The organism is Citrobacter sp. KTE30, from assembly GCF_000398825.1.
Taxonomy (GTDB): domain Bacteria; phylum Pseudomonadota; class Gammaproteobacteria; order Enterobacterales; family Enterobacteriaceae; genus Citrobacter; species Citrobacter freundii.
This window is the reverse complement of sequence record NZ_KB976055.1, coordinates 333,584-391,254: the sequence shown is the minus strand read 5'-3', so window position 1 is coordinate 391,254 and position 57,671 is coordinate 333,584. Positions and strand designations below refer to the sequence as shown.

Annotated in this window: 50 protein-coding genes (2 of these 50 running past the window's edge); 27 read left to right on the top strand and 23 right to left on the bottom strand. The window is 52.4% G+C overall.

Going from position 1 to position 57,671, the window contains the following annotated elements:
* Positions 1–307, top strand: partial view of a YjjA family protein gene (locus tag WC1_RS20840; RefSeq protein WP_003830016.1) — the 3' portion only. Its footprint begins 185 nt before the window's first position; the window shows 307 of its 492 coding nt (coding positions 186–492); its start codon lies off the left edge, out of view; the stop codon is at positions 305–307.
* Between the two features lie 231 nt (positions 308–538).
* Complete coding sequence (gene opgB, locus WC1_RS20845; RefSeq protein WP_016149508.1) at positions 539–2,830, top strand: phosphatidylglycerol--membrane-oligosaccharide glycerophosphotransferase; 2,292 nt, start codon at positions 539–541, stop codon at positions 2,828–2,830.
* Between the two features lie 42 nt (positions 2,831–2,872).
* Here the strand turns inward: opgB and WC1_RS20850 are convergent, their stop codons facing one another.
* Together WC1_RS20850 and WC1_RS20855 are read right to left on the bottom strand one after the other, a co-directional pair.
* Positions 2,873–4,318: a tagaturonate reductase gene (locus tag WC1_RS20850; protein ID WP_016149507.1), complete on the bottom strand. Its 1,446-nt coding sequence runs from the start codon at positions 4,316–4,318 to the stop codon at positions 2,873–2,875.
* Between the two features lie 13 nt (positions 4,319–4,331).
* On the bottom strand, positions 4,332–5,354 hold the full coding sequence (locus WC1_RS20855; protein ID WP_003837229.1) for a zinc-binding alcohol dehydrogenase family protein: 1,023 nt from the start codon (positions 5,352–5,354) through the stop codon (positions 4,332–4,334).
* 136 nt (positions 5,355–5,490) lie between these two features.
* On the opposite strand from WC1_RS20855, the gene WC1_RS20860 reads away from it, so the two are divergent.
* The 3 genes from WC1_RS20860 to WC1_RS20870 all read left to right on the top strand — a co-directional run bounded on the left by WC1_RS20860 (position 5,491) and on the right by WC1_RS20870 (position 8,548).
* On the top strand, positions 5,491–6,405 hold the full coding sequence (locus WC1_RS20860) for a GntR family transcriptional regulator (protein ID WP_016149506.1): 915 nt from the start codon (positions 5,491–5,493) through the stop codon (positions 6,403–6,405).
* Between the two features lie 213 nt (positions 6,406–6,618).
* Positions 6,619–7,980, top strand: coding sequence for an MFS transporter (locus WC1_RS20865; protein ID WP_003845612.1), 1,362 nt, complete (start codon positions 6,619–6,621; stop codon positions 7,978–7,980).
* A 52-nt stretch (positions 7,981–8,032) separates the two neighbouring features.
* Positions 8,033–8,548, top strand: coding sequence for a GNAT family N-acetyltransferase (locus tag WC1_RS20870; protein WP_003845611.1), 516 nt, complete (start codon positions 8,033–8,035; stop codon positions 8,546–8,548).
* Here WC1_RS20870 and tsr read toward each other — a convergent pair.
* Positions 8,545–10,206 carry a methyl-accepting chemotaxis protein gene (tsr, locus tag WC1_RS20875; RefSeq protein WP_003837223.1) on the bottom strand — a complete coding sequence of 554 codons (1,662 nt, stop codon included), beginning with the start codon at positions 10,204–10,206 and terminating at the stop codon, positions 8,545–8,547. The genes WC1_RS20870 and tsr overlap by 4 nt on opposite strands.
* Positions 10,207–10,454: 248 nt before the next feature.
* Between tsr and WC1_RS20880 the strand changes: the two genes are divergently transcribed.
* From WC1_RS20880 to symE (WC1_RS20920), 9 genes are all read left to right on the top strand, one after another.
* A complete protein-coding gene (locus WC1_RS20880) occupies positions 10,455–11,003 on the top strand; it encodes a hypothetical protein (protein WP_016149505.1) in 549 nt (182 codons plus the stop codon).
* 242 nt (positions 11,004–11,245) lie between these two features.
* The gene (gene btsT, locus WC1_RS20885; RefSeq protein WP_003845609.1) at positions 11,246–13,396 is read left to right on the top strand and encodes a pyruvate/proton symporter BtsT; all 2,151 of its coding nucleotides are present in this window, start codon (positions 11,246–11,248) and stop codon (positions 13,394–13,396) included.
* Between the two features lie 110 nt (positions 13,397–13,506).
* Positions 13,507–13,701: a YbdD/YjiX family protein gene (locus tag WC1_RS20890; RefSeq protein WP_003830038.1), complete on the top strand. Its 195-nt coding sequence runs from the start codon at positions 13,507–13,509 to the stop codon at positions 13,699–13,701.
* A gap of 12 nt (positions 13,702–13,713) precedes the next feature.
* Positions 13,714–14,670, top strand: coding sequence for a GTPase (yjiA, locus tag WC1_RS20895; protein WP_016149504.1), 957 nt, complete (start codon positions 13,714–13,716; stop codon positions 14,668–14,670).
* A gap of 132 nt (positions 14,671–14,802) precedes the next feature.
* Complete coding sequence (locus WC1_RS20900; protein ID WP_016149503.1) at positions 14,803–15,969, top strand: restriction endonuclease; 1,167 nt, start codon at positions 14,803–14,805, stop codon at positions 15,967–15,969.
* A gap of 95 nt (positions 15,970–16,064) precedes the next feature.
* Positions 16,065–18,494, top strand: coding sequence for an EcoAI/FtnUII family type I restriction enzme subunit R (gene hsdR / locus WC1_RS20905; RefSeq protein WP_016149502.1), 2,430 nt, complete (start codon positions 16,065–16,067; stop codon positions 18,492–18,494).
* Between the two features lie 74 nt (positions 18,495–18,568).
* Positions 18,569–20,038 (top strand): N-6 DNA methylase, encoded by a 1,470-nt coding sequence (locus WC1_RS20910; RefSeq protein WP_016149501.1) that lies wholly within the window; start codon positions 18,569–18,571, stop codon positions 20,036–20,038.
* Positions 20,038–21,783 (top strand): restriction endonuclease subunit S, encoded by a 1,746-nt coding sequence (locus WC1_RS20915; RefSeq protein ID WP_016149500.1) that lies wholly within the window; start codon positions 20,038–20,040, stop codon positions 21,781–21,783. Before WC1_RS20910 ends, WC1_RS20915 begins: the two co-directional genes overlap by 1 nt.
* 215 nt (positions 21,784–21,998) lie before the next feature.
* Positions 21,999–22,343: an endoribonuclease SymE gene (gene symE, locus WC1_RS20920; RefSeq protein WP_016149499.1), complete on the top strand. Its 345-nt coding sequence runs from the start codon at positions 21,999–22,001 to the stop codon at positions 22,341–22,343.
* 99 nt (positions 22,344–22,442) lie between these two features.
* Here symE (WC1_RS20920) and WC1_RS20925 read toward each other — a convergent pair whose 3' ends face one another.
* The 4 genes from WC1_RS20925 to WC1_RS23215 all read right to left on the bottom strand — a co-directional run bounded on the left by WC1_RS20925 (position 22,443) and on the right by WC1_RS23215 (position 25,345).
* Positions 22,443–23,507 carry a DUF2955 domain-containing protein gene (locus WC1_RS20925; RefSeq protein WP_016149498.1) on the bottom strand — a complete coding sequence of 355 codons (1,065 nt, stop codon included), beginning with the start codon at positions 23,505–23,507 and terminating at the stop codon, positions 22,443–22,445.
* On the bottom strand, positions 23,497–24,564 hold the full coding sequence (locus tag WC1_RS20930) for an HlyD family secretion protein (RefSeq protein ID WP_016149497.1): 1,068 nt from the start codon (positions 24,562–24,564) through the stop codon (positions 23,497–23,499). The genes WC1_RS20925 and WC1_RS20930 overlap by 11 nt, the downstream gene beginning before the upstream one ends.
* 6 nt (positions 24,565–24,570) lie before the next feature.
* Positions 24,571–25,035: a MarR family winged helix-turn-helix transcriptional regulator gene (locus tag WC1_RS20935; protein WP_016149496.1), complete on the bottom strand. Its 465-nt coding sequence runs from the start codon at positions 25,033–25,035 to the stop codon at positions 24,571–24,573.
* Between the two features lie 145 nt (positions 25,036–25,180).
* Entirely contained in the window at positions 25,181–25,345 is a 165-nt protein-coding gene (locus WC1_RS23215) for a DUF1127 domain-containing protein (protein ID WP_003019180.1), read from the bottom strand.
* A 177-nt stretch (positions 25,346–25,522) separates the two neighbouring features.
* Here WC1_RS23215 and WC1_RS20940 point away from each other — a divergent pair, with 177 nt between their 5' ends.
* Positions 25,523–26,935, top strand: coding sequence for an aminotransferase-like domain-containing protein (locus WC1_RS20940; RefSeq protein ID WP_016149495.1), 1,413 nt, complete (start codon positions 25,523–25,525; stop codon positions 26,933–26,935).
* A 51-nt stretch (positions 26,936–26,986) separates the two neighbouring features.
* Here WC1_RS20940 and WC1_RS20945 read toward each other — a convergent pair whose 3' ends face one another.
* Positions 26,987–27,961: an Rpn family recombination-promoting nuclease/putative transposase gene (locus WC1_RS20945; protein WP_016149494.1), complete on the bottom strand. Its 975-nt coding sequence runs from the start codon at positions 27,959–27,961 to the stop codon at positions 26,987–26,989.
* Positions 27,962–28,191: 230 nt separating this feature from the next.
* On the opposite strand from WC1_RS20945, the gene WC1_RS20950 reads away from it, so the two are divergent.
* From WC1_RS20950 to mdtM, 3 genes are all read left to right on the top strand, one after another.
* Positions 28,192–29,007, top strand: a complete 816-nt coding sequence (locus tag WC1_RS20950; protein ID WP_003845600.1) for an AraC family transcriptional regulator — start codon at positions 28,192–28,194, stop codon at positions 29,005–29,007.
* A 48-nt stretch (positions 29,008–29,055) separates the two neighbouring features.
* Entirely contained in the window at positions 29,056–29,706 is a 651-nt protein-coding gene (locus WC1_RS20955) for a LysE family translocator (protein ID WP_003845599.1), read from the top strand.
* A gap of 325 nt (positions 29,707–30,031) precedes the next feature.
* Positions 30,032–31,273, top strand: a complete 1,242-nt coding sequence (gene mdtM, locus WC1_RS20960) for a multidrug efflux MFS transporter MdtM (protein ID WP_003845598.1) — start codon at positions 30,032–30,034, stop codon at positions 31,271–31,273.
* A gap of 80 nt (positions 31,274–31,353) precedes the next feature.
* On the opposite strand, the gene metC is transcribed toward mdtM, so the two are convergent.
* Together metC and WC1_RS20970 are read right to left on the bottom strand one after the other, a co-directional pair.
* Positions 31,354–32,544 (bottom strand): cystathionine beta-lyase, encoded by a 1,191-nt coding sequence (gene metC, locus WC1_RS20965; RefSeq protein WP_003019195.1) that lies wholly within the window; start codon positions 32,542–32,544, stop codon positions 31,354–31,356.
* A 30-nt stretch (positions 32,545–32,574) separates the two neighbouring features.
* On the bottom strand, positions 32,575–33,807 hold the full coding sequence (locus WC1_RS20970) for a dicarboxylate/amino acid:cation symporter (protein ID WP_003019196.1): 1,233 nt from the start codon (positions 33,805–33,807) through the stop codon (positions 32,575–32,577).
* A gap of 219 nt (positions 33,808–34,026) precedes the next feature.
* Between WC1_RS20970 and WC1_RS20975 the strand changes: the two genes are divergently transcribed.
* The 4 genes from WC1_RS20975 (at position 34,027) to WC1_RS20990 (ending at position 38,072) form a co-directional block, all read left to right on the top strand.
* A complete protein-coding gene (locus WC1_RS20975; protein ID WP_003845596.1) occupies positions 34,027–34,953 on the top strand; it encodes a LysR family transcriptional regulator in 927 nt (308 codons plus the stop codon).
* Positions 34,954–35,028: 75 nt separating this feature from the next.
* Positions 35,029–36,309 (top strand): DUF445 domain-containing protein, encoded by a 1,281-nt coding sequence (locus WC1_RS20980; RefSeq protein WP_003845594.1) that lies wholly within the window; start codon positions 35,029–35,031, stop codon positions 36,307–36,309.
* Between the two features lie 13 nt (positions 36,310–36,322).
* Complete coding sequence (locus WC1_RS20985) at positions 36,323–36,787, top strand: GNAT family N-acetyltransferase (RefSeq protein WP_003845592.1); 465 nt, start codon at positions 36,323–36,325, stop codon at positions 36,785–36,787.
* A gap of 97 nt (positions 36,788–36,884) precedes the next feature.
* Positions 36,885–38,072, top strand: coding sequence for an MFS transporter (locus WC1_RS20990; RefSeq protein ID WP_003019203.1), 1,188 nt, complete (start codon positions 36,885–36,887; stop codon positions 38,070–38,072).
* 384 nt (positions 38,073–38,456) lie between these two features.
* On the opposite strand, the gene WC1_RS20995 is transcribed toward WC1_RS20990, so the two are convergent.
* The 5 genes from WC1_RS20995 to uxuA all read right to left on the bottom strand — a co-directional run bounded on the left by WC1_RS20995 (position 38,457) and on the right by uxuA (position 44,152).
* The gene (locus tag WC1_RS20995; protein WP_008322158.1) at positions 38,457–39,464 is read right to left on the bottom strand and encodes a porin; all 1,008 of its coding nucleotides are present in this window, start codon (positions 39,462–39,464) and stop codon (positions 38,457–38,459) included.
* Positions 39,465–39,655: 191 nt separating this feature from the next.
* The gene (locus WC1_RS21000) at positions 39,656–39,859 is read right to left on the bottom strand and encodes a hypothetical protein (protein ID WP_008322159.1); all 204 of its coding nucleotides are present in this window, start codon (positions 39,857–39,859) and stop codon (positions 39,656–39,658) included.
* 648 nt (positions 39,860–40,507) lie between these two features.
* Complete coding sequence (gene uxuR, locus WC1_RS21005; protein ID WP_003033268.1) at positions 40,508–41,281, bottom strand: Uxu operon transcriptional regulator; 774 nt, start codon at positions 41,279–41,281, stop codon at positions 40,508–40,510.
* 132 nt (positions 41,282–41,413) lie between these two features.
* The gene (locus WC1_RS21010) at positions 41,414–42,889 is read right to left on the bottom strand and encodes a fructuronate reductase (protein ID WP_003837172.1); all 1,476 of its coding nucleotides are present in this window, start codon (positions 42,887–42,889) and stop codon (positions 41,414–41,416) included.
* Between the two features lie 78 nt (positions 42,890–42,967).
* Complete coding sequence (uxuA, locus tag WC1_RS21015) at positions 42,968–44,152, bottom strand: mannonate dehydratase (protein ID WP_016149493.1); 1,185 nt, start codon at positions 44,150–44,152, stop codon at positions 42,968–42,970.
* A 259-nt stretch (positions 44,153–44,411) separates the two neighbouring features.
* Here uxuA and gntP point away from each other — a divergent pair, with 259 nt between their 5' ends.
* A complete protein-coding gene (gene gntP / locus WC1_RS21020; protein ID WP_003033260.1) occupies positions 44,412–45,755 on the top strand; it encodes a gluconate permease GntP in 1,344 nt (447 codons plus the stop codon).
* A 49-nt stretch (positions 45,756–45,804) separates the two neighbouring features.
* Here the strand turns inward: gntP and WC1_RS21025 are convergent, their stop codons facing one another.
* From WC1_RS21025 to WC1_RS21035, 3 genes are read right to left on the bottom strand one after another with little or no spacing between them, the layout of a single operon-like run.
* Positions 45,805–46,500: a LutC/YkgG family protein gene (locus WC1_RS21025; protein WP_003837166.1), complete on the bottom strand. Its 696-nt coding sequence runs from the start codon at positions 46,498–46,500 to the stop codon at positions 45,805–45,807.
* Positions 46,493–47,920, bottom strand: coding sequence for a LutB/LldF family L-lactate oxidation iron-sulfur protein (locus WC1_RS21030; protein WP_016149492.1), 1,428 nt, complete (start codon positions 47,918–47,920; stop codon positions 46,493–46,495). Before WC1_RS21030 ends, WC1_RS21025 begins: the two co-directional genes overlap by 8 nt.
* A 10-nt stretch (positions 47,921–47,930) precedes the next feature.
* The gene (locus tag WC1_RS21035) at positions 47,931–48,650 is read right to left on the bottom strand and encodes a (Fe-S)-binding protein (protein WP_003845579.1); all 720 of its coding nucleotides are present in this window, start codon (positions 48,648–48,650) and stop codon (positions 47,931–47,933) included.
* A gap of 581 nt (positions 48,651–49,231) precedes the next feature.
* Between WC1_RS21035 and WC1_RS21040 the strand changes: the two genes are divergently transcribed.
* Complete coding sequence (locus tag WC1_RS21040; protein ID WP_003837161.1) at positions 49,232–50,785, top strand: L-lactate permease; 1,554 nt, start codon at positions 49,232–49,234, stop codon at positions 50,783–50,785.
* 494 nt (positions 50,786–51,279) lie between these two features.
* On the opposite strand, the gene pdxY is transcribed toward WC1_RS21040, so the two are convergent.
* The 3 genes from pdxY to WC1_RS21055 all read right to left on the bottom strand — a co-directional run bounded on the left by pdxY (position 51,280) and on the right by WC1_RS21055 (position 54,975).
* Positions 51,280–52,137: a pyridoxal kinase PdxY gene (gene pdxY, locus WC1_RS21045; protein WP_016149491.1), complete on the bottom strand. Its 858-nt coding sequence runs from the start codon at positions 52,135–52,137 to the stop codon at positions 51,280–51,282.
* An 11-nt stretch (positions 52,138–52,148) separates the two neighbouring features.
* Entirely contained in the window at positions 52,149–53,414 is a 1,266-nt protein-coding gene (locus WC1_RS21050) for an aromatic amino acid transporter (RefSeq protein WP_003837156.1), read from the bottom strand.
* Positions 53,415–53,604: 190 nt separating this feature from the next.
* A complete protein-coding gene (locus WC1_RS21055; RefSeq protein WP_003837154.1) occupies positions 53,605–54,975 on the bottom strand; it encodes a tyrosine phenol-lyase in 1,371 nt (456 codons plus the stop codon).
* A gap of 778 nt (positions 54,976–55,753) precedes the next feature.
* Here WC1_RS21055 and symE (WC1_RS21060) point away from each other — a divergent pair.
* A complete protein-coding gene (gene symE / locus WC1_RS21060; RefSeq protein WP_016149490.1) occupies positions 55,754–56,116 on the top strand; it encodes an endoribonuclease SymE in 363 nt (120 codons plus the stop codon).
* A gap of 107 nt (positions 56,117–56,223) precedes the next feature.
* Here symE (WC1_RS21060) and WC1_RS23210 read toward each other — a convergent pair whose 3' ends face one another.
* Both WC1_RS23210 and WC1_RS21065 read right to left on the bottom strand, forming a co-directional pair.
* The gene (locus tag WC1_RS23210) at positions 56,224–56,457 is read right to left on the bottom strand and encodes a hypothetical protein (protein WP_071599110.1); all 234 of its coding nucleotides are present in this window, start codon (positions 56,455–56,457) and stop codon (positions 56,224–56,226) included.
* Positions 56,458–56,511: 54 nt separating this feature from the next.
* Positions 56,512–56,838, bottom strand: coding sequence for a helix-turn-helix domain-containing protein (locus tag WC1_RS21065; protein WP_016149489.1), 327 nt, complete (start codon positions 56,836–56,838; stop codon positions 56,512–56,514).
* Positions 56,839–57,034: 196 nt separating this feature from the next.
* Here WC1_RS21065 and WC1_RS21070 point away from each other — a divergent pair, with 196 nt between their 5' ends.
* Together WC1_RS21070 and dndB are read left to right on the top strand one after the other, a co-directional pair.
* Positions 57,035–57,295 (top strand): helix-turn-helix domain-containing protein, encoded by a 261-nt coding sequence (locus tag WC1_RS21070; RefSeq protein WP_016149488.1) that lies wholly within the window; start codon positions 57,035–57,037, stop codon positions 57,293–57,295.
* A 144-nt stretch (positions 57,296–57,439) separates the two neighbouring features.
* Positions 57,440–57,671 carry the start of a DNA sulfur modification protein DndB gene (dndB, locus tag WC1_RS21075; protein ID WP_016149487.1) on the top strand. The gene runs 854 nt beyond the window's last position, so the window shows 232 of its 1,086 coding nt (coding positions 1–232); the start codon lies at positions 57,440–57,442; its stop codon lies off the right edge, out of view.

Below are 57,671 nucleotides of genomic sequence, written 5' to 3'. Positions count from 1 at the left end.
TAATCAGTCGTTGACCTCCAGCAGCATGAATAACGCCGCCGGGATCCTGGAATATTGCGCGAAACAGAAGCTGGCCTCGGTCACCGACACGCAAAACGTCAAAAACCAGGTGCTGGATAAACTGGGGCTCAGTGCTCCTGAGCAGAAGCAAGACACCAACTATATGGACGGGATTCAAGGTCTGCTCAACGCCAAAGATGGTCAACAGCTGGACCTGAACACGATTGGCAACAGCTCGCTGGCGAAGCAGGTTAAAACCAAGGCCTGCGATCTGGTGTTAAAACAGGGCATGAACTTCATTTCCTGACGCACGACATGCCGCGTATAACCTGCGCGGCATCTATTTTTTACCCCATTACATTCACACGTTAAATAACTAGTAAATCCCCTGCAAAAAACACACATATCTAAACCAATTCTGAATAACAACGTAATTTAATGTCACTACAATTGCAGCAATATAACATCGCTATTACATTGTGCTTTCCCCTAATGATTAGCCTGCCAGGCATGTGCCCGGTTTATTGAGGATCGACCGTTGTCAGAATTAATCTCCATCACTCTGTTTCTCGCTTCAGTGCTGATTTACGCCTGGAAAGCGGGTCGCAACACCTGGTGGTTTGCCGCCACGTTAACGGTGCTGGGGATTTTTATTGTCCTGAATATCACGCTGTACGCCAGTGACTATTTCACCGGCGACGGGATCAATGACGCGGTACTCTACACGCTGACCAACAGCCTGACCGGCGCGGGGATTGGAAAATATATTTTGCCGGGGGTCGGCATCGCGCTGGCGCTGACGACGGTTTTTGTCGCGCTCGGCTGGATCCTGCGCCGCCGTCGCCATCACCCGCATCATGTGGGTTATAGTCTGCTGGCCCTGCTGCTGGCGCTGGCCTCCGTTGACGCCAGCCCGGCGTTTCACCAGATAACCGAACTGGTGAAGTCGCAGTCGCGCGATGGCGATCCGGATTTCACGACGTATTATAAAGAGCCGTCGAAAACCATTCCCAACCCGAAGCTGAACCTGGTGTATATCTACGGTGAGAGCCTCGAGCGCACCTATTTTAATAACGACGCGTTCCCGGATCTGACCCCGGAACTCGGCGCGTTAAAAAATGAAGGTCTGGATTTCAGCAATACCATGCAACTACCGGGTACTGATTACACCATCGCTGGCATGGTCGCCTCCCAGTGCGGTATTCCGCTGTTTGCGCCATTTGAAGGCAACGCCTCGGCGTCGGTCTCAAGTTTCTTCCCTAACAATATCTGTCTGGGCGATATCCTGAAAAACTCCGGCTATCAGAACTACTTTGTGCAGGGTGCCAACCTGCGCTTTGCCGGCAAAGACGTGTTCCTGAAATCTCACGGCTTTGACCATCTGTACGGTGCGGAAGAGTTAAAAAGCGTGGTGGCGGACCCGGCCTATCGTAACGACTGGGGCTTCTACGACGATACCGTGCTGGACGAAGCATGGAAAAAATTCGAAGAGCTTTCGCGCTCGGGCCAGCGTTTTTCACTGTTTACCCTGACCGTGGACACCCATCATCCGGATGGATTTATCTCACGTAGCTGCAACCGTAAACGTTATGACATCGACGGGAAGGCCAACCAGTCGTTCAGCGCGGTCGGCTGCAGCCAGGAAAACATTGCCGAATTTATCAATAAAATCAAAGCATCGCCGTGGTTTAAAGATACCGTTATCGTTGTTTCTTCCGATCATCTGGCGATGAACAACACCGCATGGAAGTATCTGAACAAGCAGGATCGTAACAACCTGTTCTTCGTGCTGCGCGGCGACCAACCGCAACAGGACACGCTGGCGGTAAAACGTAATACGATGGATAACGGCGCAACGGTACTGGATATTCTCGGCGGCGATAACTTTATCGGTCTTGGCCGTAGCAGCTTGTCTAGCGAATCCGTGTCGGAAGTATTCCTGAACATTAAAGAAAAAATGCTGGCGTGGAAGCCCGATATCATTCGTCTGTGGAATTTCCCGAAAGAGATGAAAGAGTTCACCGTCGACCAGGACAAAAATATGATCTCCTTCTCCGGCAGCCATTTCCGCCTGCCATTGCTGCTGCGTGTATCGGACAAACGCGTAGAGCCGCTGCCGGAAAGCGAATACTCGGCCCCGCTGCGCTTCCAGCTGGCGGATTTCGCCCCGCGCGATAACTTTGTCTGGGTCGATCGCTGCTACAAAATGGCGCAACTGTGGGCGCCGGAGCTGGCGCTTTCTACCGACTGGTGCGTTTCACAGGGTCAGTTAGGCGGGCAGCAAATTGTGCAGCACGTCGACAAAGCCAAATGGAAAAGTAAAACCGTATTTAAAGATACGGTGATCGACATGGAGCGCTACAAAGGTAACGTCGATACGCTGAAAATTGTCGATAACGACATTCGCTACAAAGCAGATAGCTTCGTTTTCAACGTGGCGGGCGCGCCGGAAGAGGTGAAACAATTTAGCGGTATTTCACGCCCCGAATCCTGGGGACGCTGGTCCAATGCGCAGCTCAGCGAAGAAGTAACGATTGAGTACAAAGCCCCGCTACCGAAGAAATTCGATCTGGTCATTACCGCGAAAGCCTTCGGTGACAATGCCAATCGTCCGATCCCCGTGCGCGTTGGCAACGAGGAACAGACGCTGGTGTTAGGCCATGACGTCAGCACCACTACCTTACATTTTGATAACCCGGCGAATGCCGATACGCTGGTTATTGTTCCACCCGATCCGGTCGCCACCAACGAGGGCAATATTCTCGGTCACTCACCGCGTAAGCTGGGGATCGGGATGGTTGAAATCAAAATAGTGGCTGCTCAGGGATAAAAAAACAGCGCCCAACACCACACCGGGCGCTGCATGGCAACCTTATTCCAGACTGTTCACCGCCTGGCGCATACCCTGCACCAGAATCATCTCCAGGTTGGCCGTCACCTGCCCGGCAAGCCCAGGTAACAACGTCAAATCCTCTCCCCAGTGCGCCGCATCGCCAAGCACTGAATCCACCAGTTCACGCAGCGTTAAATCATTGCCAACTCGCGGCCACAGGCTGGCATAGAGGCTTACCCACTGCTCATCATCCTGTATCGGATAGCGTTCCCCGTTACGCTCTGCGCGATAAAACGCCAGCAGCGCAGCGAGGGCAAACGTTAACCGCACTGGCCAGCGCCCATTTTGCTCACCCGCCAGCAGTTGCGGCAAAATTCGGGTGCGGAATTTAGTCATCCCGTTAAGCGCAATGGAAAGCAACTGGTGGCGAATGTAGGGGTTCTGAAAACGCCCGCTCACCGCGTCGGCAAATTCTCGCAGTTCGTCCGCCGGGAGATCCAACACCGGAATAATCTCCTCACTAATCGCCCGCTCGACAAAGCGGCGGATATCAGCATCCTGCATCGCCTCGCCAACGGTCTCCAACCCGCACAGCCACGCCACCGGCACCAGCGCCGTATGCGCGCCATTGAGAATAGCGACTTTGCGCTCTTTGTACGGTTTGATATCGCTCACTACACGGATATTCAGCGGACACTGCGCCAGCTTCAGCTCCTCTGCCAGCCACTGCGGCCCCTGGATCACAAACAGGTAAAAATGCTCCGCGGTATCGAGAAACGCATCGTGATAGCCAAGTGTAGCCTCCAGCGCAGCGGCTTCTTCGCGCGGGTAGCCGGTGACAATACGGTCAACCAGCGTGGAACAGAACGTGTTTGCCGTCTCCACCCAGTCGGCAAATGCCGGAGGAAGCTGCCACTCCTGCGCATACCGCAGCACCAGGGATTTGAGCGCCTCACCGTTATAGTCGATAAGCTCGCACGGAATAATTACCCAGCCCTTATCCACCGCGCCCTCAAAGTGGTTAAAGCGCTCCATCAGCAGGCGCGTCAGTTTGGCCGGAAAGCTCACCGGCGGCGCATCATCCACACAGTCTGCCGCGTGATAGCTAATTCCGGCTTCGGTAGTATTTGAAAACACAAAACGGATATCCGCATTGTGCGCCAGCGCCAGATACGCCGCGAAATCCTGGTACGGGTTGATTTCGTTATTCACCGACCGGATAAGCCGCGCCTCACTCACCGCCTCACCCTGCTCGTTTAGCCCGCGAATAAGCGTGGTATACAGCCCATCCTGGGTATTCAGCGACGGAGGAAAATCGGTATTAATTGGCCGAACGATGGTCACGCCAGCGTTCAGATCGGTATGCTCGTTGAGGATATCCAGTTGCCAGTCGACAAACGCCCGCAGAAAGTTACCTTCTCCAAACTGGATCACACGCGTTGGGTAGCTGGCTCCCGGAAAATCACGTCGATTCAATGTTTTCATCCTGTTTTCCCTCTCAGAACGTGATCACGCCTTTAATCAGTTCACGGTTGTTGATCACATCCCGCTCGTAGATTTCAGCCAGTGTGGCAAACGCGTAACGGTGCGTAAGCATCATGTCGGCGGTCAATTTGCCTTCCGACATCAGGCGGCCCACTTTGGCGAAATCTTCCGGCGTGGCGTTGCGACTGCCCATCATGGTGGTCTCTTTCTTGTGGAACTCAGGGTCAGAGAACTGCAAATCGCCTTTAAACAACCCAACGAAAACGATGCTGCCGCCATGACGAATCAAATTCACCGTGTTATTCATCGCATGTTGATTCCCCGTGGCATCAATGACCTTTTGCGCCAGCGAACCGCCAAACTGAGCGCGCAGCTGCGCATCAAAATCTTCAGCGGATGGGTCGATAACCGGAAGTCCCAGGCGGGAAACCACATGGTCTCGGCGTGCGGGACTGGTATCGGCGACCACCACCTGTGCGCCATCGGCTTTGGCAATCGCTGCAGCCCCCAGGCCAATCGGACCAGCGCCGACCACCAGCACCTGCTCACCCGGCGCCACCGCCGCCCGGCGTACCGCATGCGCGCTGATGGCATAAGGCTCAATCAGCGCCGCCGCCTGCGGGTCAATCCCCTGCGCATCCAGCAGGTTGGTCACCGGAACGGACAAATATTCACTGAAACCGCCATCCTGGTGCACGCCAATTACTGAAATCTTCTCGCAGCAGTTGGTGCGCCCGCTCAGGCATGCCGGACACTGCTGGCAGGCCACGTAAGGAATAACCGCCACCTGCTGGCCATTTTTCAGATTCTGTATATTCTTACCCAGCCCGACAATTTCCCCACATATTTCATGCCCTAATACACGTGGGTAGCTGAAAAAAGGTTGATTGCCACCCCAGGCATGAATATCGGTACCACAAATCCCTACCGATTTAATTTTTATTAATGCTTCACTCTCACCCGGAATAGGTATTTCGCGTTCTTTCCAGACTAATTTTTTAGGTTCCTGGCAAATCAACGTATTCATCGTAGACATGATTCTGCTCTCCTGTTTTTTGTTGCCTCAGATATCAACGAAAATAAAAAAGACGGAGAAAGCAGAAACACAATCTGTGAATCCCAGCGCATAAAAATGTTTTAAATCGGGTTTTAATAGGTAAAAAGGAGAAGCCATGAGCCGTTCGCAGAACTTACGCCACAATGTGATTAACCAGATTATCGATGATATGGCGCGTGGTCATATCCCTTCCCCTCTCCCGTCGCAAAGCGCATTAGCGGAGATGTACAACATCAGCCGCACCACCGTGCGTCATATGCTGAGCCACTTAGGCAAGTGCGGCGTTCTGACCCAGGTCGGCAGCCACTATGTTATCGTGCGTAAACCCGACCATGACGACGGTTTTGCCTGCACCACCGCCTCCATGACCGAGCAAAACCGGATTTTTGAGCAGGCTTTTTTCACTATGATCAACCAGCGCCAGCTGCGTGCAGGCGAGAGCTTCTCCGAACTGCAGCTTGCCAGAGCCGCGGGCGTCAGTCCGGTAGTCGTACGGGAATATCTTTTAAAATTCGAACGTTACAACCTGATCAAAAACGAAAAACGCGGTCAGTGGAGCATGAAGCAGTTCGATCAGGCCTATGCGGAGCAGCTGTTTGAACTCAGAGAAATGCTGGAAACCCATTCCCTGCAACATTTTCTCAATCTGCCCGACGATGACCCACGCTGGCTGCAAGCGAAAACGCTGCTGGAACGCCACCGGATCCTGCGCGACAGCATCGGCAGCAGCTTTCGTATGTTCTCGCAGTTAGACCGTGAGTTTCATGCCTTGCTGCTCTCTGCTGCCGATAATATATTTTTCAATCAATCACTTGAAATCATCTCCGTGATTTTCCACTTCCACTATCAGTGGGATGAGAGCGACCTCAAACAACGCAACATCATTGCCATCGATGAGCATATGACCATCCTCAGCGCGCTGATCTGCCGCAGCGACCTGGATGCCACCCTGGCGCTTTGTAACCATTTGAATTCAGCCAAACAATCAATGATTCGTTCCATCAACCAGAGTCATAGCGCCGCCCATTAAGTACCGATAAAAAACAGCAAATCATTACCGGGAGCACGATTTTATAAAAATAAAAACGCCTGAAAAATACCTCTTGCCTATGCTCACGCTAAGTCGACTGCATTAAAAACTTTTGTGAGCGGTGATGAGCAAATTGATTCATCACCGGTATTTTTTCAATACTGCACAGTCCTGCTGTGTGAAAAATAAATTATTGAGGTTCAGGAGTCCGGCGTGGAAAAAAATAATATTACCCTCGACCCGAGTTCTTCGTTTGGCACGTCATCATCTGCGGATATTAATGTTCCGCCTGAGGGCATGGTGCAACGCAGTAGCCGAATAAAACGTATTCAAACCACGGCAATGATTTTATTATTTTTTGCTGCGGTTATTAATTACCTCGACCGCAGTTCTCTGTCGGTCGCCAACTTAACGATTCGTGAAGAACTGGGGCTGAGCGCCACGCAAATCGGCGTGCTGCTGTCGGTATTTTCTCTCGCTTATGGTATTGCGCAATTGCCCTGCGGCCCGCTGCTGGATCGCAAAGGTCCGCGCATTATGCTGGGGCTGGGGATGTTCTTCTGGTCGCTGTTTCAGGCGATGTCCGGCATGGTGCACAGCTTCACCCAGTTTGTGTTGGTGCGTATCGGGATGGGGATCGGCGAAGCGCCAATGAACCCGTGCGGCGTAAAGGTCATCAACGACTGGTTTAACATCAAAGAGCGCGGCCGCCCGATGGGATTATTCAACGCCGCCTCCACCATCGGGGTTGCCATTAGCCCGCCGATTCTGGCTGCCATGATGCTGGTAATGGGCTGGCGCTGGATGTTCATCACCATTGGCGTGCTGGGTATTTTCCTCGCCATCGGCTGGTACATGCTGTATCGCAACCGCGAGCAAATTGAGCTGAGCGCCACGGAACAAGCGTACCTGAACGCTGGTAGCGTCAATGCCCGCCGCGATCCGCTGAGCTTTGCCGAATGGCGCAGCCTGTTTCGCAACCGTACCATGTGGGGCATGATGCTGGGCTTTAGCGGCATCAACTATACCGCATGGTTATACCTGGCCTGGCTGCCGGGCTACCTGCAAACCTCCTACAACCTGGATTTAAAAAGCACCGGATTAATGGCGGCGATCCCGTTCCTGTTTGGCGCAGCCGGCATGTTGATTAACGGTTTTGTCACCGACTGGCTGGTGAAGGGCGGTATGGCGCCGATTAAGAGCCGTAAGATTTGTATAATCGCCGGGATGTTCTGCTCTGCAGCCTTCACCTTCGTTGTGCCGCAGGCCACAACGTCAATGGCCGCCGTGTTACTGATCGGTATGGCGCTGTTCTGTATCCACTTCGCCGGTACCTCGTGCTGGGGCCTGATCCACGTCGCCGTCGCCTCACGCATGACCGCTTCCGTGGGCAGTATCCAGAACTTTGCCAGCTTTATCTGCGCGTCGTTTGCGCCGATCGTCACCGGATTTATTGTTGATACCACCAACTCTTTCCGCCTGGCGCTGATCATCTGCGGCTGCGTCACCATGGTGGGGGCCCTTGCCTACATCTTCCTGGTTCGCCAGCCCATTAGCGATCCACGTAAAGATTAATCCTCCAGATGCCCGATAACACCGTGCTTATCGGGCATGTTATGCTCCTCGTATGAACATCACCTTACGCGCTACTACTCTGGCAGACGCAGCCGCTCTTCCCGCCATCGAACGATCTGCGGGGCAACGTTTTTTACAGATCCCAGAACTGGCGTGGATTGCTGATGACCAGATTATATCGTCTGCTCAGCATCAGGCATTTGCCGCCACTGGCTTGAGCTGGCTGGCGCAGGCCGATGAGCATCCGGTCGGCTTTTTAGTCGCCGAAACGCTGGATTCATCGCTGTTTATTGCGGAACTGTCGCTGCATCAGGAGTGGCAGGGAAAGGGAATTGGCCGCCGATTAATTTGCTATGTTGCCGAACAGGCGGGCGAGAAAGGTTACACATCGCTCACGCTGACCACCTTCCGCGATGTGCCGTGGAATGCGCCATGGTACGCGCGTCTGGGATTTGAAATGTTGGCTGAAGAGACGCTGCCTGCAAAGTTGCGCCAGAAAAGAGAAGAGGAAGCGGCGCATGGACTGGCGTATGAATCACGCTGCGCCATGCGCCTGATGCTTACTTAGAACGTTTCCCAGTTATCCCCGGCATCCGCTACCGCGGCTTTACGCGGCTGGACTGTTGAAACCGGTTTAGCGGCCGCAACGTCACGCGCGCGCTGTTGGTCATGCTGAATACGGAACACGGCAACGGCCTGAGTCAGGCGGCTGGCCTGCTCTTCCAGCGCGGCAGCGGCAGCGGCGGATTCTTCCACCAGCGAGGCGTTCTGCTGCGTCACACGATCCATCTCGGCAACGGCCAGACCAACCTGATCAATACCGCGGCTCTGTTCATCAGAAGCAGAGGCGATTTCACCCATGATATCGGTCACGCGGGTTACCGCATTGACGATCTCATCCATGGTTTCACCGGCGCTTTCAACCAGCGTTGAACCAACATCCACACGGCTGACCGAGTCTTCAATCAGGCTCTTAATCTCGCGCGCGGCCTGCGCACTACGCTGGGCCAGGTTACGCACTTCACCCGCAACCACCGCAAATCCACGGCCCTGCTCGCCCGCACGTGCGGCTTCTACCGCGGCGTTGAGTGCCAGAATATTGGTCTGGAAGGCAATGCCGTCGATGACGCTAATAATGTCGGCGATCTTCTGCGAACTGGAAGCGATATCGCGCATGGTTTGCACCACGTTGTCCACCACTTTGCCGCCTTTCTGCGCGGTTTCCGACGCACTCAGCGCCAGATGGCTGGCCTGACGCGCGTTTTCGGCGTTCTGCTTCACGGTTGCCGTCAGCTGTTCCATGCTGGCTGCGGTTTCTTCCAGAGAGGCCGCCTGCTGTTCGGTACGGGAGGAGAGATCGTTATTGCCCATCGCAATCTCGCTGGCCCCGCTGTAAATCGCGTTGGCGCCGTTACGCACGTCACCCACGGTATTCATCAGCTCACCCTGCATGTGACGCAGGCTTTCCGCCAGTTGCCCAATCTCGTTGGAACCTTCCACCTCAATACGCTTCACCAAATCGCCGCTGGCGATATGACGAATGCTGTCAATCAGACGGTTCATTGGGGAGATAAGGGTCAGTTTGATACCAAACCAGACCGCAATAATCGCCGCCAGTACGGTAATCAGCACGCAGATCAGCACCCACATCGCCTGGCTGTAAGAACTGTTGTTATCTTCCACCGCGATGTCATACAGGCGATCGTTCTGCTGCATGTAACTCATATACTGCTTCTCAAAGCCATCCTGATAGCTCTGCGTTGGTTGATCAAAGAACGCGTTGATCTTCCCGTCACCCAGTAACTGGATCAGCTCCGCCAGCGCACCGTGATAGATGTCATAGGTGCGGTTGATCTCCTGGAAAGCGGCTTCGCTTTGGCGCGGATCGCGCGGGAGCGACTCGTAAATCGCCCAGTTTTTTTCCGTCAGCTTCAGCGCCGTGCTGGCTACCTGCATCAGTTCGGCAACGGTCGCGCCGCTGCCGATATTGCTCTGATCCATCATGTAGCGAATGCCCGCCCGGTTCAGGGTGTTACGCGTTTGCAGCAGCTCAACCCAGGTAGCGTTCAGCGCAGACTGTTGCTGGCGAATGGTTTGCAGAACGGTAAAGTTCTCTTTGTCATTCTTAAGTGAGTTAAAAAACAAGCCGCCCGAGGCGAGCTGTAAAAGGCCAAATAGCGCCAATACCAGCAGTAAGCTGGTAACAATCTTCATACGTTTTAACATGTTTTCTCTTTCCGCTAGACAGATGTCAGAATTTTCGGCCTGGAAAGGGAAAACTTTATGGATATCGTTCGAAAAGCCGGTGTTCTGGCAATATCTCTCGCTGAAAAAAGCAGCAAACACACTCGGCACATACCACGCAAAAGTTGCCGTAGTGGCTTCCCCACCTTTTCAGAGGGCTTTTCATTTATACGCACTTCGATTACCAATGGAAGTCCTGTCACCCGCCTCTAAAACAAGGAAGTCCTTCTGTGAAAAAGAAATTTTTCGATTTATTATCTAATGCTGCTCCCTTCTTACTGCTGGGAGGCATTTTAGGATTAATGACCCCCATAGTGCCAAAGCTCCTTATCCCGGAGATTTCAGGCATCTTAATGGAGAGCATCGCACCTAAAAGCATCATGTTTCTGCTCATTATAGATGCGTTATTTACGGTAATTTTACTCAGGCTATGTGGTGTATTCGATTCAAAAAAAGAAAAATCTGCTTTTATCTATGAAAGATTTTTATTTAAATTCAATGAATTGGGCAAATCCATTACCGCAGCCACGTTTGGTACACTTTTCGGGCTTACGCTGGCAATGCTTCCCTATAGCGAATTTCGCATGGCGGGAGTCGGCCTATATTTTTCTGCGATGTTGATCGTGATATGGGCCCTATTTGACTTCCTGAGCCACATGAGTAAAAACGCGGTTGGCAAAACTGAACGATGTACCTTTTATACCGTGGTTATCGCCATTTTCGCCTACTACCTCTACCTTATAGCCACTCAAATACAGGCGTACACTCCCGTCGCGTGAACCTCATACCGGTAATTGTGTGATTTTAATCACATAATTACCGGTCTACCCTCCATATTAAAACCGCTCGCTGACACTTGGGACCGCTTAAGCTGACATACAACCGCTCACTTATTTACCTTACTTTACGCGCGTAATTCTCTGGCAAGATCCCCCCAACATAGCAGTCAAATAACCTCCTCAAACACAAGATCAAACCCACGCGGCTTCGGCCAATTATTAATTAGATACCAGGTTTTACTATGGATACGAAAAAGATATTCAAGCACATACCCTGGGTGATTCTCGGAATCATCGGTGCATTCTGCCTCTCGGTAGTGGCATTACGTCGGGGTGAGCACATCAGTGCCCTGTGGATCGTGGTCGCCTCAGTTTCTGTTTATCTGGTGGCTTATCGTTACTACAGTTTGTACATCGCCCAAAAGGTGATGAAACTTGACCCGACGCGCGCCACGCCGGCGGTCATCAACAATGATGGTCTGAACTACGTTCCAACCAACCGTAACGTGTTGTTTGGTCACCACTTTGCCGCTATCGCAGGTGCAGGTCCGCTGGTTGGGCCGGTACTGGCCGCGCAGATGGGCTACCTGCCTGGTACGCTGTGGCTGCTGGCGGGCGTAGTGTTGGCCGGTGCGGTACAGGACTTCATGGTGCTGTTTATCTCTTCTCGCCGTAACGGCGCATCTCTGGGTGAGATGATCAAAGAAGAGATGGGCCCGGTGCCGGGAACCATTGCGCTGTTCGGCTGCTTCTTAATCATGATCATCATCCTCGCGGTACTGGCGTTGATCGTGGTGAAAGCACTGGCTGAAAGCCCGTGGGGTGTGTTCACCGTCTGCTCAACCGTACCTATCGCGCTGTTCATGGGGATCTACATGCGATTCCTGCGCCCAGGACGCGTGGGCGAAGTGTCGGTGATTGGTATTGTGTTGCTGGTTGCCTCCATCTACTTCGGCGGCGTGATTGCGCACGACCCGTACTGGGGCCCGGCGCTGACCTTTAAAGACACCACCATTACCTTCACCCTGATCGGTTACGCGTTTATCTCCGCGCTGCTGCCGGTATGGCTGATCCTTGCCCCGCGCGACTATCTGGCTACCTTCCTGAAAATCGGCGTTATCGTCGGTCTGGCGGTGGGGATTGTTATTCTCAACCCGGAACTGAAAATGCCGGCGATGACCCAGTACGTTGATGGTACTGGCCCGCTGTGGAAAGGCGCTCTGTTCCCGTTCCTGTTCATCACCATCGCGTGTGGTGCGGTATCTGGCTTCCACGCGCTGATCGCTTCCGGTACTACACCGAAGCTGCTGGCTTGTGAAACCGACGCGCGTTTCATTGGTTACGGCGCGATGCTGATGGAATCCTTCGTGGCGATTATGGCGCTGGTTGCTGCGTCCATCATCGAACCGGGTCTGTACTTCGCAATGAACACCCCGCCTGCGGGCCTTGGCATCACCATGCCGAACCTGCATGAAATGAGCGGTGAGAACGCCCCGCTGATTATGGCGCAGTTGAAAGACGTTACCGCACACGCAGCGGCAACCGTCAGCTCCTGGGGCTTTGTGATTTCGCCTGAGCAGATCCTGCAAACCGCGAAAGACATCGGCGAGCCGTCCGTTCTGAACCGCGCAGGTGGCGCACCGACGCTGGCCGTAGGTATCGCCCACGTGTTCCACAAAGTGCTGCCGATGGCTGACATGGGCTTCTGGTACCACTTCGGTATCCTGTTCGAAGCACTGTTCATCCTGACCGCACTGGACGCCGGTACCCGTTCTGGCCGCTTTATGCTGCAAGATTTACTGGGTAACTTCGTTCCGTTCCTGAAGAAAACCGACTCTCTGGTTGCGGGTATCATTGGTACTGCGGGCTGCGTAGGCCTGTGGGGTTACCTGCTGTATCAAGGTGTTGTTGACCCGCTGGGCGGCGTTAAGAGCCTGTGGCCGCTGTTCGGTATCTCTAACCAGATGCTGGCTGCCGTGGCGCTGGTTCTCGGCACCGTGGTGCTGGTTAAAATGCAACGCACCAAATACATCTGGGTTACCGTGGTTCCGGCAGTATGGCTGCTTATCTGCACCACCTGGGCGCTGGGTCTGAAACTGTTCAGCACCAACCCGCAGATGGAAGGCTTCTTCTTCATGGCGAATCAGTACAAAGAGAAGATTGCTAACGGCGGCGAACTGACCGCACAGCAGATTGCCAATATGAACCATATCGTCATCAACAACTACACCAACGCAGGCCTGAGTATTCTGTTCCTGGTGGTGGTGTACAGCATCATTTTCTACGGGTTCCGTACCTGGCAGAAAGCCCGTACCATCAACGGTCGCTCTGATAAAGAGACACCGTATGTACCGGTGCCGGAAGGCGGCGTGAAAACCTCTTCACATCATTAAGCCGTAATTGCCGGATGGCGCTGCGCTCATCCGGCCTACAAAATGTGCAGTATGTAGGCCGGATAAGGCGCAAGCCGCCATCCGGCTTTATTCATTAACAGGACGGCAGAATGTTTGGTACTTTAGGTCAGGCAAAAAAATATCTCGGTCAGGCGGCAAAGATGCTGATTGGCATTCCGGACTACGACAACTACGTCGAGCACATGAAGACCAACCATCCCGATAAGCCGTACATGACCTACGAAGAATTCTTCCGCGAGCGCCAGGAAGCCCGCTACGGTAGCGGCGGAAGCAGTTGCTGTTAGAAGGAGAAGTAAATGACCCCGATTGCAGTCACCCTACTCACCGGCTTTCTTGGCGCGGGTAAAACCACCCTGCTGCGCCATATTCTCAACGAGCAGCACGGTTACAAGATTGCCGTTATCGAAAACGAATTCGGCGAAGTCTCGGTGGACGATCAGCTGATTGGCGATCGCGCAACACAGATCAAAACCCTGACCAACGGCTGCATCTGCTGCACCCGTTCGAGCGAACTGGAAGACGCGTTGCTCGATCTGCTCGACAACCTCGACAAAGGCACCATCAATTTCGACCGTCTGGTGATCGAATGCACCGGCATGGCCGATCCCGGCCCGATTATTCAGACCTTTTTCTCCCATGAAGTAATTTGCGAACGCTACCTGCTGGACGGCGTGATTGCGCTGGTTGACGCGGTGCATGCCGACGAGCAGATGAACCAGTTCACCATTGCCCAGTCTCAGGTGGGCTACGCCGACCGCATCCTGCTGACCAAAACCGACGTAGCAGGTGAAAGCGAAAAACTGCGTGAGCGCCTGGCGCGCATCAACGCCCGCGCCCCGGTGTATACCGTCACGCATGGCGATATCGACCTCTCTCTGCTGTTCGACACCAACGGTTTCATGCTGGAAGAAAACGTGGTCAGCGCCAAACCGCGCTTCCACTTTATCGCCGACAAGCAAAACGATATCTCCTCGATCGTCGTCAAGCTGGATTACCCGGTGAACATCAGCGACGTGTCCCGAGTGATGGAAAATCTGCTGCTGGAATCCGCTGAGAAGCTGCTGCGCTACAAAGGTATGCTGTGGATTGAAGGCGAGCCAAATCGCCTACTGTTCCAGGGCGTCCAGCGCCTGTACAGCGCCGACTGGGACCGCCCGTGGGGCGACGAACAACCGTACAGCCAACTGGTGTTTATCGGTATTAATCTGCCGGAAGACGAGATCAGAGCCGCGTTTGCGGGGTTGAAGAAGTAGATTTTTTGTAGGCCGGATAAGGCGCAGCCGCCATCCGGCACAGGCAGTTTTCATTCCGATAAGTGATTCATCCCATGGAATTTTTCACCTGGTGTGGCAAGCTATTGCCATTGCACTCGTTAAGGGACCAACGTGAAAAATTACAAAGTGATTACCCCGCTTTTTCCGACCTACGCCCAGGTAAAAGCGATGATGAAAGCCGTTTCAGGCTATTCCCTGAAAGCCGTGCGCGATATGATTACTGCCATTCACGAGCAAACAGGAACACCGCAACAACCCGTTGACTGGTCCGAACCGGATCTGTGGATCAGCGAGCGCTTGTCAGGTGAAGATGCCGAAATCGCCCGCCGCATCTGGGATACCGATAACCATATTCTGAACCCTCGCCACAGCTACGGCTGCTACTTATTCCTTAACTATCCTCAGTTTGACCTGATGAAAAGCACGCCAGATGATGCCTGGCAACCCACTCCCCGTGGGCAACAATTTCTGCATGATGATGAAAAGACATTGCGCTCATTAGACGATCAGGAAGGCATCCTGCAGCTTCTGGAGCTACTGGCAGGCCGGGAAATGTCGCGTCGCGCGGATTTACTTCCCGAATGGCAGGCCTTTTTGCACCAGCACTCCAAATTCGCCTCTGCCAGTTCAGTAAAAAGCACACTCTACTCTCGCCTGTATAACCTGATCGACCGTGAGATGGTGAACCGCGAAGGCATGAGCTATCGCATCACCGATGCCGGACGCGTCTGGCTTGGAAAAGCGCTACCGGCACGAAAAAGCGATCCGCGTAAAGAGCTTTTGGACGCCGTGAAGCGCTACAACGAGCAGCAAAAAGAGCTGCTGCGCGAACAAATCAGCACCATGAATCCGTACAAGTTTGAGCATCTTGTTGGGCAATTGCTGGAAGCCATGGGCTACGAACAGGTTGAAGTGACCAAAGCCTCCGGCGATAAAGGCGTGGACGTGATTGGTCAGGTACAGGTGGGCATTACCACCATCACCGAAGTGGTGCAGGTAAAACGGATGCAGAACACCATCACGCGTCCGTATATCGATCAGCTACGCGGCGCACTGCCTTACCACAAAGCCATTCGCGGCACGCTGATCACTACTGGCAAATTTGCCGCCAAATGCGCGGAAGCAGCGCTGTTTCCGGGGGCCGCCCCTATCACGCTGATTGACGGCGATCGCCTGCTGGAAATGTTGATTGAATATAACGTCGGGATTCGACGCAGCAATGCGGTGGAGCTGCTGGACGTGGATTTACAGCTGTTTGATGAGCTGGAGATTGAGTAACGTGCAAAACGCGGTAGCAAAGCCATTTCTGTTCATGGCTTGCATAACAATATTGTGTAAAATCAGAGCAATCCCATTATCGGTAGAGAACGGACATGGCTGACCTGAACCTAAGTACCCTGACGGAAGCAGACATCATCACCAAATGCGTTATGCCCGCCATCCTTGATGCTGGCTGGAACGACACAACGCAAATCAGACAAGAGGTCAAACTCCGGGACGGTAAGGTCATCGTGCGTGGCAAAGTCGCAGCGCGTAGAACGGTGAAATCCGCCGATATCGTGCTGTATTACAAACCGGGTATTCCTCTGGCGGTCATTGAAGCCAAAGCCAATAAGCATGAAATCGGCAAAGGGATGCAGCAGGGGATCGAGTACGCACGTCTGCTGGACGTTCCTTTTGTCTTTGCCACCAACGGCGATGGCTTTATCTTCCGCGATGCCACGGTTGCTGACGGCGAACTAATGGAAAAGCCGATTACCCTCGGCGAATTCCCTTCTCCCTCGGAACTGTGGCAAAAATTGTGCTTATCAAAAGGCTACACCGAAGCTCAACTTCCGGTGATTACTCAGGACTACTACGACGACGGCAGCGGCAAAGCACCGCGTTATTACCAGCTACAGGCCATCAACAAAACCATTGAAGCCGTCTCCGCCGGGCAGAACCGCGTTCTGCTGGTGATGGCGACCGGAACGGGAAAAACCTATACCGCCTTCCAGATTATCTGGCGCTTATGGAAAGCGAAAAGTAAGAAGCGGATCCTGTTCCTCGCCGATCGCAACATTCTGGTCGATCAGACCAAAAATAACGACTTCCTGCCATTTGGCACGGCAATGACCAAGGTCACCGGGCGCACCATCGACCCGGCATTTGAAATCCACCTCGCGTTGTACCAGGCCATCACCGGCCCGGAAGAAGATCAAAAAGCCTTTAAACAGGTAGCGCCGGATTTCTTTGACCTGATTGTGATTGACGAATGCCATCGCGGCAGCGCTTCGGAAGACAGCGCGTGGCGCGAAATCCTCGACTACTTCAGCGCCGCCACGCAGATTGGCTTAACCGCCACGCCGAAAGAGACCCATGAAGTCTCCAGCACCGATTACTTCGGCGACCCGGTGTATATCTACTCGCTGAAAGAAGGTATCGAAGACGGCTTCCTTGCCCCATACAAAGTAGTGCGCGTCGACATCGACGTCGATCTCCAGGGCTGGCGCCCGACCAAAGGCCAGACGGATAAAAACGGCGAGCTGATCGACGACCGCATCTACAACCAGAAAGATTTTGACCGCACGATGGTGATTGATGAGCGCACCGAACTGGTAGCGAAAACCATTACCGATTACCTCAAGCGCACCAACCCGATGGATAAAACCATCATCTTCTGTAACGACATCGATCACGCGGAGCGGATGCGCCGCGCGCTGGTCAATCTCAACCCGGAACAGGTCAAAAAGAACGACAAGTACGTGATGAAAATCACCGGTGATGACGACATCGGCAAAGCCCAACTGGATAACTTTATTAACCCTAAAAAGGCCTATCCGGTTATCGCCACCACCTCCGAGCTGATGACCACCGGCGTCGACGCCAAAACCTGCAAACTGGTGGTGCTGGATCAAAACATTCAGTCGATGACTAAATTCAAGCAGATCATCGGTCGCGGCACCCGCATCGATGAACGCTACGGCAAGCTGTGGTTCACCATCCTCGACTTCAAAAAGGCCACCGAACTGTTCGCCGACGAACGCTTCGACGGTATCCCGGAAAAGGTGATGGACACCACGCCGGAAGATATCGCCGACCCGGACTCCGATTTTGAAGAGCAGTTCGACGAACACGAAGAAGAGACCGAAGATGACATCACCGGGGCCGATGAAGATCCCGCGCCTTATACCGTCACCGGTCCAGACGATGTCGGCCCGCTGCCGGAAGATGACGAAAACAAAGTGCGCAAGTTTCACGTCAACGGCGTCGCCGTCGGCGTGATCGCCCAGCGTGTGCAGTATTACGACGCCGACGGCAAGCTGGTCACCGAATCCTTCAAAGACTACACCCGCAAAACGCTGCTCAAAGAGTACGCCTCGCTGGATGATTTCACCCGCAAGTGGCAGGACGCCGAGCGCAAAGAAGCCATCATCAAGGAACTGGAGCAGCAGGGGATTATCTGGGAAGTGCTGGCGGAAGAGGTCGGTAAAGATCTCGACCCGTTCGACATGCTGTGCCACGTGGTGTATGGTCAGCCGCCGTTAACCCGCAAAGAGCGGGCGGAGAACGTGCGCAAGCGCAACTACTTCACCAAATACTCCGACGCCGCGCAGGCGGTGCTGAATACGCTGCTGGATAAATACGCCGACGCGGGCGTGCAGGAAATAGAGAGTATTCAGGTGCTGAAGCTCAAGCCGTTCGACAGCATGGGTACGCTGCCGGAGATCATTAAAAGCGGATTCGGCGACCGTAACGGGTATAATCAGGCCATCAGCGAGCTGGAGAGCGAAATCTACCACTTACCGCCCCGCTCCGCGTAACCACTCCCCTTTTGCGCCTTCTGCTGCCATCGCGTAGCAGAAGGCCTTATTGTTAATGAAACATGGAACACATCATGTCAATCAGCTCAGTTATCAAGTCATTACAGGACATTATGCGCAAAGACGCCGGCGTGGACGGCGATGCGCAGCGCCTCGGCCAGCTCTCCTGGCTGCTGTTTCTGAAAATCTTTGACGCCCAGGAAGAGGCGCTGGAACTGGAGCAGGATAACTACCAGTACCCTATTCCGCAGCGCTACCTGTGGCGCACCTGGGCGGCGAACGCCGAAGGCATTACCGGTGATTCCCTGCTGGAGTTCGTCAACGACGACCTGTTCCCGGCGCTGAAAAACCTCACCGCGCCTATCGATAAGAACCCGCGCGGCTTTGTGGTCAGACAGGCGTTCAGCGATGCCTATAACTACATGAAAAACGGCACCCTGCTGCGTCAGGTGATCAACAAGCTCAACGAAATCGACTTCACCAGCGCCAGCGAACGCCACCTGTTCGGCGACATTTATGAACAGATCCTCAAAGATCTGCAATCGGCGGGCAATGCCGGTGAATTCTATACCCCGCGCGCCGTCACCCGCTTTATGGTCGATCGCGTCGATCCGAAACTCGGCGAGTCGATTATGGACCCGGCCTGCGGCACCGGCGGCTTCCTCGCCTGCGCGTTCGATCACGTAAAAAACAAATACGTGCAGAGTGTGGCCGATCACCAGACGCTGCAACAGCAGATCCACGGCGTGGAGAAAAAGCAGCTCCCGCACCTGCTGGCGACCACCAATATGCTGCTGCACGGCATTGAAGTGCCGGTGCAAATTCGTCACGACAACACCCTCAACAAGCCGCTGTCGTCGTGGGATGAACAGCTGGATGTGATCGTTACCAACCCGCCGTTCGGCGGCACCGAAGAAGACGGCATCGAGAAGAACTTCCCGGCAGAAATGCAGACCCGCGAAACGGCGGACTTGTTCCTGCAACTGATTATTGAAGTGCTGGCGAAAAACGGCCGCGCGGCGGTGGTGCTGCCGGACGGCACGCTGTTTGGCGAAGGCGTGAAAACCAAGATTAAAAAGCTGCTCACCGAGGAGTGCAACCTGCACACCATCGTGCGTCTGCCGAACGGCGTGTTTAACCCGTACACCGGGATCAAAACCAACCTGCTGTTCTTTACCAAAGGCCAGCCGACCCAAGACATCTGGTTCTACGAGCACCCGTACCCGGCGGGCGTGAAGAACTACAGCAAAACCAAGCCGATGAAGTTTGAAGAATTTCAGGCCGAGATCGACTGGTGGGGCAACGAGGCCGACGGCTTCGCCAGCCGCGTCGAGAACGAACAGGCGTGGAAGGTCAGCATCGACGAGGTGATTGCCCGCAATTTTAACCTCGATATCAAGAACCCGCACCAGGCGGAAACCGTCAGCCACGACCCGGACGAACTGCTGGCGCAATATGCCAAACAGCAGGAAGAAATCCAGAGTCTGCGCCACCAGCTGCGCGATATCCTCGGCGCGGCGCTCTCCGGTAAGGAGGCCAACTGATGGCGGTGGAAAAACTGATTGTCGACCATATCGATACCTGGACCACGGCGCAGCAAACCCGATCCACGGCCGGGCGCGGCAGCTCGGGTAAGATCGACCTGTACGGTATTAAGAAGCTGCGCGAGCTGATTCTGGAACTGGCGGTGCGCGGCAAGCTGGTGCCGCAGGATCCGAACGATGAACCGGCGTCAGAGTTACTGAAGCGCATTGCGGCGGAAAAGGCCGAGCTGGTGAAGCAGGGGAAGATTAAAAAGCCCAAGCCGCTGCCGGAGATTAGCGAGGAGGAGAAACCATTTGAGCTACCGGAGGGGTGGGAGTGGGTACAGATTAGTGAAATTGGTCATGATTGGGGACAAAAAACACCTGATGAAGATTTCACTTACATTGATGTCGGCTCAATAAATAAAGAGTATGGCATTATTGAAGAGCCATCTATTCTTTCAGCGAAAGATGCACCATCCCGAGCAAGAAAAATCGTTCAAAAAGGAACCGTTATATATTCAACTGTCCGCCCATATTTATTGAATATAGCGATCATTGAGAACGTCTTCTCCCCAGAGCCGATCGCTAGCACAGCCTTTGCCATTATTCATCCTTACACCGCGATGAATGCTAATTTCATATACTATTATCTACGTTCTCCTGTATTTATTAATTATGTTGAAAGTTGTCAGACAGGAGTTGCCTATCCGGCAATCAATGACAAGCAGTTCTTTTCTGGGATAATCGCAGTTCCTCCGTCATCCGAACAGGTCCGCATAACTAAAAAAATCAAAGAACTCATGTCCCTCTGTGACCAGTTGGAACAGCACTCCCTGACCAGCCTGGACGCCCATCAACAGCTGGTTGACACCCTGCTAACCACGCTAACCGGCAGCCAGAACGCCGATGAACTGGCCGAAAACTGGGCGCGTATCAGCGAGCATTTCGACGCGCTGTTTACCACCGAAGCCAGTATTGACGCCTTAAAACAGACCATTCTGCAACTGGCGGTGATGGGCAAACTGGTGCCGCAGGATCCGAACGATGAACCTGTAGAAAAATTGCTCTCCCGTGCAAAATCTCATCAACAAAAACGTATCGAAAATAAAGAGATTCAAAAAAATAAAAAAATTGATGGAGTTCCTTATCCTGATATACAAATTCCAAAAACCTCATCATTCATCTTGTTAAATGAGCTGGCATTCATTACTAAGTTGGCAGGGTTTGAATATACTAACTACTTTTCTCTAGAAGATGCTGGCGAGGTTCCCGTTGTGAGGGCCCAGAATGTAAAAGCATTCAACCTGAAAAAAGACAATATTAAATTCATATCATATGATGTGTCAAAAAAATTAAATAGAAGTGCATTGTCAACCGAATGTCTTTTAATGACTTTTATTGGAGCAGGGATAGGTGACACTTGCATTTTTGAAGAAAACAAAAGATGGCATCTTGCTCCGAACGTAGCAAAAATAGAACCTTTCTCCGATATCGACAGCCATTATTTAAACATATATCTAAATAGTTTAACTGGCCGTAATGAGATATTTAAATCGTTAAAAGCTACCGCGCAACCAAGTTTATCAATGAGTACTATCCGTGAAATAATGGTTATACTTCCACCATTGCAAGAACAGAAAAGAATAGTAAAAAAAACAAATGAGTTATTAGCCCTATGCGATAAAGTAAATCATTATATCCAATCCGCCCAACAAACCCAGCTCCACCTGGCCGACGCCCTCACCGACGCCGCCATAAATTAACCCGCCCCTATAAACCAATAAAGCGGCTAAATAGCCGCTTTATTCCCATCACCAGAAATAATCCATCCCCGCATCCACACCCTTATTTTCATTCATTTTCAGCTGGACTTTCCTTCTATTCCCTGATGATATGTACAGGTATTTAACGCAAGACGCCCGTGCTGCAACACGAGCGCCTCGCTAATCACAATCACTATTCTCGGAGAATAGCCATCATGACTACCCCGCATTCTATTGCAGAATTCACCGATCCAGAAGTCTCCCCGGCAAATAACCGCGCCGCCACCGTCAGTTATGCGAGTCGTTATCCGGATTACACGCATGTTCCGGCAATTATTATGAAAGGCCAGTGGCTGGAAGCTGCCGGTTTTACCACCGGAACCCCATTCGATGTCAGAGTGATGCCAGGCTGCATTGTACTGACGGCAAAACTGCCGGAGCCGGAAGAACCGGCGTTATTGCAGTCGCTGCGTCGGGTGTGCAAGCTGTCCGCGCGTAAGCAACAGCAGGTACAGGAGTTTATCGACGTGATTTCGGCGAAGTCGCTCAGGCAGAAATAACCGCCCTGATGCCCGGTGGCGCTACGCTTACCGGGCCTGGAAATTCCGCTTCCCGTAGGCCGGATAAGGCGCAGCCGCCATCCGGCACTCACCTTCCACTCACTCGGTGATCACAAATCGTGTCGCCGCAAAGCAGTTCAAAACGCGGTGCACCAGAAATACCATCGTTAACGTGGCCAGCAGCGCGACGGTAACGGAGGTGATGCGGTAGAGATCGCTGAACACCAGGTCCTGATCCGGATGCAGGTTCTGGCCGAACATAATGCCGATGGTGGTGATACTGGCAAAACCCACGCCCGCACCGACTTTTTCCATCACGTGCAGGCGGGCGCTGAACGCCAGTCCAAGGCCAATCAGCGGCATCATCAGCAGCATATGATTGCTGAAATCATACACCAGCAGTTGCACCAGCAGAATGTACAGACAAGCCAGCACCACACCGACCACGCGCCAGAGAGAGCTCAACACCGCGCCGCGATAATGCATCGGAAACAGGATCAAAATCCCCGCCATCAGCGCCGACAGCGAATCGCTCAAGTCACAAATCTGAAAGACCACAAAAATCATTGTCGCCACCGAACCGGAGAGCAGCGACTCGTGGCGCACCCGGGCGTCATCTTTCTCAATGCGCGGCGGCGGCTGGCGGGGTTCCACGTCCGGGATCAGATAATGCAGCAACGCGCTTAGCGCCACCGCCATGACGCAGGCTTCCATATTGGAGAACATCAGCGTATGCCAGTTGGTGGTGGGATAGCTCATAAAGTTGAGCATCGTGCTCTGGCACACCACGCCCATTGAGCCGAACAGAAACAGCGGTCCTTTGCTCATCAAACGAAAACGCACCACGTACAGGCCAAATACCACCAGCGTCATAATCAGCGGCCATTGTGAGAGATAGCCGACAATCAGTACCATTTCGACGCAGTTCACTGCCGCGCTGAACACAAACTGTTTGGCCACATGGCGGTTGAACACCGGTACCAGCGACAGCAGCATCAGCGGATAAACCACAAAGAACACGCCGTACTGCACGTTATAAAAGGTCGAGATACTCAGCGCGATTGTCCCGGCAACCGAGATACGCAGGGTCTGGCGAAAATCATTGGCGGTGTAGACAATATTCCCGTGCGGCGTAAAGACGTGAGCCAGGGTGTTAATAGACATAATGCAGCCAGCTAACGAGATGGATCTGCGCTCCGGCAAAGGTGCGGGCGAACATCCCTTCGCTGTTATACAACTGCACTGTGGCGCGTGCCCCGGTCGGCAACGGCGTGTCGAGCGGTTCGTTCAGCGCGACGTGAATACGCATACGCTGGGCGTCGCGCACCCAGCGGGTAGACTGTTCCGGTTGCGACAACTGGCCATTAACCTGCTCCTGACCCGCCAGAATACCGGCATCGCTGCTGGTGACGCGGGCAGAGAAAACCTTGCCCGGCATGGCGTCGAACACTACGGCGGCATCGGTATCCACCCGAGTGTGGCGCAGGCTTTTCTCGCGAAAGTCGGCCACGATATCGGTCTGGTGGCTGACCAGCGCCAGTAGCGGCGTGGCGGCGGTGGCATAAAGTCCGGGACTAAGCTGGAGATTGCTCACCGTACCGTCGGTCTGGGCATATACTTTGCTCCAGCCGAGGTTCAGTTGCGCCTCTTCCAGCGCGTTACGGTATTTTTGCAGCGTCACGTTGCGGTTTTCATCGCGCTCGCCGCGTTGGATCAGCAGGTTCTGAATACTGGCATTGAGCGCCGACACCGACTGCTCGCTGGTTTGCCAGGCGGTGCGCACCTTGTCGAGATCGGCTTGCGACACGTTCTGCATGGCGCTCAGGCGCTGATAGCGTTCAAAGGTGGTCTTGTCGTTCCGGGCGTTAAATTGCGCGGTGCGCAGGTTGGCACGCACAGAGGCGATCTGCGCATCCAGCTGTTGGTTGCTCAGCTTTGCCTGCTCAAGGGCGATTTGCGTAGCCTCGACCTTATTGATAAATGGCGTCGGATCCAGTTCGTACAGCAAGTCGCCCTTTTTCACCTGGCTATTGTTATGTACATGCACCTGCGAGACGTAGCCGGATACGCGTGAGGAAACAGGCGTTACTACACGCATCACCGTGGAGTCCGGTGTTAGCGGGATCCAGATATCGGCAACGATAAACCAGGCGAATATTACCAGGAAAGCGGCAATACTCACCCTTACCCAACGGGCAAATTTTTGTTCTGGGGTCATCATAGTTTTTTAGTGTTGATTGTCTTCTTCGCGGATTGTCCGCAAATTGCAGGCAAGTTGATTTAAGGTCGAGCTGAAGGCGGCAAGCTCCGCTTCGGGGATGGTACACGTGACGCGATATTGGTAGTTCTCAATCACCCGGTTTAGTTCTTCCAGCCTTGCGCGGCCTTGCTCGGTCAGCGTGAGCAGGCGAATGCGTTTGTCATAAGGCGATGTGGAACGCAACAGATAGCCGTGCTTTTCCAGCTGTGAGAGAGTGCGCATCAGCGGCGGCAGTTCAATACCCTGCACCTCCGCCAGTTCACTGACCGAGACGTTGTCTCCCAGTTGATACAGCTGCATCAGTACCGTCCAGCTTGACTGCGTCAGGCCAGTGTCGGTAATGGCTGCATCAATAATGGCCCGCCACTGGCGCACCACCATTGCCATGCGCATCCCCATCGGACGGCGGGCAAACAGTTCATCTTCAGTCATGTATCCTTCCCCTCATCGCTGAGAAGAAAATAATACTTATCAGGGTAAGTATCAAGAAACACTGCATTCAGAAGCATGAATTGATAAATCTCATGAATACAAAAGAGGCCGGGCGATAACCCCAGCCTCTGTCGATGAAAGAAAATCACTCCACCTGATCGCGTCGCAGTCCGACGTCCCGCAGCCGCTCGTCGCTCATCTGTTGCAATAGGCGCCGCGTTTGCGCTCGCAGCCGCCACGCCTTGTATGCCCGCCAGATCAGTACAAACCCAATAAACGGCTGTTTTGCTTTATTCTCGTGAAATTCCATACCTTGCCTCCCCGCCTTGCCAGAGGCTTTATCTTCACGGATTTGGCCCAAAACAATACAGACTCACAAAGTACTTTTATTTAACATACAGATTGGTTAAAAAGAGTTCTGCATCGCTTTTTTCACGCCAATCTGTACCGGTTTGTTAATCTGTATGGTACCCATGAGGGATACAGCATGACGCGTTACCAACATCTGGCCAATCTGCTGGCCGAACGCATTGAGCAAGGTCTGTATCGCCATGGCGAAAAACTGCCTTCGGTACGCAGCCTGAGCCAGGAGCACGGGGTCAGCATCAGCACCGTCCAGCAGGCATATCAGACGCTGGAACAACTACGGCTGATCACGCCGCAGCCGCGTTCCGGTTATTTTGTCGCACCACAAAAAGCACAGCCGCCGGTGCCGCTGATGTCGCGCCCGGTCCAACGTCCAGTCGAGATAACCCAGTGGGATCAGGTGCTGGACATGCTTGCAGGTCATGCAGACAAATCGATAATCCCTTTTAGCAGTGGCGTGCCCGATATCAATCAACCCAGCCTGAAGCCGCTCTGGCGCGAGCTAAGTCGCGTGGCGCAGCATAATCTCAAGGCGGTTCTGGGCTACGATGAATTACCAGGCTGTCGCGAATTGCGTCAACAGATTGCCCGGCTCATGCTGGACGGAGGTTCGGTCATCAATGCGGATGATATTGTGATCACCAGCGGGAGTCAGAGCGGGATGTCACTGGCGCTGCTGGCAGTCTGCCAGCCAGGAGATATCGTCGCCGTAGAATCGCCCGCCTATTACGGCACGATGCAGTTGCTACGCGGATTAGGGATCAAAGTTATAGAGATCCCAACCGATCCGGATACAGGGATCAGCATTGAAGCGCTGGAACTGGCGCTGGATCAGTGGCCGATTAAAGGGGTGATTCTGGTTCCTAACTGCAATAATCCCCTCGGATTTATTATGCCGGATGCACGTAAGCGGGCGGTCCTCGCCCTCGCCCAGCAGCACGATATTGTTATTTTTGAAGATGATGTGTACGGAGAGCTTGCCACGGAATATCCCCGTCCGCGCACAATACACTCCTGGGACAGCGATGGTCGGGTGCTACTGTGCAGTTCATTTACCAAATCCGTGGCGCCGGGGCTGCGCGTCGGTTGGGTTATTCCCGGTCGTTATCACGATAAATTTCTGCATATGAAATATGCCGTCATCGGCACTAACGTTCCTGTTACGCAGCTGGCGGCCGCCGCTTTCGTGCGTGAGGGGCATTATCATCGGCATGTTCGCCGTATGCGTCAGATCTACCAGCGGAATATGGAGATCTACACCTGTTGGGTACGGGAATACTTCCCCTGCGGGATCTGCGTCACCCGACCGAAAGGCGGCTTTATGCTGTGGGTCGAGCTGCCGCACCAGGTCGATATGGTCTGTGTCGCTAAGCAGCTCTGTCGCCTCAAAATCCAGGTTGCGCCGGGTTCGCTGTTCTCCGCATCAGGAAAGTATCGCAACTGCGTACGCATCAACTGCGCGTTGCCGCCAAACGAGAAGCATCGGGAAGTGATGCAAAAACTCGGGGAAGCGGTAAAGGTGGCGATAGAGTAAATCAGACCACTCGGTGCTACCGGGCTGGCGATTGCACGGTTTAGGTCATTTCTAATGGCTTACGCCCTGAATATCTTCAACGGAAAGTCGGGTAATTTTTTGCACCGTGCTGAGATCAGTACCGTCGACCAGCATGGTGCGGGCAATGCGCAACGCCTCAGTACGTCGCCCCTCGATTAGACCTTCTTGTTTACCTTCCTGCTTACCTTCCTGCTTACCTTTTTGCTGGCCCTCTTGCAGACCCTCAAGCCACCCTTTTTGAAATCCAGCCTCATGCAATCTGTCTGCGATCGTCATTAAATGCTCCTTATGCTGCGGTGAACGTTCAGCAACCCCACGAATAAACTCACTGAAGCGAGGTGCATCGCCAGTTTGCAAAATATAATTAAACAGCGTCTTTATCTGGCTGTCATTAGTCACTCCAGTAAGTAGCAAGGAAACAATTTGCTCAACAAGCCCCATAAGATCGCGCTGACGGATATGTTTTTGGATTAACTCCAACAGCGCCATGCGTCGATGCTGCACAATTTCGTCATCTGGAATAACCGTAATATCCACCAGCGGAAACGCCGCAGCATACACCTGGCGTGCCAGCTTCGGGTTGGCAAACTCGTCCAGCCAACATAGCGAATAAGGGTACGGACTTTTAGCGCCGTGATAGAACAGCATCGGCACCACCAGCGGCAACTGCTGATGTCCGGCATCCAGATGTTTCTGCATGGCCGCAACTGCATAGCGCATCAGTCTGAATGCCATATGCGCATCCGGCGTGCTTTGGTGTTCAATCACCACATAAATATATCCATTCCCTTCTGTCGTATTCACCGACCACAGCACATCGGAATAGTACGCACGTAAATTCTCTTCGATAAAACTGTCTGACTCGAGTTTCAGCGTCTGAAGATCGCAAAGTTCGCGTAGCGAGGCAGGAAGATGTATTTGCAGAAAATCCCGTGCAGTCTCAGGGTGACGTAAAAATGTTTTAAAAACCGCATCATGCGGTGTGGAAGTCGGCGCTTTGTTCATGGCGATCCGTCACCTGGAAATAAGATGCCATGACTGTAGCGCCGCAAAGCCACACCCTCACCTGCAACTTTCTCTGTTTGCGAGACGATTTCCGGGATAAAAACGTCCCTATGTAACGTCTGCATTTGTCTGGAACCCGTCACGCAGAATCGCTATCTCAATGCACATACCCACTTTTTCACCACTCGGCCTGTGCTATAACGAATCATTACTTTCAGGGAGGACGCGATGTGACGCACACCCGGGATATTCCACAATCGTTCTGGCGTGATGAACAGCTCCCGTGGCTGGAACTGCGCAGCACCTGGCAAAGCCTGCAGGCCTATAAGCGGCATCACCACTCTCAGCTCTCGATTGGGGCAATTCTCGAGGGGGAAACGTGCTGCCTGTGCGATGGCAAGGAATACCATCTGCAGGTGGGCGATCTGATTGTGATCCCGCCGCTGGCACCTCACAGCTGTAATCCTGTTAACGGACAGTTTCGCAGCTATCACATGCTTTATCTTGATGCCCGGTGGTGCCTTGCCCATCTGCCTGCGCAGAACAACAATCAGCGGCTTTGCACGCGCGATCGTGTTATCCGCGATCGGCAATTGTTCCAGCACTATGTAAACCTCGTGGCACTTATGCAGCAACGGCAAACGACGCGGGTAACGGATGCCGCACAAGCATTGCTACGTTCGCTGCCATTGCAATCGGTAGCACCGGAAAACCTAAGCGCCGCCAGCCAGTATCTGCGCGAACGGTTGCAGTCCAACCTGCAGGCTCCGCCCTCACTCGATGAGCTGGCACATGAGTGTCACATGCGTAAAGAAACGCTGATCCGTACCTTTAAGCAGGACACCGGGCTGACGCCAGGAAGTTATCTGAACATCATACGGATTGACTATGCCCGCCAGCGGCTGCGGGCCGGGGACGAAATTGCCGATGTCGGCTATCAGAGCGGGTTTGCCGACCAGAGCCATTTCCATCGCACCTTTGTTCGCTACACCGCCGCCACACCGCGCCAGTACGCGTTGGGGCGATCAATATCAGACAATAATTAGCGCTGCGTCAGGCGTACGGTGATCTCAGATTCATTGTCTGAGGTCGCTATGTCGCTGCTTTCTGTACTTTTTCCGTCTGCTTTTCCCGCGCTGGCGCTGGCACATTTTGTCGCACTACTCAGCCCCGGTCCGGACTTCTTTTTACTGGTCGGTTATGCCGTACGATACCGGATGCGCGGCAGCACCGGGCTGTGCGTGGGTATCGCCGTCGGCAACGGGCTGTATATCCTGCTGGCAATTATCGGTTGGGGGATCCTGCGCCAGCTTCCCCTGCTGTTTACCATTATTGAGCTGCTGGGCGCGCTCTATTTATTGTGGATAGGCAGCCTGCTAATACGCAGTCGCCCGCAAACTCTGACCGGAGCAGATGCCCGGTCTACCTGTCCAGGATTTGGTAAACAGCTGCTGCTGGGATTGGGTTCGTCACTGCTTAACCCAAAAAATGCACTGTTCTATCTGGCGCTAATGACCGCCCTGCTCGGCCCGTCGGTGACGCTGCTACAACAAACCATGAGCGGGATCTGGATGACCAGCGTGGTGCTGTGCTGGGATCTGCTGATCGTGATGTTCATCGGTTTACCGCAGATCCAGAGGCGGTTAACCAGAGGGATCCTGTGGGTAGAGCGTATCGCTGGCGGTGTATTGATTATCTTCGGCTGTGCTATCGCGCTGCGGTTTTTGCAGAGCATCGTAGTCTGATTTGCGGTGCGATTTTCTACACATAAACAGGATAAACTCGTTTAATTAATATCCAATCCGCATTACACTGCGGATGGTTATTACCCGTTCAACTTACTCTTCCTGAGGTGCGATGTGCTGATTGTTACCTGTAATCGTTACGTTTTCTGACCCCGCGTTAGTGAGCGTTTCTCCTGTTTGCGCTTCACGCAGGCAGCGTTTTTGATTACATGAAATTCAGTACATTTGCAGTCTGCTTTTATTCTGTCATCGGCCTGACGTCTCAAAGACGGTATTGAATTTCGCTATTCCCGTTGAGGGTTTTCTCCCGACAAGGAGCTGTTTTATGCAACGGATTCTCGCGTTTTTCTCCCAACGCGCTACGACGCTATTTTTTCCTATTGCGTTGATTTTGTATGATTTCGCCGCCTATCTGTCGACGGACTTGATTCAGCCCGGCATCATTAATGTCGTACGCGATTTCAACGCCGACGTCAGCCTGGCGCCCGCTGCGGTGAGCCTCTATCTGGCAGGCGGCATGGCGCTGCAATGGCTGCTGGGGCCGCTTTCCGACCGGATTGGCCGTCGACCCGTGCTGATTGCGGGGGCGTTAATCTTTACCCTCGCCTGCGCTGCCACGCTGTTTACTACTTCAATGACGCAATTTCTGATCGCCCGATTTGTGCAGGGCACCAGCATTTGCTTTATCGCGACCGTTGGCTATGTCACGGTACAGGAGGCGTTTGGGCAAACGAAGGCCATTAAGTTAATGGCGATAATCACTTCCATTGTGTTGGTTGCACCGGTTATCGGCCCGCTCTCCGGAGCGGCGCTAATGCACTTTGTGCACTGGAAGTTTCTGTTTGCTATTATCGCCGTCATGGGGCTTATCGCCCTGATTGGGCTAGCGTTAGCCATGCCAGAAACCGTCCAGCGCGGCACGGTGCCGTTTAGCGCGCGTGGCGTACTGCGCGATTTTCGCGACGTTTTCCGCAACCGGGTATTCCTGTTTGGCGCAGCCACGCTATCGCTAAGCTATATCCCGATGATGAGCTGGGTGGCGGTCTCGCCGGTGATCCTGATTGATGCGGGCGGCATGACCACATCACAGTTTGCCTGGGCACAGGCCCCGGTGTTTGGCGCAGTGATCGTCGCCAATATGGTGGTGGTTCGTTTCGTGAAAGATCCGACCCGACCACGCTTTATCTGGCGGGCCGCACCTATACAGCTGAGCGGGCTGGCGGTGCTGATTGTCGGCAATTTACTGTGGCCACACGTCTGGCTGTGGTCGGTGCTGGGGACCAGCCTGTATGCGTTTGGCATTGGGATGATCTTCCCAACGTTATTCCGCTTTACGCTGTTTTCCAACAACTTACCGAAGGGTACGGTTTCCGCATCGTTAAATATGGTGATCCTGACGGTGATGGCGGTTTCTGTCGAAATTGGACGCTGGCTATGGTTTAACGGTGGCAGGATTTCGTTTCATCTGCTGGCGGTTGCGGCGGGGCTCGCTGTCGTGTTCACGCTGGCAGGCTTACTCAAACGGGTACGCCAACATGAGGCAACGACGTTAGTCACTGAAAACTAACCTGCCCGCTTATCCGGCCTACGACAACTATGTAGGCCGGATAAGGCGCTTGCGCCGCATCCGGCTACGCTCACATCACCTTACGCAATGCGTGCAAATCCCGCTTCGAGATCGGCAATCAGGTCGCCAATATCCTCCAGGCCAATATGCACCCTGACCAGCGTGCCGCTGAAATCCACCTCTCCAGCCGGGCGGATGCTGTTCAGCTCTTCCGGCTGGTTCGCCAGAATGAGCGACTCAAATCCACCCCACGAATAGGCCATATGGAACAGCGAGAAATTATCGAGGAAATTCGCCATCTGTTCGTCGGTCAGTCTCTTTTTCAGCACAAATGAGAACAGGCCTGAGCTTCCGGTAAAATCACGCTGAAAATACTCATGGCCCGGACATTCCGGTAACGCCGGATGGTTCACCCGCGCCACTTCCGGTCTTGCCGACAGCCAGCGAGCAATATGGATACTGCTCTCCTGATGCTGCTTAAGGCGTACCGCCAGGGTACGCAATCCGCGGCTGCCGTTGTAGGCGGTATCGGCATCCAGCGTTTGCCCCATCAGATAGGAGTTCTCGCGCAGACGATCCCAACAACGGGCGTTAGACACCGCCGTGCCCAGCATGCCGTCCGAATGACCGATGGTGTACTTCGTTCCCGCCTGAATGGAAATATCCACGCCATAATCCAGCGCTTTGAACAGCACGCCCGCCGCCCAGGTGTTGTCGATCATAATGACAATCTCCGGATTCACCGCGCGGATAGCCTTCACCATCCCCGGCACATCCTGGACTTCCATGGTGATAGAACTTGGTGACTCAAGGAATACAACCTTCGTTTCCGGACGCAGAAGATCGACGATACCTGCACCAATCAGCGGATCGTAATACGTTGTTTCCACATTGAATTTACTCAGGATCTTATTGCAAAAATCCTGGGTTGGCTCGTAGGCCGCGCCGGTCATCAGGATATGATCGCCACCCTGAACAAACGCCAGAATCGCGTTGGTCACCGCCGCAGCACCACATGGGTACAGCGCGCAGCCAACGCCACCTTCCAGTTCGCTCATTGCCTTCTGGAAGGCAAAGTGGGTATAGGTTCCGCGACGACCGTAAAACAGCTCACCGTTTGCGCGATTGGCGGTGGCAAATTTCTTGTCCTTCACGGTATCAAATACCAGTGAAGAGGCACGTTGGATAACCGGATTCACCGCTCCCTGGGTGTAGCGTTTGTCACGACCAGCAACAACCAGTTGCGTCTCAAGCTTCATTGCGTCTTTCATAACATCTCCTGTTCTTAATCCGTGTGAAACCTATACCACCGCAGCAGTAGAGTTTATTTCAGTGTTGGTCTGCTTTTTTCCAGCGAACCGTTCAACAATCTGCGCCGCATTCAAATCATGGATAACGTTAATCAGTGTGGCCGGCGCATCGGTAATGGTGCCCAGCACCACCAGCATCGGGATTGCTTCCATCGGCAGGCCCAGCGTGGTAACGATAAAGATTTCACCGAGGAACGCCCCGCCCGGCACGCCACCAACGATAATGGCGGAGAGCACCGCAATCAGCATCGTCAGGAAGAAGGTTTCGGTGGTGAATTCCATACCCAGCACGGAATAGATAAAGACGATTTTCAGCGCGGCAATCATCGCCACACCGCCTTTGTTCAGGTTAACCAGCAGTGGAATGGAAACATCAACGATTTCCGGGTTAATCCCCATCGCCTTACCGGCACGCAGCGTCACCGGGAGCGTCCCCAGCGAAGAGCAGGTCCCCAGCGCAGTTGCAGACGGTTCAATCGCGTTACGCCAGAAGGCTTTGACCGCCGGAATACCGCCGCCAATATACGAATAGAGAATCGAGCCAAAAACAAAATAGACCAGCGTGGCAACCATAAACAGGCCAATGGCGCGGGCAAAGGTTAACAGTAGTGCAGAGTCCTGACTGGCCATGGTGGCGGCGAAGTAGCAGCCCAGACCAATCGGCGCGACCTTCATAATGATCGAAACGATCTTCATGATCACGGTATTGGCGTCTTCCAGCAGCGACGCAATGCGTTTACCGGCCTGATCCGACTGGCCAATCGCCACACCGGCGATGATCGCCATTACGATCAGTGCCAGAATATTGGACTTAGAGAACAGCCCAATAAAGTCGCTGGTGGTGATCATGCTGACAAAATCCATCTTGCCGCTGCCCGCCTGCACCGACTGCGAGAGATCGATAGTGACGCCCTGCGCCGGGTTATACCAGAGCGCCAGCGCGACGATCCCTGCCGCCGGAATAAAGGCCATCGCGATCGAAACAATAAAGATAATCGCCATAATACGCCCCAACCTTTTTAGGTCGGTCATACTGGCGATCGAAGACATGACGCTGATCCCCACCAGCGGCACAATAATCATAAATAACAGGTTTAAGAATATCTGACCTATTGGCTGGAGTTTACTTGCAAACGATGGGGCATAAATACCTAATAAGCCGCCAATCACCAGAGCAACTAATAAAATAATCGACGATCTGTAGGGTTCGAGTCGTGACCACATAATCGGTACCTTTAGAATAATAATTAATGAGATTAAATTCACAATGTGATGAGTTTCCGTTTCGCCTCCTTTTAATTTGTGACGTAACTCACCTAAGTTGTTATTTTTTCATTTTGCCAGCAAGTTGTTTCCTGTGATTCAATAGTTGCATGTTTAAAAGGCGAATGTAACGGCCTATTCGTACCATTTTTGCAAATCACTTGTGAATTAAAGGAAATTATGAGTACGCCGATTTCACTCAAGCATCTGGAGTTTTTTACTAAAATCGTCGACTGCGGAGGATTGTCAGAAGCCGCGGCGCAGCTCAACGTCTCGCCGTCTGCGGTCAGCAAAAGCCTGGCAGCGATGGAAGATACGTTAGGCACGACATTAATTAAACGCACCACCCGCAGTATTACCCTGACCGACGCCGGGCAATATCTCTTCAACCGCGCTAATAAGCTGTTAAAAGAGTTCGATGAAACGCTGAATACCACCTCCGGTTATTACCACAGCCCGCAGGGTGAATTACGCATAACCTGCTCAATTGCGTTTGGTTATTCCCGGCTGGTGAACCTGGTGGATAAATACCGCTCCCAGTTCCCGGATGTGAATCTGTATATCGATCTCAACGATAACTTCGTCAATCTGAACGAAACGGATTTCGACATTGCCCTGCGAATTTCCACCGCGCCGCCGCAAAACTATGCGATGCGCAAGCTGGTGCCCGTTCGCTGGGCGTACTGTGCCTCACCCGGCTACCTCGCCAAAAAAGGCATGCCCCAGCGTCGCAGCGATCTGGTAGATCATGATTGCCTGGTTTACCCGGGCCTCACGCCGGTACTGAAGGTGGCAGATGAACAGGATCGACTGCATCAGTTGAAACTACATATGCCGATCCAGGCCAACAGCAGCCTGGTGCTGTTGAAGTCGGTGTTAGAAGATCAGGGGGTGGCATATTTGCCCACTTATTTGATTGGCGATCATATTCAAAAAGAGGAGATCACGCCGCTGATGCTCGACGGCACCATCACCTGTGAAACTCATGCCCTGTATGCGCTGTACTTTCCCAGCAAGTACAGCAATCCGAAGGTGCGATCGTTTATCGATTTTCTGGTCGCAGAACTTGGTCCCTTACCGGCGTGGGATAACTGGATCCCGGAGTAAACCCAGCCCACCTGAAAATGGGAGGCGCACCACATTTTTTGCGCGATCCCCCCGTCTGGCTCTATCCTTAAGCCTATGAATAAAATTGCTGAACTCAAACGTGCCAAGCGACTGGCGCTCTCTCTGCTGCTGATCGCTGCCGCGACCTTCGTCATCACGCTATTTCTGCCACCTAACTTCTGGGTACTCGGGATCAAAGCGATTGCCGAAGCGGCGATGGTCGGCGCGCTGGCGGACTGGTTTGCCGTGGTGGCGCTTTTTCGCCGGGTACCGATCCCGTTTATCTCGCAACACACGGCTATTATCCCGCGCAATAAGGATCGGATCGGCGAAAATCTTGGTCAGTTTGTACAAGAGAAATTCCTCGATACCCAGTCGCTGATAGCCCTGATCCGCCGCCATGAACCGGCGTTGTTGATCGGCAACTGGTTCAGCCAGCCGGAAAACGCCCAGCGCATCGGCCAGCATCTGTTGCAGATCATGAGCGGTTTTCTCGAACTGACCGACGACTCGCGCATTCAGCGGCTGATCAAGCGGGCGGTGCACAAGGCTATCGACAAGGTCGATCTCTCCGGAACCAGCGCGCTGATGCTGGAAAGCATGACCAAAAACAATCGCCATCAGGTGCTGCTCGATACGCTGATCGCCCAACTGATCACCCTGCTCCAGCGCGACAGCTCGCGAGCGTTTATCGCCAGACAAGTAGTGCACTGGCTGGAAACCGAACATCCGCTGAAAGCAAAGATCCTGCCAACCGAATGGCTGGGCGAGCACAGCGCCGAGCTGGTGTCTGATGCCGTTAACTCCTTGCTGGATGACATCAGCCACGATCGCGCGCATCAGATCCGCCATGCCTTCGATCGCGCTACATTTAAGCTCATCGATAAGCTCAAACACGATCCGGAGATGGCCGCGCGGGCCGAAAGCATGAAAAGCTATCTGAAGGAAGATGAAGCCTTCAACCGTTATCTTGGCGAGCTGTGGGCAGACCTGCGTCAGTGGGTGAAAACTGACATTAACGCAGATGATTCCCGCGTGAAGCAGCGCATCGCCAGCGCCGGCCAGTGGTTCGGCGAAACGCTGGTAGCCGACAGCGCCCTGCGTGCCTCACTAAATGGGCATCTGGAGCAGGCCGCGCATAAGGTAGCGCCAGAGTTCGCCACCTTCCTGACGCGCCATATTAGCGACACGGTGAAAAGTTGGGATGCACGCGATATGTCGCAGCAAATTGAGTTAAACATCGGTAAAGATTTGCAGTTTATTCGCGTCAACGGCACGTTGGTTGGCGGTTCAATCGGGCTGGTGTTATATCTGTTGTCGCAAATTCCGTCCCTGCTGACGCTGGCGAATTTTTAAGGAGAAAGATTCAATGACGATGAACATCCGCATTTTTTCCCTGCGCGAAACACCTGAAAAGCTGCACGAGATCACCGCTTACTTTCAGCAGCAATGGGCCTCAGAAGACTCCATGGCGGTATACGAGGATGCATTGCGCCGTTGTATTGGCGCAAAGAATCCGCTACCGCAGTGGTACTGGCTACAGGATGGTGGCAGCATTGTTGGCTGTGCTGGATTGATCACCAATGATTTTATTAGTCGCGGCGAACTGTGGCCGTGGCTATGCGCGCTCTATATCGATCCTCGCTATCGTGGTCACGGTTTGGCGTTTCGCCTGATCGAACATATTGCACAGCAGGCCAGACAGCTGGGTTTTACGCAGCTCCATCTGTGTACTGACCTGGAAGGTTTATACGAGAAAGCAGGGTTTTACTTTAACGGGCCGGGCTATCATCCGTGGGGGGAAGTCTCGCGGGTCTACAGCCGAAACCTTTGATGGCATTCAGCGTTACGCGGTTTTATTTTTACTTTTCATTATCATTTACGCATGTAATATAACAATCATCAACTAACAGCGCGAAATGAGAGTCCGTATGTCCCAGGGAAGCCCAGATTCAAATCGCCACGCCATCAGTGTCGCGCTCTTTGGCATGCTGGTCTTAACGCTGGGCATGGGGATTGGACGCTTTCTGTATACGCCAATGCTGCCGGTGCTGCTGTCGGAAGGTCAATTTACGTTTGACCAACTCTCGTGGATTGCCAGCGCCAACTACGCCGGGTATCTGGCGGGAAGCCTGCTCTTCTCCTTTGGGCTCTTTCATCTCCCCTCACGCTTACGTCCGATGTTGCTAACGTCCGCGCTCGCTACCGCAGGGCTGATTCTGGCGATGGCCAGCTTAACGCAGCCCGCGCTGGTGATGCTGATCCGCTTTCTGGCGGGCGTCGCCAGTGCCGGTATGATGATCTTTGGCTCGATGATCGTTCTGCATCATACCCGGCATCCCTTTGTGATCGCGGCGTTGTTCTCCGGCGTTGGCGCAGGCATTTTGCTGGGCAATGAATATGTCATTAGCGGTCTGCATTTTGCGCTGTCCTCGCACACGCTCTGGCTGGGCGCGGCGGCAGCCTCGGCTCTATTCTTTGTGCTACTGGTTATACTCCTGCCATCTCGCGACCACGTGCTCCCCGCCGCGGCCCCGGTAAAAACAGAGCATCAGCCTATGTCCTGGTGGCTGCTGGCGCTGCTGTACGGGCTGGCCGGATTTGGCTACATCATTGTCGCCACCTACCTGCCGCTAATGGCGAAAAGTGCCGGCTCGCCGCTGTTGACTGCCCATCTCTGGTCGCTGGTCGGCATATCGATAATTCCGGGGTGTTTCGCCTGGCTGTGGGCCGCCCGACGCTGGGGAGTATTGCAATGCCTGACGGCGAATTTGCTGATTCAAAGCGCCTGCGTGCTCATGACGCTCGCCAGCGGCTCTTTGCCGCTGCTGGTGATAAGCAGCATGGGTTTTGGCGCAACGTTTATGGGAACCACTTCACTGGTGATGCCGCTTGCCCGACAACTTAGCGTACCGCGCAATATTAATCTGCTGGGCCTGGTCACTCTGACTTACGGCATTGGGCAAATACTTGGTCCGCTATTAACCAGCCTGCTGGGAAGCGGCGCACTGGCGATCGTTAACGCCACGGTGTGCGGCGCCGTCGCGTTGTTTATTGCGGCACTTATCAGCCTCACGCAATTATACAAACAGCGTTTCGCCTCGCCAAAAAGGGTATAACCGGCAACCTTCTAAAGAAGGTATATTCGGATTAGTCCGCAATTAAATGTCAACATTTAATAAACCGCAAATAATCGGTAATTACCCACCAGACAATTTATAATTCCCGTCCGTTCATTTATAAACTCAATTTAAAATGCGTAAAAATGGACATATTAATTCAACATCAACACTATCTTCGGGAAAATACATGTCGTGCTTTAAAAGAATATTACTGGGGTTGTTTATTATCTTCCTGTTATCAACAACATTTTTATGGCAATGGGCATCTGACAATGGCTGTTTAGCGGTGTACAACAGGAAGAGAGTCAGCCGGTTTAAACGCCGGCAGATATAAAAAAAGGCGTCTTAACCAGGACGCCTTTTTCATACCAGAACAAAAAGTTAGAACTGATAGGTCAGACCCGCAGCAACCTGGTTATCGCTGTCTTTACCATCGAGCAGGTTAATTTTATAACCTACATCAGCCACGATGTTTTTGTTGAAGTAGTAGTCTGTACCCAGCGCGACGTATTCGGTCAGGTCATTATTGTTGTTATCACGCGCGTGGACGTAAGCCACGTTTGGACGCAGACCAAAATCAAACACATACGCGGCCATCGCTTCAAAGTGCTCAGCTTTGTCCGCATCCTGAATCAGGTTGTGGGACTCTCCGTACATAGTCGCTACATAGATAGCATTAGCATCATATTTCAGACCCGCGCCCCAGAACTCTGCGTTTTCGCCATTCCAACCTTTTTGTTTCTGCTGAGCAGTCACAGAACTGTTGGTATAGGCCGCAATTGCAGATATGCCAGAATCCGCAATGTTGTCATAACCCAGGGAGAAGCCGTAGCCATTGCCGTGTTGTTTCGTCGGATCCTTATTGGTATCGTCCTGACCCTGATATTGCGCGCCAACATTCAGACCATCAACGGCACCGAACAGATTTTTGGTGCGAAGTGTTGCAACGCCAGAAGTGCGTGTAGTAAGGAAGCGGTCAGTATTTTCAAAGGAGTCACCGCCGAACTCTGAGAGAGTATCAGTATAAGCTCCCACATCGTAAGCGATACCATAGTTACGACCATAGTCAAAACTGACGTCATGACCATAATCCAGGCCAGCAAACGCCAGACGTGTATTAACGCCATTCTGCGAACCTTCTGCTTTAGCGGCATCAAACTGACTTTCAAATTGCCCGTAACCGGTCAGTTGATCGTTGATTTGCGTCTCACCGCGAAAACCCAGACGTGCGTAGGTTTCATCAGCATTAGTACCATCAGTCCAGGAATGGGCTGCTTTTACTTTGCCGTAGAGATCCAGCTTGTTGCCATCTTTATTATAAATTTCCGCTGCATGAACGGAGGTTACCCCTAATGCCATTACAGCTAATGCCACTACTGACTTTTTCATGTTATTACTCACTTTTAATTGTGAATTTGGCTATCAACTTTGTTATGCAGGCAGAATACCTGCATAAAAAAGTCCCCTATGGATTAAGGGGCAATACCAATAACACACCAAAAAAATACCAATGAAGGTAATAATGAAGTGGCAAGACATAATTCATTTTTGGATTTTCAATCAAAACCGGACAGCGATAATTACTCGAGACTTTCACTCTCATTAACTGAGCGATGCAACATTAATGCTTCAGCAATAATATCTTGTTTACTTTTACGGGTTTCAAATGCCAGCGTTCGCACATATTCCCACAAAGAGGTATCGACACGGGCACTTAAAAGAACCATATCTTTTGATCGGGTCCCTCTGGGTTTTCGAATATCGGGATAGTCTCGAGATGGCATTTTCAACTCCTGAACGTAATAACACGCTTATGGCGATGAAATATGCAGTTAGTGTAAAAACATGTCAACGGTAAAATACCGTCATAATAGTAATGAAAGTGTTAATAAACCAATGAAGAATGGAACGATATTTCAAATGAAAGATAACTTGTTTATGGAATAATGTGTAATGTTAACTTTACGCATATTGGCTTTTATTCATTTGATTAAAAAAACATGAGGAATTTACATTAGACATATCACAACTCAAAACATCATTATGACCAATAAGTTACGCACCGTTATTAATGTCTACATTTACGCGAACCGCTTGTTTTTATGTGTAGTTATGCCGGTATACCTTATCCTGATTACTGCAGAGATCGCGTTGATTCTCACTTAACCCAGACCCATTTTGTCTAAAAATAAGCACGGAAAGGTAAAAATAAGGTAAACGACACATTTTTTCGCATGCGAAAATAAGTTGTTTTTAATTGATTTAAATCAATTTGCACCGCACAAAGGGGACGAAAAAATGTTCATCCGAGGCGATGGAAACAATTTTTTACGTGACTTTCAGAACGTGAAAAGCGGCCCTGCCGGGCAATGAATGAGGATGCGGAAAACGCGGTGCGGGCCGCAATAGCCCGCGTATGAGAGGAAGGGAAATCAGGCGTTAACTTTATCCAGCGGCCAGGAATCAAACAGATAACCATCAAAATCAATGTCATCGACATTTGAAAACTCCAGCAGACGCTGTTTGACGTTTTCCAGATGCTGCCACATGGCCAGCTTGGCTGCGCGGGCATCTTTTTTGATTAATGCAGCCAGGATCTGTTTATGGTCGCCCATCCACTCTTTCCGGTAGTGGGTATCGTCGAGGTGGCTATGGAGCTGGATCCACATCGGGTTGTTCTCACGCCACTGCCATGACTGGCGAAACAGCTCCACCAGCATGCTGTTATGCGTGGCTTCAGCTATGGCGAGATGGAACTGCATGTCGCCGCTTTCAGAACCGTTCGGCTCGCTGGAAGCCAGCTCCCGCTCTTCCAGTTGCAACGCCTGGCGCATTTTGACGATATCTTCGCGGGTAGCCTGCAGCGCGGCAAATTCGGCAATGTTGCTTTCCAGCAGCTGTCGCGCCTGCAACAGTTCAAACGGGCCCGCATCATTGCAATGATTTGCATCCGTACTGTCGATAGTCTGCGCATCCGCATTGTCGAGCACGTAGATCCCGGCCCCGCGGCGCACGTCCACCAGGCCTTTAATTTCCAGCATGATTAACGCTTCGCGAACCACCGTGCGAGTGACATTGAGCATCTCGGCAATTTCACGCTCTGGCGGCAAGCGTTCACCGGGCTGGTACGGCGTCTGGACAATCAGATCGCGGATCATGGCACCCACTTCCTGGTAGGGTCTTTGCTGAGAAGTGTTCGATTTCATCGTGTTATGTCCGTCAGATGCGTGTAATCAGATACGGGGAATAGGTATCGAACTATAGCATTTGCGGGAAGGCAAAAACAGAAAACGGGTCAACCAAACCAATATTTTGATTGACCCGTCATAGTTCGGAGGTTATGCGTCAGCGCTTAATGCCGCAACGCACTCACGTGCGCCGTGTTCACATAGCTGTTGATACGTCGCGATAATGGTCTCCACAAAGCCAGCGTTTTCCGCCAGGTCATGACCAAAAATGCCAGACAGCCCCAGCAGCGCCGTCACGCGCTCGGCGCCCTGGTACTGTTGGTTAATGTGCTGGAATTCAGCCAGCATAGGGTCGACAACATCAATGGCCTGCCCTTGCTCATCCACACCGTGGGTGTAGCGCATCCAGCCCGCCACGCCCAGCGCCAGGTGACGCCAGCCGCTGGCATTTTGCAGGTGCAGACGCACCGGATCCAGCAGGCGCTGCGGCAGTTTCTGGCTGCCGTCCATCGCAATCTGCCAGGTACGGTGGCGCAGAGACGGGTTGCTGAAACGCTCGATCAGCAGTGTCGCGTAGGCGTTGAGATCGGTGCCTTCCGGCATCGAGAGCGTCGGCGCCTGCTCCTGCATCATCAGCGCAAACGCTGCTTTACGGTACGCCGGATTGGTCATGGTATCGGCGATGGTTTCATAGCCGCCGAGATAGCCCAGATACGCAAGGAAAGAGTGGCTGCCGTTGAGCATGCGCAGTTTCATCATTTCAAACGGCACCACGTCGGCCACGAACTGTGCGCCAACCTTGTCCCAGTCAGGACGACCGTTGACAAAATTGTCTTCAATTACCCACTGACGGAACGGTTCACAGGCGATAGCACACGGATCGTAAACACCCAACTGGTCGGCAATCTCCTGCAACGTTTCCGGTGTCGCCGCCGGAACAATGCGGTCGACCATAGTGCACGGGAAAGTCGCATTAGCTTCAATCCACTGCGCCAGCTGCGGGTCGCGCGCCTGCGCCAGCCCCAGTACTGCGACTTTCGCCACATGCCCATTTTCACGCACGTTATCGCAGGACATCACGGTAAAAGCCGCCAGCCCCTGCTCACGGCGCAGGTACAGCGCTTGTACGATGTAACCAATCGCCGATTTCGGCGCGGTCGGATTCGCCAGATCGTGTTTAATCAGCGGGTTATTAAGATCTAACTGACCGCTGGCCGCATCGGTGCAGTAGCCTTTTTCGGTGACCGTCAGCGAAACAATTGCCGTCTGCGGGCGCGCCATCGCCTGTAAAATACCGTCACAGCCGTCAAGATCCGGGTGCAGCGCTTCTTTCATTGACCCGATCACTTTCAGCACGGTGTTGTCCGCGCCTTTTTCCGCCACGGTATACAGCAGTTGCTGCTTGCGCAGATTTTCAATCAGTACGCAGTCGTTACCCGGCATCAGGTTAACTTCACAGATCCCCCAGTCGCTGTCAGTGGTTTCCAGCAAATGATGGGTGTACAGCGCCTGATGTGCGCGGTGAAAAGCGCCACATCCCAGGTGAACAATGCGGGATTGCAGGCGCGAGCGGTCCCATGCAGGGCGCGCAACCGGCAGGTCGCTATTGGCAATTGTCGTTGTCATCGTGAACTCCAGAACCCGTTGAAAGGCCAACGGATGAGAAAAGAAAAAGCCGGCCAGACAGGTGGCCGGCAACTCGCTTTAGCGGCTAAAGAAAGCGCGCTGGATAGCCATCTCAACGCCGCGCACTTCCGCCAGCCCTTTCAGGCGACCAATCGCGGAGTAGCCTGGGTTGGTTTTCTTTTTCAGATCGTCCAGCATCTGGTGGCCATGGTCCGGACGCATCGGGATCAGATCCTCTTTACCCTCGGCTTTACGGCGTTGTTCTTCTTCAACGATCGCTTTCACCACCTCGTACATGTCGACATCGCCATTAAAATGCGCCGCCTCATGGAAGGTTTTCGGGTTATCTTCACGCAGCGTGGAGCGCAGATGGGTGAAGTAAATGCGTGGGCCAAACTGTTTGATCATGTCGACCAGATCGTTGTCCGCCCGCACGCCATAGGAGCCGGTGCACATGGTGAAACCGTTCGCCATGCTGTTGACCGTATCGACCATCCACTGCATGTCTTCCACCGTGGAAACAATGCGCGGCAGGCCAAGGATCGGGCGCGGCGGATCGTCCGGGTGTACCGCCATGCGTACGCCAGCTTCTTCCGCCACCGGAATAATCGCCTTCAGGAAGACGGCAAAATTCTCACGCAGCGCGGCTTTGTCGATATCTTTATAGCGCGCCAGATGCTGGCGAAACTGGTCAAGCGTGTAGCCCTCTTCCGCACCCGGCAGACCGGCGATGATGTTGCGGGTCAGACGCGCTTTGTCTTCATCGCTCATGTTGGCGAAGCGTTCATTTGCCTGAGCAATCTCTTCGGCGGTGTAGTCCGCTTCCGCGCCCGGACGCTGGAGGATATGCAGCTCAAAGGCGGCAAACTCAATCTGGTCAAAACGCAGCGCTTTGGAGCCGTCCGGCAGAACGTATTCCAGGTCGGTACGGGTCCAGTCGAGAACCGGCATGAAGTTGTAGCACACGGTACGAATACCGCACTGAGCCAGGTTACGCAGGCTTTGCTGGTAGTTGGCGATCCACTGCAGATAGTTGCCGGAACGGGTTTTAATGTCTTCGTGGATCGGCACGCTTTCGACGACCGACCAGACCAGGCCCGCCTGCTCAATAATGGCTTTGCGTTTTAGGATCTCATCAACCGTCCACACTTCCCCGTTCGGGATATGGTGCAAGGCGGTGACAACGCCTGTGGCACCCGCCTGACGTACATCCGCTAAGGTGACCGGATCGTTAGGACCATACCAGCGCCATGTCTGTTCCATGTTTTATTCCTCGTTACGTTATGGACTCGACGATATGGCACATAAATTCCTCCTTTTGGTATGACATGTCAACCTGAAGCTTAAAATTGGTTAACCAAATCACGATTTATTCTATTGAGATCGCCATTTTACGGCCCTGTTGCTCAGTAATAATGTAAACATGTAACGCAATGTGACATTCATCGCATCAATGGTTAACCAATATATGTAACATCTCAACCAAAATCATAATAGTTCAACCAATAAAGGTAGACGTTATATGCACGTTCTCAATATTCTGTGGGTCGTATTCGGCATCGGTCTGATGCTGGTGCTCAATCTAAGATTCAAAATAAACTCGATGGTCGCCCTGCTGCTGGCGGCGCTCTCGGTCGGTATGCTGGCGGGTATGGATTTAATGGAGCTGCTGCACACCATGAAATCCGGCTTTGGCAGCACGCTGGGTGAACTGGCGATTATCGTGGTATTCGGGGCGGTCATCGGTAAGCTGATGGTTGATTCCGGGGCGGCGCATCAGATTGCCCATACGCTGCTGGCGCGCCTCGGCCTGCGCTATGTGCAGCTGTCGGTAATCATTATTGGTCTGATCTTCGGCCTGGCGATGTTCTATGAAGTGGCATTTATTATGCTGGCGCCGCTGGTGATCGTCATTGCAGCAGAAGCGAAGATCCCGTTCCTCAAGCTGGCGATTCCTGCCGTTGCCGCCGCCACCACCGCCCACTCGCTGTTCCCACCACAGCCGGGTCCGGTGGCGCTGGTTAACGCCTACGGTGCGGACATGGGCATGGTTTACATCTACGGTATTCTGGTGACCATTCCGAGCGTGATCTGCGCCGGGCTTATCCTGCCGAAATTCCTCGGCAACCTCGATCGCCCAACGCCGTCATTCATGAAGGCCGACGTACCGGTTGACCAGAATAACCTGCCATCCTTCGGTGTTTCTATCCTGGTGCCGCTGATCCCGGCAATCATCATGATCTCCACCACCATCGCCAACATCTGGCTGGTGAAAGGGACGCAGGCGTGGGAAGTGGTCAACTTCTTAGGCTCTTCACCGATTGCAATGTTTATCGCTATGGTTGTCGCCTTCGTGCTGTTTGGTACCGCGCGTGGTCACGACATGCAATGGGTGATGAATGCCTTTGAAAACGCGGTGAAAAGCATCGCCATGGTGATCCTGATCATCGGCGCGGGCGGTGTACTGAAGCAGACCATTATTGATACCGGCATTGGCGATACCATCGGTATGCTGATGTCGCACGGCAATATTTCTCCGTACATCATGGCGTGGTTGATAACCGTGCTGATTCGTCTGGCAACGGGTCAGGGCGTAGTCTCAGCCATGACGGCTGCAGGGATTATTAGCGCCGCCATTCTCGACCCGGCAACCGGTCAACTGGTAGGCGTCGATCCGGCGTTACTGGTACTGGCAACGGCGGCGGGCTCCAACACCCTGACCCATATCAACGATGCCTCGTTCTGGCTGTTCAAAGGCTACTTTGACCTGTCGGTGAAGGATACGCTGAAAACCTGGGGTCTGCTGGAGCTGGTGAACTCCGTGGTTGGCCTGATTATCGTATTGATCATCAGCATGATTGCATAACGTCGATACCGCTCTGGCCCGCAGCGCCAGAGCGGTTATCCATACTGCCTCAACAATCCTCAATAATCAGATACACCGCCTTCACCGGGCCATGCACCCCAACCACCTTGATAAGCTCAATATCCGCCGTCGAGCTGGGCCCACTAATGATGTTAATGCACGATGGCATACGCTCACCGGCCTGCGCCTTCTGATGCAGTTTTTCTGCCAGTTGCGCCACGCGCGGCAGGATAGTGCTTTTACGCAGCACGAAAATTGAGGATTCCGGCAACAGGCTCAGGGAACGCCCGCGCTCCGGCGCGGAAAACAGCACCACGCCGCCGGACTCGGTCAGGCCATACTCGGCATACACCACGCCCACTTTCGCCTTTTCGGCCTGGGTAATATTTTCGCTGCCACGCGCCGGATCCCAGACCACGGCGTTGCATTCCTGTTGCAAGCGTTCGGTAATGCCCAGCGCCGCCAGCCGGCTGTCGCCGCTCAGCACCACCGGCTGCTGGCCCAATTCTTCGCACAGACGGAGCGCCGCATCTGCGGCCTGGTCTTCGCGAGTCAGCTCACAGCGAGCCAGCATCACTTCACTGGCAAACTGGACAAATGCATCGCAGCGCTGCTGCGGGCTAAGTTCGGTCAGGCGCTCGTTAGCATAGTTGTTAACCGGTGCGACATCCGCTTGCGGTTCGAAGCGCAGCGGGCGACCCAGCGCCTGGGCGATGGTATTTAAAAACGCGGTACGGTTATCCATTCTTTTTCTCCTGCGCCTGATGTTTCTTAAACCAGCTACGGAAGCTCTCGCCGTCGGCATCAGGCAGATCGCGCGCCTCCATCCAGTCACCAATCGCGCCAACCTTGAGCGGCGTTTTGCCGCCATTGATAAACCAGCTCGCCGCATGTGCGCCCGCCATCATCCCGACTTTCCACAGCCCCGGATGGCTATTGGCGTAGGCGAACATTTTGATCGCCCGTCGCTCGGCTTTCGGCGTAATGCCCTCCTCGGCCATCACCCGGCGATGACGCAGGATCAGTTTTGACAGCGGAATCTTAACCGGACAAACGCTGTCACAGGCCGTGCATAATGAACAGGCGTATGGCAGATCTTTAAAATCTTTATAGCCGCCGAGCAGCGGAGAGATCACAGCGCCGATAGGGCCGGGATAGATAGAACCATAGCCGTGTCCGCCAATGTGGCGGTACGCCGGGCAGGTGTTCATACAAGCCCCGCAGCGGATGCAGCGCAGCACATCGCGAAACTCTGAGCCCAGCACCTGCGAGCGGCCGTTATCGACAATCACCAGATGGAACTCTTCCGGGCCGTCGACGTTATCCGCCTCGCGTGGGCCGGTCAGCCAGGTGTTGTAGCCCGTCAGGCGTGCGCCCACGGCGCTGCGCGCCAGCATGGTGATCAACACATCCACCTCGGCAAAGGTCGGCGCGATACGCTCCATGCCCATCACCGCAATGTGCGTTTTCGGCAGCGTGGTACACATGCGCGCGTTACCTTCGTTGGTCACCAGGCAAACAGAGCCGGTTTCCGCCACGGCAAAGTTACAGCCGGTAATACCGATTTCGGCACTGAGGAAATCCTCGCGGATCTTCTGGCGAATGAACAAGGTCATGGCTTCCGGGGTTTCCGGGCCGTCATACCCCAGACGCTCATGCAGCACGCGGCGGATCTGATAGCGATCTTTATGAATAGCCGGGACCACAACGTGCGAAGGCGGATCCTGATCCAACTGCAGGATATATTCGCCGAGATCGGTTTCGATCACCTGAATTCCGGCATCCTGCAGCACATGGTTGACACCGATCTCTTCGGTCACCATCGACTTGGACTTCACCACCTTCTTCGCATTTTTACTCTGCGCAACCTGCAGAATATAGCGGGTGGCGTCTTCTTTGGTTTTGGCGAAATAGACGTGGCCGCCGTTTTCCGTCACTTTCTCGGAAAGTTGATACAGGTAAGCATCGAGGTTGCTCAGAACGTGGTCGCGGATCTGGCTGGCACGATCGCGCCAGTCTTCCCAGTGGCCTAGCTCATCAACCATTTTCTGCCGATTCGCACCAATACGCTCCTGCGCGTTGGCCACGGCTTTGCGCATGATCGGATCTTCGATCTGCTGACGAATGCGCAGTTTAAATTCTACATCGCTGGTTTTTATCGACATCTCTTTCCCCTCAGCGGCTCATCAGCACTTCAGCAATATGCATCACTTTGACCGGCTGGCCTTCGCGTTGCAGTCGGCCGCCAATATTCAGCAGGCAGCTGACGTCAGCGCCGATCAAAAACTCCGGCTTCGCATCCATCAGATGTAAAACTTTCTCTTTCACCATCTCGCCGGAGATCTCGGCCATCTTGACCGAGAACGTCCCGCCAAAGCCGCAGCAGGTGTCCTGATCGGCAAACGTCAACAACTCCAGTCCGCGCACGTTTTTCAGCAGCGTGAGCGGCTCTTCCTTCACCCCCAGTTTGCGGGTCAGGCTACAGGAAGGGTGATACACAGCGCGGCCCTGTAGGCTGGCACCCACGTCCACCACGCCCAGTTTGTTGACGATAAAAGAGGTGAGATCCTGCATACGTCCGGCAACCTTCTCGGCGCGCAGCGCCCATTCAGGCTCATCCGCCAGATACGTCGGGTAGCTTTTTACCGCGTAGGTGCAGGAGCCTGCCGGGGAGATAATCGGATCGTCGTTGTCTTCCAGGGCGGCGATCAGGTTTTTCATCCCGGGGATCGCCTCTTTGATGTAACCGCTGTTGATGGCTGGCTGACCGCAACACCCTTGCTTCTCGGGGAAATTAACGCGACAACCCAGTTTTTCCAGCAGCAATACGGAGTCTCGTGCCATCCGTGATTTCAGTGCGTCACCAATACAGGTAACAAAGAAATTTACATTCACAATAACTACTCCATTGCTTCATTTCTGTTTATTGCGCTTGATATCGCGATATCAAACAAATGTTCATTCGTATTCCATGCCCAGTTTTTCTGTTTGCTGGTTTTACCAATACCTGGGTTCATGGTGATGCTCTGATCGTTTTCCTTTGATGACGACTCTCCTCTTCTTATATCAGGACAATCGCAAATGTCTGTATTTTCATTTGTATGACAAAACCAAATAATCCCCTAATCGACTCGCACATGCAATACCCTGGTTTATTTATTTCGGCCTCGCTCACATTTTTACATTGGAAACCACAGCGTTATTAACACCTTAGAAAACAGTTTCAAGTGATTACCACTGTTGTCACTACCATTATTAAAAAGTTTATTAAATAACTACTTATAGGTATTCAATCGGCACTTAAGTATATTTACCCGGCATTGGATTTTAATTAAAAGATTACAATAGTTACAAAACTACAAATCATAATTACTTTATTCACTGAAGCGATTCAGTTTGCATACTTTATTAGAACAGCAATGTAGCCTCCCCACCATAAATATAAGTCAGGTTTAATGAACCAATTGGGAATAGCAATGAACGAATATTTTATGTTTGCCCTGGCACTCTCTCCGTTACTACTGATGGTATTTTTAATATTGAAATTGAAAATGCCCATCCATTATTCAGTACTGATCTCTTTGGTATTCACCGCTGCACTATCGGCAATATTCTGGGAAATGCCCGTACAAAATCTAAAAGCCGCGATAGGCTATGGCGCGCTGAAGGGATTATGGCCGATTGTGATTGTGATCCTCGGCGCTATCTTCAGTTATAACGTCATGCAGGCGACCAAAGCGCTGGATATTCTGCGCGATATTCTCGCCAGTATTAGCGAAGATAAGCGTATTCAGGTGCTGCTGATTTCATGGTGCTTTGGTGGATTTCTTGAAGCCGCGGCGGGTTATGGTACAGCGGTCGCCATTCCGATCGGCATTCTTATCGCACTGGGTTTCAATCCACTGAAGGCGGCGATTGCCTCTCTGGTGGCAAATACCGTTCCCACTGCATTCGGCGCGGTCGGGATCCCGGTTTCTATTCTGGCGGAACAGGTTAACCTGCCGGTTTATACCTTAGGCGGAACAATTATTCTGCAGCTCGCGCTGTTTAATATCCTGCTGCCGTTTGTGATTGTCTGCATTATTGGCGGCGGCCTGAAAGCCATTCGCGGCGTATTTCTGATCACGTTGATTTGCGGTATTACCACGCTGGTTCCGCAGTATTTTGTCGCTATTCATCTCGGTGCTGAATTACCCGCCTTTGCCGGTAGCCTGGTCAGCCTCTTTGCCGTGGCGATGGTTAGCCGCCTGCGCAAAGGGAAAACCGATCCCGAGTGGCGAATTGAAGTCAGCCATACCCGCGAAACCACGCCGCGCTCGGCAAAAGTGTTGTTCCGAGTTGGCTCTATTTATCTGTTTATTTTTGTGTTTATCCTGATGTGTTCGCCGCTGTTCCCGACGATAAAAGGCGCAGCCTCACAACTGGCCTCGGTGCTACATTTCACGTTGGCTGACGGCAAAACGATGGCGTTGAAAGTTGAATGGGTGACCACGCCAGGGATGCTGATCATCTTTGCGACCATTATCGGTGGTTTTATTCAGGGAGCGTCCGCACGCGGGATGCTGGAAGTATTTATCAAAACGATTTTCCAGCTTAAAAACTCTATCGTTGCAATTATGGCGATCGTCGCGCTGGCCACGGTGATGGATCTCAGCGGGATTATCTCCACGCTGGCGCAGTCGATTGTCGATCTGACCGGCAGCTCGTACGTCTTCCTCGCCCCGGTGATTGGCGCGCTGGGCACGTTCGTTACCGGCAGCGATACCAACTCGAACATTTTGTTCGGAAAACTGCAAACCATTGCCGCCAGCAAACTGCATATCGATCCCAACTGGCTGGCAGCGGCCAATACCTCTGGCGCAACGGGCGGGAAAATGATTTCGCCGCAAAGCATCGCCATCGCGGTATCCGCCACAAAAATGGACGGTCAGGCCAACCAGATCATGTCTGGCACCATGAAATACTGCTGCGCCTATATCGTGATCCTCGGCTTAAAGGTTGGCCTCTTTTATTACTGGTTTATGGCGTAAGCCATTGTCAACCCCGTCAAATTTGCGGCAACCGTATTTGACGACGCGGTGACCAAAAAGGTTTACACCTCCCCGGGAACGGAACGAGGCGACAGACTTTACGATTTGTCGGCGCTGACTAAAATAGCGCCGATGTTTCAAATCGAGGATTGTTGTTATGTTGTTCTGGAAAAAGATGGTGAAGAAGTTCGACGCCTTTTCCGCGTTGATTCCACCACGCTACTTCCGCGTGTAATACTGGGCACTTATGCCTGATGGCGCTTCGCTTATCAGGCCTACGTTTCGCATTCATTTGTAGGCCTGCGTTTCACGCTCATTTGTAGGCCGGATAAGGCGCTAGCCGCATCCGGCAGCAGCGTAAAATGTTCACCCCTTTCTCTTACGCAGTCCGCACGCTCTTAACATCACAACCCAAATACGAAGCCATGCAAAACGGTAGACCAGCGGATGCTGAAACCTCAGCAATGTCAGAAACACAGAGCCCCCTTGCGGCGTCAGATCACTGTTGCCTGATAGCGAACCTGTGGGTCCATAATCTGGTGGCGCGCGTCTATCAGCCGCAGTTCATACGAATCATGCTCTTTCGTCAGCCGCATTACCGCGTCAACAACACTGGTGGTCCGCTCCAGCGCCAGCTTGTCCTCATAACCATTGAGTAGTGAGGCCAGCATCACGCTGCAAATCAGATCCCCAACGCCCACCGGCATTTTGGTAAAGGTATACAGCGGCCGGGCAATGTGTAACGTCTGTTCCGGCGTCACCAGCAGCATTTCAAACGCCTGTTTGTTCCGCGAACAGTCGCCGAGATGCTTCACCAGCACCTTCTTTACGCCCCACGACACCAGCTGCCGCGCCGCTTCCACCACCTCGTCAAAACTACGCAGTTGTCTGCCCGTCAGCACGCCCAGCTCATAGAGATTTGGTCCCATCATGTCGGCCAGTTGAATGGCGTCATCGACAAAAAATGACTCCACGCCCTGCGCGACAATGCAGCCTTTTTGCGGGTCGCCCATTACCGGATCGCAAAAATAGAGCGCCTGCGGATTACTCTGACGAATGGTGGTGACCGCGTGCTTCACCTCTTCACAATGGCGTTTATCTCCAAGATACCCAGACAATACGGCATCGCATTGCGCCAGCTTTTGCAGGTCATCCAACCCGCTGATGATCGCGCTCAGCTCGCCGTGCGGCATCGCCATGCCCTGCCACATCCCATATTGGGTGTGGTTGGAAAACTGTACGGTGTAAAACGGCCAGACATCGATCCCCGAGAGCTGCATCGGCAACACAGCGGCTTTATTTCCGGCATAGCCATAAACGACCGACGACTGAACAGACAACACGTTTTTCATTTTGACTCCGTCTAACGAAACGTTGGCAGCAGACCAAATACGTCCAGAACAACCGTCAGATAGACAACCGCTCCGCAGACAATCACCAGGTTAAGCACGGTGTTATTACAGGGCGCGGTATAGCTGGCGGTTGGGAAACGTTTCCGCGCGGCTTTCACCAGGAACGGCGGCAGGATCACGCTCCAGATGGTAAAGGCCAGACCGGCGTAACCAATCGCGTGCACAAAACCGTTCGGGAAGAAGAAGCACACGGCGGCTGGCGGGAAGTAGGTCACCAGCGCGGTTTTCAGGCGGCCCATGCCGTCGTCCGGGAAGTGAAACAGGTCGGCGATGTAATCGAACAGGCCAAGCGTCGCCGCCAGCAGGGAACTGGCTACCGCGAAGTTGCCGAAAAAGGTGAGGATCAGATCCATATACCGGCTGGTGAACAGCCCGCTGATGGCCTCGACAAACACATCGATATTGCCGCCTTTGGCGATAATCGGCGGGAATGAGGAACGGCTGATGTTACCCATCGTCACGCCCAGCCAGAAAATATACAGCAGCAGAGCAAACAGCGTACCGATGATAATCGAACGCGTAATATTCGAGACTCCGCTTGTGCCATACAGTTTGACCAGGCTCGGCACGTTACCGTGAAAACCAAACGAGATAATACAGAACGGCAGCGTCATCAGGATGTACGGCAGATACTGCGAATTGGGCAACGCCACCGCCACGCTGTCGATGAGTTTTGCCACTTCGATATGGCCAATCAGCCCGGAGAACGTGGCAAAGAACGCCACAAACTTACCGATAATCAGCACGGTAGTGATGCGTCCGACCAGTAAGGAACTATACCAGGCAATCGCGCCGACCAGCATACTGACGATCACCACCGAGATATTCGCCGGAAAGCGCACGCCGCTGTATTTGAACACGGTTTGCGCCATCACCGCCGACGAACCGGAGATATAGGCATAGGTCAGAATATACAGCACAAAGCCGAAAGCGATACCAACCACGATATTCCACTTCCGGCCTAATAAATCCTGAGTAAAGGTATTAAAACTGGCACCGGCGCCATAATGCAGGTTAACTTCGACCAGCATCAGACCGGTTAATAACATCATGATGGCGATAAACAGAAGAATAACAGAGGCACCGGGGAACCATACGCCGGCCATCGCAATCGGCAGGGAGAACATCCCACCACCCACTACGGTCGCGATAACCAACATGGTTCCGCTAATCAGTCCGGGGGTACTACTCTGTCGCTCAATGGCATTAATATCCATGATAAATGTTCCTGTAGACTATTCGTTATAATTACAGCTGTCATTTGTACATCATGCGGATAATAAAAATGTCGGAGTCAGGGTTTACTTTTTTTTAGTTATGTCACGGTAACGGGCACCGCAAAGGTTTCCTGTTCATGGAAAAGGAATACAAAAAAGCCCCATCACGTGATGGGGCCATAACTATTTTTTAGATGTAATCAAAGCGTGCAGTAAAGAAACGCAACTGCTTCGGCTCGTAAATAAACTTCAGCCCGCGAATATCTTCTTTGTGCTGGTAAAGTTTAATAATACCGTCAGCCACAACATCCATATGTGCGTAGGTATAAACACGACGTGGAATAGTCAGACGCACGGTTTCCAGTTTCGGTCTGTGGTGTTCACCGGTCACGTTATTACGGCCCGCAGAGATAATTCCGCGCTCCATACTGCGCACGCCGGTTTCCACATAGATGCTGGCAGCCAGACTTTGTGCCGGGAACTCATCTTGCGTCAGATGCTCGCAGAAGCGACGCGCATCGAGGAATACCGCGTGACCGCCTACCGGTTCAACAATCGGTACGCCAGCGGCTTTCAGTTTGTCGCCCAGATAGCGAACCTGCTTCACGCGGTGCTCAATATATTCGTACTGCATGGCTTCGCGCAGGCCAATCGCCATGGCTTCCATATCACGTCCTGCCAGGCCGCCATAAGATGGCATCCCTTCGTAGACCACGACTAACTCTTTGGCAGAAGAGAACATTTCGTCATCGTTCATGCACAGGAAGCCGCCGATGTTCACCAGACAGTCTTTTTTACCGCTCATAGTACAACCGTCGGCGTAGCTGAACATCTCATGCACGATCTCGGCGATGCTCTTGTTCTCAAAGCCCTGCTCTTGCTCTTTGATAAAGTAGGCGTTTTCTACGCAGCGGGTAGCGTCGTAGAACACTTTAATGCCATGCGCTTCTGTCAGTTCACGCACCGCACGCATGTTAGCCATCGAGACCGGTTGGCCGCCCGCGAGGTTAACCGTCACCGCCAGGCAGATATACGCAATATTCTCTGCGCCTTTTTCATCAATCAGCTTTTGTAATTTTTTAAGATCGATATCACCTTTAAACGCAATATTCAGACCGGCATCGTGCGCTTCGTCACGAACGATATCGACAAACACCGCACCATTTTTTTCCTGGTGATAACGGGTGGTAGTGAAATACATATTCCCGGCAACATATTGCCCAGGTTTAATAGCCAGCTGCGATAACAGGTTTTCTGCGCCACGCCCCTGGTGAGTCGGAACAATATGTTTAAAGCCAAACAGTTCCTGCACGGTTCTTTCCAGATGATAGAAGTTTTCGCTGCCCGCGTACGCTTCATCACCCATCATCATTCCGGCCCACTGCTTGTCGCTCATTGCGTTAGTGCCACTGTCTGTCAGCAGGTCAATATAAATATCTTTCGAATTTAACAGGAAAGTATTGTAACCCGCTTCCTGCATTTTCTTGAGGCGTTCATCACGCGGGATCATAGATACAGTTTCAACGCTTTTAATACGGAAGGGTTCTGCCGGATAATTCATTTTGTTTCTCCAGTAACAGTGGTCATGTACGTATTAATGTGAAGTAAATCATACCTGGTTCATCAACAAATCCTGATGAAATATAACTATTCGCCTCCTGATTCAGGGGGAGAAATAATGTGGAGGCACTATGCAAGATTTGATTGATTATGGAAATAGCCCGGTCAACATTAATCACTGGCAATAATTTAAAAAGCTGTAAATGTGAGTGATGCAAATCACACGTCATTTTTTTACCCGTTAATATTCAACAAGTTTTTTTTTGCTTTTCGATTTGCCATTCGTCGTAGTGTGTCTGCGGAGAGTGGAAATACTGAAAACATAACTTTCCAGGCTGGGCGCATAATGTATTGGTGAATGAGTACACCTCATTTTGTGAGAGTCGGATCACTTCACAGAGTGATATTTGTGATTCACATCACTAAAAGTGTAAAGCAAAGTGTACAAAACGGTGTTGTTTCAGAGTTTGCTATTTGCTTCAGTGAGTCAGATCGCATTTTTGGCCAGATGCCGACAGGCGTTGTTTTCTGGAACGTGGGGATATTCAGGCGTGTGAAAGGTAATGAATAAATACGATGAATAATACCGAATCTATTGTGATGAGTGGGTTTTCTATTTATTCCGAAAGCGTGCAATTCGCGCTTATTTCATCTTATTTACATCTGGACTTCCCCCAGGATACTGGCGTAATTTACAGGGGTTTTATTAGCGCGATGCGAAGGTGCGCCAACACCTGCACATCGCTAATCACAGTAACTATTTCACGAGAATAGCCATCATGACTGATACGCATTGTATTGCAGTTTCATTTGATCCAGAAGTCCACGCCGCAGATAACCGTCGCCTGAAGGTAGGTTATGCGAGCCGTTATCCTGATTACAGCCGTATTCCGGTGAAGTACGTTCGGTTTCCGTCCATTGTGATGAAGGGCCAGTGGCTGAAAGCCGCCGGATTCGACACCGGCACCGACGTTGATGTGCGGGTAATGCAAGGCTGCATCGTGCTTACCGCCCGCGCTGCCGAACCCGAAGAGTCAGAACTGATGAAATCCCTGCGCGCCTTGGAAAAGCTCTCCGCGCGTAAGCAAAAGCAGGTGCTGGAGTTTATCGGGGTAATTGCGGGGAAAGCGTCGAAGGGGTGAGTGTGTGATTGTGATTGTCATTGAGGCGCCTGCGGGGCGCCTTTATTGGGAGTGACGATTAATCCCGAGAAAGCACAGTATTATCCAAATGGGTATCTACTCTGTATTTAGTTTTTCTTATCAATTGATTGAATCATACCAAACTTTATCAATGATATTTCAATCTCTGTAATCCAGTGTTCAGGGCACGGCTTAACACGCTGATTAGGATTTCTACGATTATGGGCCTGTCGTTTAGTAAGTCCATGCATATCCTTTACATGAGCAATCCAACAAGGATGATGTATTGTTTTTCCAGTTCTTTCTCGAATATCAGCAGTAATCTCTTTATACGTTGCCATTTAAATAAATTCCCCCAAAAAAACTAAAGCACTGTCGCAACAATGCTTCCACAATCATTCAATAGAAGTGGAAAGAAGAAGATTAAGCGCGCCTTTCCTCCTCACAGCATCAGCGCTATACCAATTTCTTATCATTGAGGCCAAATCATCATCATCGGCATAAAAATAGGCTAAAGGTAACTCCAACACATCAGCAAGTTGTTGAACTATTTCAATATTTGCCTGATGAACCCCTTTCTCATACCGATTGATACGTGGACTTGCGACAAATTCATCGATCCCGGCAAGAATACCAAGCTGTTTTTGTGACAAACCCTTAGCAAGCCGTGCTTCTTTAAGACGCTTACTGAAGGTTCGATTGTGCATTGTAGAATCATTCATAACTACGATAATCGTAGCTATTGAGTTTTTCAGATACTACGAAATACGTAGCATAAGATTACGTTATCTTTTACATACCAATTTCAGCAAAGTTAGATCCTCTTTCCAAAACTACGAAAAACGTAATTTTACCCCTCGAAAAATACTACGAATTACGTAGCATACGTAATGTTACTTAAACAGAGATGAAAGTGAAATGAACACAAATTGGCACAAGGCCGACATCATTGCGGCATTGCATAAAAAAGGAATGTCACTGGCAGCACTGTCCAGAGAGGCAGGATTGAGTTCGTCCACACTGGGCAATGCTCTGGAGAGACCATGGCCTAAAGGTGAAATCATCATTGCTAAGGCAATTGGCATCCCACCAAAGGTTATCTGGCCAGAAAGATACTACAAGGGAGGAGAGTTTATAAATCGTGGTGATTTGATACGTAAGTTCCGTACCCAGATGTAGTTACGTAAAAAAAGACGTAATACAACTAAAAAATGTTCAGACACTTTGTCAGATTATGCTTTAAGAAGAGAAAGCATTTATAAATAGAATGCTTTTACGTAAAATAACACGTAAGAGCTCTAACCGAACAACAGGGAATCCGCCATGGCGAACTTCGACGCTGATTACTGCTATTCTTTCCCCGCTGTACGCGGAGTACAAGCAGGCAGGCCATTTTACATTGCAACCTGCCCTATGCGCATCATACCCAAAATTTTTAGCTTTGATGAAACCGATGTTCCACCAGAGCTGCGTGCTCAACGCATCCTGAACAAATCCAGAATACCTGAGATGGTCAGATATCTACTTGAGAATCCGAAAGATTATGTCTTCTCTG

Excerpts from the sequence above, each read along its gene's own strand:
- WC1_RS20850 (WP_016149507.1), bottom strand. The coding sequence starts at position 4,318 with ATGAAAACATTGAATCGACGTGATTTTCCGGGAGCCAGCTACCCAACG.
- WC1_RS20970 (WP_003019196.1), bottom strand. The coding sequence starts at position 33,807 with ATGTGGTCACGACTCGAACCCTACAGATCGTCGATTATTTTATTAGTT.
- WC1_RS21065 (WP_016149489.1), bottom strand. The coding sequence starts at position 56,838 with ATGAATGATTCTACAATGCACAATCGAACCTTCAGTAAGCGTCTTAAA.
- btsT (WP_003845609.1), top strand. The coding sequence starts at position 11,246 with ATGGATACGAAAAAGATATTCAAGCACATACCCTGGGTGATTCTCGGA.
- metC (WP_003019195.1), bottom strand. The coding sequence starts at position 32,544 with ATGAAAGACGCAATGAAGCTTGAGACGCAACTGGTTGTTGCTGGTCGT.
- tsr (WP_003837223.1), bottom strand. The coding sequence starts at position 10,206 with ATGTTAAAACGTATGAAGATTGTTACCAGCTTACTGCTGGTATTGGCG.
- WC1_RS21000 (WP_008322159.1), bottom strand. The coding sequence starts at position 39,859 with ATGCCATCTCGAGACTATCCCGATATTCGAAAACCCAGAGGGACCCGA.
- WC1_RS21040 (WP_003837161.1), top strand. The coding sequence starts at position 49,232 with ATGAACGAATATTTTATGTTTGCCCTGGCACTCTCTCCGTTACTACTG.
- yjiA (WP_016149504.1), top strand. The coding sequence starts at position 13,714 with ATGACCCCGATTGCAGTCACCCTACTCACCGGCTTTCTTGGCGCGGGT.
- WC1_RS20855 (WP_003837229.1), bottom strand. The coding sequence starts at position 5,354 with ATGTCTACGATGAATACGTTGATTTGCCAGGAACCTAAAAAATTAGTC.
- WC1_RS23210 (WP_071599110.1), bottom strand. The coding sequence starts at position 56,457 with ATGGCAACGTATAAAGAGATTACTGCTGATATTCGAGAAAGAACTGGA.
- mdtM (WP_003845598.1), top strand. The coding sequence starts at position 30,032 with ATGCAACGGATTCTCGCGTTTTTCTCCCAACGCGCTACGACGCTATTT.
- WC1_RS20985 (WP_003845592.1), top strand. The coding sequence starts at position 36,323 with ATGACGATGAACATCCGCATTTTTTCCCTGCGCGAAACACCTGAAAAG.
- WC1_RS21050 (WP_003837156.1), bottom strand. The coding sequence starts at position 53,414 with ATGGATATTAATGCCATTGAGCGACAGAGTAGTACCCCCGGACTGATT.
- WC1_RS20915 (WP_016149500.1), top strand. The coding sequence starts at position 20,038 with ATGGCGGTGGAAAAACTGATTGTCGACCATATCGATACCTGGACCACG.
- WC1_RS20935 (WP_016149496.1), bottom strand. The coding sequence starts at position 25,035 with ATGACTGAAGATGAACTGTTTGCCCGCCGTCCGATGGGGATGCGCATG.
- WC1_RS20925 (WP_016149498.1), bottom strand. The coding sequence starts at position 23,507 with ATGTCTATTAACACCCTGGCTCACGTCTTTACGCCGCACGGGAATATT.
- WC1_RS20890 (WP_003830038.1), top strand. The coding sequence starts at position 13,507 with ATGTTTGGTACTTTAGGTCAGGCAAAAAAATATCTCGGTCAGGCGGCA.
- WC1_RS21070 (WP_016149488.1), top strand. The coding sequence starts at position 57,035 with ATGAACACAAATTGGCACAAGGCCGACATCATTGCGGCATTGCATAAA.
- WC1_RS20945 (WP_016149494.1), bottom strand. The coding sequence starts at position 27,961 with ATGAACAAAGCGCCGACTTCCACACCGCATGATGCGGTTTTTAAAACA.
- WC1_RS20955 (WP_003845599.1), top strand. The coding sequence starts at position 29,056 with ATGTCGCTGCTTTCTGTACTTTTTCCGTCTGCTTTTCCCGCGCTGGCG.
- WC1_RS20975 (WP_003845596.1), top strand. The coding sequence starts at position 34,027 with ATGAGTACGCCGATTTCACTCAAGCATCTGGAGTTTTTTACTAAAATC.
- WC1_RS20940 (WP_016149495.1), top strand. The coding sequence starts at position 25,523 with ATGACGCGTTACCAACATCTGGCCAATCTGCTGGCCGAACGCATTGAG.
- uxuR (WP_003033268.1), bottom strand. The coding sequence starts at position 41,281 with ATGAAATCGAACACTTCTCAGCAAAGACCCTACCAGGAAGTGGGTGCC.
- WC1_RS20980 (WP_003845594.1), top strand. The coding sequence starts at position 35,029 with ATGAATAAAATTGCTGAACTCAAACGTGCCAAGCGACTGGCGCTCTCT.
- WC1_RS21010 (WP_003837172.1), bottom strand. The coding sequence starts at position 42,889 with ATGACAACGACAATTGCCAATAGCGACCTGCCGGTTGCGCGCCCTGCA.
- WC1_RS20990 (WP_003019203.1), top strand. The coding sequence starts at position 36,885 with ATGTCCCAGGGAAGCCCAGATTCAAATCGCCACGCCATCAGTGTCGCG.
- WC1_RS20930 (WP_016149497.1), bottom strand. The coding sequence starts at position 24,564 with ATGATGACCCCAGAACAAAAATTTGCCCGTTGGGTAAGGGTGAGTATT.
- WC1_RS21025 (WP_003837166.1), bottom strand. The coding sequence starts at position 46,500 with ATGGATAACCGTACCGCGTTTTTAAATACCATCGCCCAGGCGCTGGGT.
- hsdR (WP_016149502.1), top strand. The coding sequence starts at position 16,065 with ATGGCTGACCTGAACCTAAGTACCCTGACGGAAGCAGACATCATCACC.
- WC1_RS20860 (WP_016149506.1), top strand. The coding sequence starts at position 5,491 with ATGAGCCGTTCGCAGAACTTACGCCACAATGTGATTAACCAGATTATC.
- gntP (WP_003033260.1), top strand. The coding sequence starts at position 44,412 with ATGCACGTTCTCAATATTCTGTGGGTCGTATTCGGCATCGGTCTGATG.
- WC1_RS20910 (WP_016149501.1), top strand. The coding sequence starts at position 18,569 with ATGTCAATCAGCTCAGTTATCAAGTCATTACAGGACATTATGCGCAAA.
- WC1_RS21030 (WP_016149492.1), bottom strand. The coding sequence starts at position 47,920 with ATGTCGATAAAAACCAGCGATGTAGAATTTAAACTGCGCATTCGTCAG.
- uxuA (WP_016149493.1), bottom strand. The coding sequence starts at position 44,152 with ATGGAACAGACATGGCGCTGGTATGGTCCTAACGATCCGGTCACCTTA.
- WC1_RS23215 (WP_003019180.1), bottom strand. The coding sequence starts at position 25,345 with ATGGAATTTCACGAGAATAAAGCAAAACAGCCGTTTATTGGGTTTGTA.
- WC1_RS20995 (WP_008322158.1), bottom strand. The coding sequence starts at position 39,464 with ATGAAAAAGTCAGTAGTGGCATTAGCTGTAATGGCATTAGGGGTAACC.
- WC1_RS20870 (WP_003845611.1), top strand. The coding sequence starts at position 8,033 with ATGAACATCACCTTACGCGCTACTACTCTGGCAGACGCAGCCGCTCTT.
- WC1_RS21055 (WP_003837154.1), bottom strand. The coding sequence starts at position 54,975 with ATGAATTATCCGGCAGAACCCTTCCGTATTAAAAGCGTTGAAACTGTA.
- symE (WP_016149490.1), top strand. The coding sequence starts at position 55,754 with ATGACTGATACGCATTGTATTGCAGTTTCATTTGATCCAGAAGTCCAC.
- pdxY (WP_016149491.1), bottom strand. The coding sequence starts at position 52,137 with ATGAAAAACGTGTTGTCTGTTCAGTCGTCGGTCGTTTATGGCTATGCC.
- symE (WP_016149499.1), top strand. The coding sequence starts at position 21,999 with ATGACTACCCCGCATTCTATTGCAGAATTCACCGATCCAGAAGTCTCC.